This window comes from Kineosporiaceae bacterium SCSIO 59966 (assembly GCA_020881835.1).
GTDB lineage: Bacteria > Actinomycetota > Actinomycetes > Actinomycetales > SCSIO-59966 > SCSIO-59966.
In genome coordinates this window covers 573,501-631,171 of the sequence record CP052876.1, presented here as the reverse complement: position 1 = coordinate 631,171, position 57,671 = coordinate 573,501, and the positions used below count along the sequence as shown (strand labels likewise).

At 73.6% G+C, this 57,671-nt stretch carries 54 protein-coding genes (2 of these 54 cut by a window edge); 25 read left to right on the top strand and 29 right to left on the bottom strand.

What is annotated here, in order from left to right; genetic code table 11:
• The 3 genes from HJG43_03155 to HJG43_03145 form a co-directional block, all read left to right on the top strand.
• Positions 1-591 carry the 3' portion of a DUF885 domain-containing protein gene (locus tag HJG43_03155; protein UER53721.1) on the top strand. It extends 1,101 nt beyond the left edge of the window, so only the last 591 of its 1,692 coding nucleotides appear in the window; the start codon falls outside the window, past its left edge; its stop codon occupies positions 589-591.
• Between the two features lie 114 nt (positions 592-705).
• Positions 706-1,389: a septum formation inhibitor Maf gene (gene maf / locus HJG43_03150; protein UER53720.1), complete on the top strand. Its 684-nt coding sequence runs from the start codon at positions 706-708 to the stop codon at positions 1,387-1,389.
• A 558-nt stretch (positions 1,390-1,947) separates the two neighbouring features.
• On the top strand, positions 1,948-3,216 hold the full coding sequence (locus HJG43_03145; GenBank protein UER53719.1) for a hypothetical protein: 1,269 nt from the start codon (positions 1,948-1,950) through the stop codon (positions 3,214-3,216).
• 49 nt (positions 3,217-3,265) lie between these two features.
• Here the strand turns inward: HJG43_03145 and HJG43_03140 are convergent, their stop codons facing one another.
• Both HJG43_03140 and HJG43_03135 read right to left on the bottom strand, forming a co-directional pair.
• Entirely contained in the window at positions 3,266-4,816 is a 1,551-nt protein-coding gene (locus tag HJG43_03140; GenBank protein ID UER53718.1) for an acyl-CoA carboxylase subunit beta, read from the bottom strand.
• Positions 4,817-4,873: 57 nt separating this feature from the next.
• The gene (locus tag HJG43_03135; GenBank protein ID UER53717.1) at positions 4,874-6,061 is read right to left on the bottom strand and encodes an acyl-CoA dehydrogenase; all 1,188 of its coding nucleotides are present in this window, start codon (positions 6,059-6,061) and stop codon (positions 4,874-4,876) included.
• Between the two features lie 60 nt (positions 6,062-6,121).
• Here HJG43_03135 and HJG43_03130 point away from each other — a divergent pair, with 60 nt between their 5' ends.
• The 3 genes from HJG43_03130 to HJG43_03120 all read left to right on the top strand — a co-directional run bounded on the left by HJG43_03130 (position 6,122) and on the right by HJG43_03120 (position 9,158).
• Positions 6,122-6,676 carry a MerR family DNA-binding transcriptional regulator gene (locus HJG43_03130; protein UER53716.1) on the top strand — a complete coding sequence of 185 codons (555 nt, stop codon included), beginning with the start codon at positions 6,122-6,124 and terminating at the stop codon, positions 6,674-6,676.
• Between the two features lie 113 nt (positions 6,677-6,789).
• The gene (locus HJG43_03125; GenBank protein ID UER55655.1) at positions 6,790-8,577 is read left to right on the top strand and encodes an ATP-grasp domain-containing protein; all 1,788 of its coding nucleotides are present in this window, start codon (positions 6,790-6,792) and stop codon (positions 8,575-8,577) included.
• Between the two features lie 128 nt (positions 8,578-8,705).
• On the top strand, positions 8,706-9,158 hold the full coding sequence (locus HJG43_03120; GenBank protein ID UER53715.1) for a hypothetical protein: 453 nt from the start codon (positions 8,706-8,708) through the stop codon (positions 9,156-9,158).
• Positions 9,159-9,175: 17 nt separating this feature from the next.
• Here the strand turns inward: HJG43_03120 and HJG43_03115 are convergent, their stop codons facing one another.
• Both HJG43_03115 and HJG43_03110 read right to left on the bottom strand, forming a co-directional pair.
• Positions 9,176-10,492 carry a S8 family serine peptidase gene (locus HJG43_03115; GenBank protein ID UER53714.1) on the bottom strand — a complete coding sequence of 439 codons (1,317 nt, stop codon included), beginning with the start codon at positions 10,490-10,492 and terminating at the stop codon, positions 9,176-9,178.
• 385 nt (positions 10,493-10,877) lie between these two features.
• Complete coding sequence (locus HJG43_03110; protein ID UER53713.1) at positions 10,878-12,317, bottom strand: NAD(P)H-quinone dehydrogenase; 1,440 nt, start codon at positions 12,315-12,317, stop codon at positions 10,878-10,880.
• A gap of 44 nt (positions 12,318-12,361) precedes the next feature.
• Between HJG43_03110 and HJG43_03105 the strand changes: the two genes are divergently transcribed.
• From HJG43_03105 to HJG43_03095, 3 genes are read left to right on the top strand one after another with little or no spacing between them, the layout of a single operon-like run.
• Positions 12,362-12,811: a gamma-glutamylcyclotransferase gene (locus tag HJG43_03105; protein UER53712.1), complete on the top strand. Its 450-nt coding sequence runs from the start codon at positions 12,362-12,364 to the stop codon at positions 12,809-12,811.
• A gap of 35 nt (positions 12,812-12,846) precedes the next feature.
• The gene (locus HJG43_03100; protein UER53711.1) at positions 12,847-13,686 is read left to right on the top strand and encodes a purine-nucleoside phosphorylase; all 840 of its coding nucleotides are present in this window, start codon (positions 12,847-12,849) and stop codon (positions 13,684-13,686) included.
• Positions 13,683-15,419, top strand: coding sequence for a phospho-sugar mutase (locus HJG43_03095; protein ID UER53710.1), 1,737 nt, complete (start codon positions 13,683-13,685; stop codon positions 15,417-15,419). The genes HJG43_03100 and HJG43_03095 overlap by 4 nt, the downstream gene beginning before the upstream one ends.
• A 10-nt stretch (positions 15,420-15,429) precedes the next feature.
• Here the strand turns inward: HJG43_03095 and HJG43_03090 are convergent, their stop codons facing one another.
• Together HJG43_03090 and HJG43_03085 are read right to left on the bottom strand one after the other, a co-directional pair.
• Complete coding sequence (locus HJG43_03090; GenBank protein UER53709.1) at positions 15,430-16,029, bottom strand: PH domain-containing protein; 600 nt, start codon at positions 16,027-16,029, stop codon at positions 15,430-15,432.
• A 1-nt stretch (position 16,030) separates the two neighbouring features.
• Positions 16,031-16,687 (bottom strand): deoxyribose-phosphate aldolase, encoded by a 657-nt coding sequence (locus HJG43_03085; GenBank protein ID UER53708.1) that lies wholly within the window; start codon positions 16,685-16,687, stop codon positions 16,031-16,033.
• Here HJG43_03085 and HJG43_03080 point away from each other — a divergent pair.
• Positions 16,686-17,396 (top strand): ATP-binding protein, encoded by a 711-nt coding sequence (locus HJG43_03080; protein UER55654.1) that lies wholly within the window; start codon positions 16,686-16,688, stop codon positions 17,394-17,396. The two genes, HJG43_03085 and HJG43_03080, sit on opposite strands and share 2 nt — an antisense overlap.
• Here the strand turns inward: HJG43_03080 and HJG43_03075 are convergent.
• The 15 genes from HJG43_03075 to nadA form a co-directional block, all read right to left on the bottom strand.
• A complete protein-coding gene (locus HJG43_03075; protein ID UER53707.1) occupies positions 17,378-18,508 on the bottom strand; it encodes an adenosine deaminase in 1,131 nt (376 codons plus the stop codon). The genes HJG43_03080 and HJG43_03075 overlap by 19 nt on opposite strands.
• Complete coding sequence (locus tag HJG43_03070) at positions 18,505-18,702, bottom strand: hypothetical protein (protein ID UER53706.1); 198 nt, start codon at positions 18,700-18,702, stop codon at positions 18,505-18,507. Before HJG43_03070 ends, HJG43_03075 begins: the two co-directional genes overlap by 4 nt.
• Positions 18,699-19,094: a cupin domain-containing protein gene (locus HJG43_03065; GenBank protein UER53705.1), complete on the bottom strand. Its 396-nt coding sequence runs from the start codon at positions 19,092-19,094 to the stop codon at positions 18,699-18,701. The genes HJG43_03070 and HJG43_03065 overlap by 4 nt, the downstream gene beginning before the upstream one ends.
• 59 nt (positions 19,095-19,153) lie before the next feature.
• On the bottom strand, positions 19,154-21,340 hold the full coding sequence (locus HJG43_03060; GenBank protein UER53704.1) for a S8 family serine peptidase: 2,187 nt from the start codon (positions 21,338-21,340) through the stop codon (positions 19,154-19,156).
• Between the two features lie 130 nt (positions 21,341-21,470).
• Entirely contained in the window at positions 21,471-22,760 is a 1,290-nt protein-coding gene (locus tag HJG43_03055) for a thymidine phosphorylase (protein UER53703.1), read from the bottom strand.
• Positions 22,757-23,161, bottom strand: coding sequence for a cytidine deaminase (locus HJG43_03050; GenBank protein UER53702.1), 405 nt, complete (start codon positions 23,159-23,161; stop codon positions 22,757-22,759). Before HJG43_03050 ends, HJG43_03055 begins: the two co-directional genes overlap by 4 nt.
• 2 nt (positions 23,162-23,163) lie before the next feature.
• The gene (locus tag HJG43_03045) at positions 23,164-24,456 is read right to left on the bottom strand and encodes an ABC transporter permease (protein UER53701.1); all 1,293 of its coding nucleotides are present in this window, start codon (positions 24,454-24,456) and stop codon (positions 23,164-23,166) included.
• On the bottom strand, positions 24,453-25,700 hold the full coding sequence (locus HJG43_03040; protein ID UER53700.1) for an ABC transporter permease: 1,248 nt from the start codon (positions 25,698-25,700) through the stop codon (positions 24,453-24,455). Before HJG43_03040 ends, HJG43_03045 begins: the two co-directional genes overlap by 4 nt.
• A complete protein-coding gene (locus HJG43_03035) occupies positions 25,697-27,259 on the bottom strand; it encodes an ABC transporter ATP-binding protein (GenBank protein ID UER53699.1) in 1,563 nt (520 codons plus the stop codon). The genes HJG43_03040 and HJG43_03035 overlap by 4 nt, the downstream gene beginning before the upstream one ends.
• A gap of 108 nt (positions 27,260-27,367) precedes the next feature.
• Positions 27,368-28,501: a BMP family ABC transporter substrate-binding protein gene (locus HJG43_03030; GenBank protein UER53698.1), complete on the bottom strand. Its 1,134-nt coding sequence runs from the start codon at positions 28,499-28,501 to the stop codon at positions 27,368-27,370.
• A gap of 68 nt (positions 28,502-28,569) precedes the next feature.
• On the bottom strand, positions 28,570-29,823 hold the full coding sequence (locus HJG43_03025; protein UER55653.1) for an amidohydrolase: 1,254 nt from the start codon (positions 29,821-29,823) through the stop codon (positions 28,570-28,572).
• Positions 29,824-29,894: 71 nt separating this feature from the next.
• Complete coding sequence (locus tag HJG43_03020; protein ID UER53697.1) at positions 29,895-31,559, bottom strand: methylmalonyl-CoA mutase; 1,665 nt, start codon at positions 31,557-31,559, stop codon at positions 29,895-29,897.
• Positions 31,560-31,652: 93 nt separating this feature from the next.
• On the bottom strand, positions 31,653-32,573 hold the full coding sequence (locus tag HJG43_03015) for a carboxylating nicotinate-nucleotide diphosphorylase (GenBank protein ID UER53696.1): 921 nt from the start codon (positions 32,571-32,573) through the stop codon (positions 31,653-31,655).
• 31 nt (positions 32,574-32,604) lie between these two features.
• Positions 32,605-34,356, bottom strand: a complete 1,752-nt coding sequence (gene nadB / locus HJG43_03010; GenBank protein UER55652.1) for an L-aspartate oxidase — start codon at positions 34,354-34,356, stop codon at positions 32,605-32,607.
• A 16-nt stretch (positions 34,357-34,372) separates the two neighbouring features.
• Positions 34,373-35,407 (bottom strand): quinolinate synthase NadA, encoded by a 1,035-nt coding sequence (nadA, locus tag HJG43_03005; protein ID UER53695.1) that lies wholly within the window; start codon positions 35,405-35,407, stop codon positions 34,373-34,375.
• A gap of 72 nt (positions 35,408-35,479) precedes the next feature.
• Here nadA and HJG43_03000 point away from each other — a divergent pair, with 72 nt between their 5' ends.
• The gene (locus HJG43_03000) at positions 35,480-36,169 is read left to right on the top strand and encodes an NUDIX hydrolase (protein ID UER53694.1); all 690 of its coding nucleotides are present in this window, start codon (positions 35,480-35,482) and stop codon (positions 36,167-36,169) included.
• Between the two features lie 32 nt (positions 36,170-36,201).
• Here HJG43_03000 and HJG43_02995 read toward each other — a convergent pair whose 3' ends face one another.
• Entirely contained in the window at positions 36,202-37,311 is a 1,110-nt protein-coding gene (locus HJG43_02995; protein UER53693.1) for a mannose-1-phosphate guanylyltransferase, read from the bottom strand.
• A gap of 197 nt (positions 37,312-37,508) precedes the next feature.
• Here HJG43_02995 and sdhC point away from each other — a divergent pair, with 197 nt between their 5' ends.
• The 7 genes from sdhC (at position 37,509) to HJG43_02960 (ending at position 43,955) form a co-directional block, all read left to right on the top strand.
• The gene (gene sdhC, locus HJG43_02990; protein UER53692.1) at positions 37,509-37,889 is read left to right on the top strand and encodes a succinate dehydrogenase, cytochrome b556 subunit; all 381 of its coding nucleotides are present in this window, start codon (positions 37,509-37,511) and stop codon (positions 37,887-37,889) included.
• A gap of 5 nt (positions 37,890-37,894) precedes the next feature.
• Positions 37,895-38,371 (top strand): succinate dehydrogenase hydrophobic membrane anchor subunit, encoded by a 477-nt coding sequence (locus tag HJG43_02985; GenBank protein ID UER53691.1) that lies wholly within the window; start codon positions 37,895-37,897, stop codon positions 38,369-38,371.
• A gap of 15 nt (positions 38,372-38,386) precedes the next feature.
• A complete protein-coding gene (locus tag HJG43_02980) occupies positions 38,387-40,129 on the top strand; it encodes a succinate dehydrogenase flavoprotein subunit (protein ID UER53690.1) in 1,743 nt (580 codons plus the stop codon).
• A complete protein-coding gene (locus tag HJG43_02975) occupies positions 40,129-40,947 on the top strand; it encodes a succinate dehydrogenase iron-sulfur subunit (GenBank protein UER53689.1) in 819 nt (272 codons plus the stop codon). The genes HJG43_02980 and HJG43_02975 overlap by 1 nt, the downstream gene beginning before the upstream one ends.
• Positions 40,948-41,249: 302 nt before the next feature.
• Positions 41,250-41,411 (top strand): hypothetical protein, encoded by a 162-nt coding sequence (locus HJG43_02970; GenBank protein UER53688.1) that lies wholly within the window; start codon positions 41,250-41,252, stop codon positions 41,409-41,411.
• Between the two features lie 44 nt (positions 41,412-41,455).
• Positions 41,456-42,478, top strand: coding sequence for an AbrB family transcriptional regulator (locus HJG43_02965; GenBank protein ID UER55651.1), 1,023 nt, complete (start codon positions 41,456-41,458; stop codon positions 42,476-42,478).
• 271 nt (positions 42,479-42,749) lie between these two features.
• Entirely contained in the window at positions 42,750-43,955 is a 1,206-nt protein-coding gene (locus HJG43_02960) for a D-alanyl-D-alanine carboxypeptidase (protein ID UER53687.1), read from the top strand.
• A 52-nt stretch (positions 43,956-44,007) separates the two neighbouring features.
• Here the strand turns inward: HJG43_02960 and HJG43_02955 are convergent, their stop codons facing one another.
• The 3 genes from HJG43_02955 to trpS are packed head-to-tail and all read right to left on the bottom strand — an operon-like array spanning position 44,008 to position 46,729.
• Positions 44,008-45,144: a YihY/virulence factor BrkB family protein gene (locus HJG43_02955; GenBank protein UER53686.1), complete on the bottom strand. Its 1,137-nt coding sequence runs from the start codon at positions 45,142-45,144 to the stop codon at positions 44,008-44,010.
• Entirely contained in the window at positions 45,141-45,653 is a 513-nt protein-coding gene (locus HJG43_02950; GenBank protein ID UER55650.1) for a 2'-5' RNA ligase family protein, read from the bottom strand. The genes HJG43_02955 and HJG43_02950 overlap by 4 nt, the downstream gene beginning before the upstream one ends.
• A 50-nt stretch (positions 45,654-45,703) precedes the next feature.
• Entirely contained in the window at positions 45,704-46,729 is a 1,026-nt protein-coding gene (gene trpS / locus HJG43_02945) for a tryptophan--tRNA ligase (protein UER53685.1), read from the bottom strand.
• A gap of 137 nt (positions 46,730-46,866) precedes the next feature.
• Here trpS and HJG43_02940 point away from each other — a divergent pair, with 137 nt between their 5' ends.
• Entirely contained in the window at positions 46,867-48,087 is a 1,221-nt protein-coding gene (locus tag HJG43_02940) for an MFS transporter (protein UER55649.1), read from the top strand.
• A 25-nt stretch (positions 48,088-48,112) separates the two neighbouring features.
• Here the strand turns inward: HJG43_02940 and xth are convergent, their stop codons facing one another.
• Positions 48,113-48,916: an exodeoxyribonuclease III gene (gene xth, locus HJG43_02935; GenBank protein UER53684.1), complete on the bottom strand. Its 804-nt coding sequence runs from the start codon at positions 48,914-48,916 to the stop codon at positions 48,113-48,115.
• Between the two features lie 38 nt (positions 48,917-48,954).
• Between xth and HJG43_02930 the strand changes: the two genes are divergently transcribed.
• Positions 48,955-50,160 (top strand): amidohydrolase, encoded by a 1,206-nt coding sequence (locus HJG43_02930; protein ID UER53683.1) that lies wholly within the window; start codon positions 48,955-48,957, stop codon positions 50,158-50,160.
• Here HJG43_02930 and HJG43_02925 read toward each other — a convergent pair.
• Together HJG43_02925 and HJG43_02920 are read right to left on the bottom strand one after the other, a co-directional pair.
• Entirely contained in the window at positions 50,157-51,041 is an 885-nt protein-coding gene (locus tag HJG43_02925; GenBank protein ID UER53682.1) for a bifunctional methylenetetrahydrofolate dehydrogenase/methenyltetrahydrofolate cyclohydrolase, read from the bottom strand. The two genes, HJG43_02930 and HJG43_02925, sit on opposite strands and share 4 nt — an antisense overlap.
• A complete protein-coding gene (locus HJG43_02920; GenBank protein ID UER53681.1) occupies positions 51,038-52,327 on the bottom strand; it encodes a serine hydroxymethyltransferase in 1,290 nt (429 codons plus the stop codon). Before HJG43_02920 ends, HJG43_02925 begins: the two co-directional genes overlap by 4 nt.
• Before the next feature lie 80 nt (positions 52,328-52,407).
• Here HJG43_02920 and purU point away from each other — a divergent pair, with 80 nt between their 5' ends.
• The 4 genes from purU to HJG43_02900 all read left to right on the top strand — a co-directional run bounded on the left by purU (position 52,408) and on the right by HJG43_02900 (position 57,147).
• Complete coding sequence (gene purU, locus HJG43_02915; protein ID UER53680.1) at positions 52,408-53,253, top strand: formyltetrahydrofolate deformylase; 846 nt, start codon at positions 52,408-52,410, stop codon at positions 53,251-53,253.
• 254 nt (positions 53,254-53,507) lie between these two features.
• Positions 53,508-53,963, top strand: a complete 456-nt coding sequence (locus tag HJG43_02910; GenBank protein ID UER53679.1) for an aromatic ring-opening dioxygenase LigA — start codon at positions 53,508-53,510, stop codon at positions 53,961-53,963.
• A gap of 126 nt (positions 53,964-54,089) precedes the next feature.
• Positions 54,090-56,075: a S9 family peptidase gene (locus HJG43_02905; protein UER53678.1), complete on the top strand. Its 1,986-nt coding sequence runs from the start codon at positions 54,090-54,092 to the stop codon at positions 56,073-56,075.
• A gap of 73 nt (positions 56,076-56,148) precedes the next feature.
• Positions 56,149-57,147 carry a malate dehydrogenase gene (locus HJG43_02900; GenBank protein UER53677.1) on the top strand — a complete coding sequence of 333 codons (999 nt, stop codon included), beginning with the start codon at positions 56,149-56,151 and terminating at the stop codon, positions 57,145-57,147.
• 12 nt (positions 57,148-57,159) lie between these two features.
• Here HJG43_02900 and HJG43_02895 read toward each other — a convergent pair whose 3' ends face one another.
• Positions 57,160-57,498, bottom strand: a complete 339-nt coding sequence (locus HJG43_02895; protein UER53676.1) for a DUF3017 domain-containing protein — start codon at positions 57,496-57,498, stop codon at positions 57,160-57,162.
• Positions 57,499-57,551: 53 nt separating this feature from the next.
• Here HJG43_02895 and HJG43_02890 point away from each other — a divergent pair, with 53 nt between their 5' ends.
• Positions 57,552-57,671: the start of an FAD-dependent oxidoreductase gene (locus tag HJG43_02890; protein UER55648.1), read on the top strand. 1,089 nt of this gene lie beyond the right edge of the window; the window shows 120 of its 1,209 coding nt (coding positions 1-120); it begins with the start codon at positions 57,552-57,554; the stop codon falls past the right edge of the window.

The window sequence follows — 57,671 nt, the reverse complement described above, 5'->3', positions numbered from 1 at the left end:
GTCGACACCTTCGGCACGTGGCAGCAGACGACGACCGTGTTCCACGAGGGCGTGCCGGGCCACCACCTGCAGATCGCCCAGACGATGTACCGCTCCGACCTGCTCAACCGGTGGCGCCGGGCGATGGCGTGGTGCTCGGGGCACGGCGAGGGGTGGGCGCTGTACGCCGAGCGGCTCATGGCCGACCTCGGCTGGCTCGACGACCCGGGCGACCGGCTCGGGATGCTCGACGGGTCGGCGTTCCGGGCGATGCGGGTGGTGGTCGACATTGGGCTGCACTGCGGCTTCGAGGCGCCGGCCGAGGTCGGTGGCGGCCGCTGGAACGCCGACACCATGTGGCAGTTCATGCGGGCGCACACCCTCGAGGACGAGGCGTTCCTGCGCTTCGAGCACCTGCGCTACCTCGGCTGGCCGGGGCAGGCGCCGTCCTACAAGGTCGGCGAGCGGCTGTGGCTGGCGCTGCGCGAGGAGGTCCGGGCTCGGGAGGGCGACGCGTTCGACCTCAAGGCGTTCCACCGCCGGGCCCTCGACGTCGGGTCCGTGCCCCTCGACGTCCTGCGCACCGCCCTCCTCCCCCCCACCTCCCCGTGATCAGTCGAAAGTCTCTGTTCGTGATCATGCAATCCCGCCACCCCGCCGCCCGCCAACCTCGTCGGTGATCATGCAATCCCGCCACCCCGCCCTCCTCCCCCCTCGTCGGTGATCATGCATTCCCGCCACCCCGTGACCGACCTGTCGCTCGTCCTTGCCTCGGCGTCCCCAGCGCGTCTGGCCACCCTGCGGCAGGCGGGCGTGCAGCCAGTCGTGCTCGTGTCGTCCGTCGACGAGGATGCGGTCGTCGCGCGCTACGGCGTCACCGACGCCCACGACGTCGCGCTCGTCCTGGCCCGCGCCAAGGCCGAGGACGTCGCGGCCACCGACGACCTGCCCGACGGGTGCGTCGTCCTGGGCTGCGACTCGGTGCTCGACCTGGACGGCGAGGTGCACGGCAAGCCCGCGGACGCCGCGGAGGCGACGGCCCGCTGGCAGCGGATGCGGGGCCGCTCCGGCGTCCTGCACACCGGGCACTGGCTCGTCGAGGTCCGGGACGATGCGGACGGCGGGACCGGCGCCACGCTGGGGGCGGTCGCCTCGACGACGGTGCACTTCGCGGACGTCTCCGACGAGGAGATCGCGGCCTACGTCGCGACCGGGGAGCCGCTGCGGGTGGCGGGGGCGTTCACGATCGACGGGCTCGGGGGCCCGTTCGTCCGTGGCGTCGAGGGCGACCACCACACGGTTGTCGGGCTGAGCCTGCCGCTACTGCGCGAGCTGCTCGCCGAGATGGGTGTCCCCTGGCACCGCCTCTGGTCCACCCCTCACCCCTCCACCCCCCAAACCCCTTCGTGATCATGCAATCCCGCCACCCTGCCACCCTGCCGCCCGCTCGCAGGATGCTGGGTTGTCGGCGCGACACGCCGTGAAAGTTGCGGTGAATCCAGCATTCTGTGGCGCGATCCTGCGCTCGTCGGTGCTGGGGAGAGTGACGGGCAGGGGCCTCAAGGCGGTCTGTGCCGCATAACGAGTCAGCACTCAAGGTGCGACGACGAGTTCTCCCTGCCCGTCCTGCGCATCCTCGGTCAGGTGCTACAGCTCGGTCAAGGCGTCAGCCCCAGGGTGGCGGAATTGCATGATCACCGATGAGGGGGCGGGCGGCGAGCGGCGGCCTGGCAGGGTGGCGGGATTGCATGATCACCGATGGCGGGCGAGCGGCGGCCTGGCAGGGTGGCGGGATTGCATGATCACCGATGGGTGGGGGTGGGGGTAGCAGCCACCGGACCCGCATCTCCTCCGGTGGCAGGTGACGCGGCACCGCGCCGTGTCGCCGCAGGCTCCTGCCGGTCGTCGTCGGACACGGCCGGCAGGAGCCCCTGCGACCCAGGGCGTTCCCGGATACGGTCCGGGGTCGTGATCACCGCCGACCGGGTCCTCGTCGTCGTCGGGCTCGCCATCGTCCTGCTCGCGCTGTCGTCCCGGCTGGTCAAGCGGCACGCACTGAGCCCCGTCGTCCTCGCCCTCGCAGCCGGCGTCCTCGTCGGACCGCACGCCCTCGCCGTCCTCGACCCCACCACGGTCGTCCCCCGAGGGGAGCTGCTCGAGCAGACCGCACGGGTCGCCCTGGCCCTAGCCGTCTTCGACATCACCCTGCGGGTCGGCCCCCGGGACCTGCTCGCCAACCGCCGGCGGATCGCCGTCCTGCTGCTCGTCGTCATGCCGGGGATGTGGCTCGTCACCGCGCTCGGCGCCAACCTGCTGCTCGGCCTGCCCCTCGGACTCGCCCTGCTCCTGGGCGCGGCGCTGACCCCGACCGACCCGGCTGCGGCGTCGTCGCTCGTCACCGGGGTGCTGCCGGACCAGTCCCTGCCGCGGCGAGTGCGGGCGAGCCTGCAGGTGGAGTCCGCGGCCAACGACGGGCTGGCGCTGCCGTTCGTGCTGCTCGCCGGGCTGCTCGTGTCAGTTCCGATCGGGGACGCCGTCGGGCCGTGGCTCCTGGACGCCGGGCGCCAGGTCGGCATCGCCCTGGCCGTGGGGACCGCGGTCGGGCTGGCGATGCGCTGGCTCACCGACCTGGCCGGGGTGGACCGGCTGGCCGAGGAGGACTGGTTCCCGCTGGCCAGCACGGGAGTCGCCCTCAGCGTGCTCGGGCTGGCGCACCTGCTCGGCGGGACCGGGGTGCTGGCCGCGTTCGCCGCGGGCCTGACGTTCTCCGAGGGACTGCCGGAGGGGACGCGCAAGCCGATCCACGTGGTGCACCGGTCGGTCGCCAAGGTGGGTCTGGTCGTGGTGTTCCTCGTCTTCGGCACCGTGCTGCCGGTGGACCGGTGGTGGCCCGAGCTCGGGTGGGGCGGCGTGCTGTTCGCGCTGTGGGTGCTGCTGCTGCGGAGGTTCCCGGTCACCTTCCCGGCGCTGCTCGCCACCGGCACCGGACGGCTGTCGTCGGGGTTCATGGCCTGGTCCGGCCCGCTCGGGGTGGCCGGCGTCTACTACCTGGCGTTCGCCGAGACGCTGCACGTGCCGCAGTACGAGACCCTGTTCGCCGCCGGCAGCCTCGCCGTGACGGTGTCCATCGTCGGGCAGGCGCTGAGCGCGTCGCCGGCGGTGCACGGGTACCGGCGGCGCACGGGGCAGGTCGCACCCGAGGGCGAGGAGCTCGAGATCGAGGGCCGGCTGCCGTAAGCCGAGGACGGCGCCCGCCGTGCGCCAACCCCGGCGGCAGGCGCCCGCCTCAGACCGGAGGCACCCCGCGGCGCTTCTCGGCGAAGTGCCGGTCGCGCCGGGCCGCGTACCGGAACCGCCGGACGAGCTCGTCGCGCAGGTCCGCGGGCTCCACCACGCCGTCCAGGACGAGGTCGGCGACCAGCCGCTCCAGGTCGACGTCCTGCTCGTACTCGGCGCGACGCGCGGCGACGAACGCGGCCCGCTCCGCCTCGTCCTCGATCGCCGCGATCTTGTTGGCGTACACGGCGTTCACCGCCGCCTCCGGGCCCATCACCGCGACCCGGGCGGTCGGCAGGGCCAGCGCGGCGTCCGGGCCGAACCCCGGCCCGGCCATCGCGTAAAGCCCTGCGCCGTAAGCCTTTCGGATGACGACGCTGATCTGGGGCACAGTGGCCTCGCTGACCGCGGTGACCATCTTCGCGCCGTGCCGGATGATCCCACCGCGCTCCACCTCACTGCCGATCATGAACCCGGGCACGTCGGCGAGGTACAGCAGCGGGACGTTGAACGCGTCGCACAGCCAGATGAACCGGGCCGCCTTGTCGGCGCTGTCGGTGAACAGCACCCCGCCCTTGACCATCGAGTTGTTGGCCACCACCCCGATGGTGCGGCCCTCGAGCCGACCGAACCCGACGACGAGCTCGGCGGCGAACAGAGGCTTGATCTCGAAGAAGGAGTCCTCGTCGACGAGGGCGTCGATGACGTCGTGGACGTCGAACGGCTGGCTCTCGACCTCGGGCACGACGTCGTCGGTGAACGGGACGGCGGGGGGCTCGGGGTGGTACGCCGGCGGCTGGTCGCGGAAGGTGGACGGCAGGTAGGAGAAGAACAGCCGGGCCTGCTCGATGGCGTCCTCGTCGTCGGTGGCCAGCAGGTCGCCGACGCCGGAGACGGTGCAGTGCATCCGGGCGCCGCCCATCTCCTCCAGCGACACCTTCTCCCCGACGACCATCTCGGCCATCCGCGGGCTGCCGAGGTACATCGAGGCGTTGCCCTCGACCATGATGACGACGTCGCAGAACGACGGGACGTACGCGCCACCGGCCGCGCTGGGGCCGAACAGGCAGCAGATCTGCGGCACCTTGCCCGACAGCGCGACCTGGTTGTGGAAGATGTGGCCGGCCCCGCGCCGTCCGGGGAAGACCTCGACCTGGTCGGTGATCCGGGCGCCGGCGGAGTCGACGAACCAGAACACGGGCAGCTCCTCGCGCAGCGCCGCCTCGGTGGCCCGGACGATCTTCTCCACCGTGCGGGCGCCCCACGAGCCGGCCTTCACCGTCGGGTCGTTCGCGACGACGATCGCGGGCCGGCCGTCGACGGTGCCGCGGCCGGTGACGACGCCGTCGGCGGGCAGGCCCGGCGCGGTGGCGTTGGCGTAGCGGCCGTCCTCGACGAACGAGCCCTCGTCGAACAGCAGCGCGATCCGGTCCCGGACGTAGAGCTTGCCCTGGGCGGCGAGCTTGGCGGCGGCGGCCGGCGGCGGCGCGGCCGAGCGGGCGCGGGCCTCGCGCAGCCGGGCGCGCACGTCCTGGACGCGCGGGTCTGTCGGGTGGCTCATCGGCGGCAGTCTGGCAGTCTCATCGCCGGCAGCCTCGCAGGCTCATTCGCAGGCCCCTCAGTCCACCGGCAGGCCGAGCCCGCGGGAGATGACGAGCCGCTGCACCTCGGAGGTGCCCTCGCCGATCTCGAGGATCTTGGCGTCCCGGTAGAACCGGGCGACCGGGAACTCCTCCATGAACCCGTTGCCGCCGAACACCTGGGTGGCGGTCCGGGTCGCGGTGACCGCGGCCTCGGAGGAGTAGAGCTTGGCGACGGCGGCGGCCTGCCGCACCTCCTCGGCGGTGCGCCGTCCGGCGCCGTGCTCGTCGCGCAGCCAGGCCGCCTTGTAGGTCAGCAGCCGCGCGGCCTCGACCGCCACGGCGAGGTCGGCGACCTGGAACGCGACGCCCTGGTTGGCCCCGATCGGGCGGCCGAAGGCGACCCGTTCGCGGGCGTACCGCTGGGCAGCCTCCAGGCACGCCTGCGCCAGGCCGACGGCGAGGGCGGAGATCGCGATCCGACCGTCGTCCAGGGTGGCGAGGAACTGGGAGAACCCGCGGCCCCGTTCGCCGAGCAGGTTGCTCGCGGGCACCCGGCAGCCGGCGAACGTCAGGCCGTGGGTGTCCGAGGAGTGCCAGCCGAGCTTGCGGTAGGCGGGCTCGACGACGAACCCGGGCGTCCCGGCCGGGACCATGATCGCGCTGATCTCGGGGCGGCCGTCCGGGCGCTCACCGGTGCGGGCGGTGACGGTGACGACCGAGGTGATCTCGGTACCGGAGTTCGTGATGAACGCCTTGGCACCCGACAGCACCCACTCGTCGTGGACGAGCTCGGCGCGGGTGCGGGTGGCGCCGGCGTCCGAACCGGCCTCGGGCTCGGTGAGGCCGAACGCGGCCAGGGCCCGCCCGGTGACGAGGTCGGGCAGCCACCGCTGCTTCTGCTCCTCGGTGCCGAAGGTGAGGATCGGGTTGATGCCCAGGCCCACCCCGGCCGACAGCGTGATCCCGACGGACTGGTCGACGCGGCCGAGCTCCTCGATCGCCACGCACAGCGAGGTGAACGCGCCGTCCTGGAGCCCGGCGCCGCCGTACTCCTCGGGCGCGACCAGACCGAACAGGCCGAGGTCACCCATCTTCGGCACGAGGTCGACGGGGAAGTGCGCGTCGCGGTCCCACTGCTCGACGTACGGGGCCACCTCGGCCTCGGCGAAGTCCCGGACGACGCGACGGAAGTCCTCGTGCTCGGCGGACAGCTCGAAGGCCATGCGGGGCGCTCCTCGTCGAGTGCTTGACGTTGACGTCAACGTAAAGCACGATCGGGAGGCATGGCAAGACGCAGCGGCACCCGCGAGTGGACGATCGCGCAGGTCGCGGAGGAGTTCGGCGTCACGCACCGCACGATCCGCTACTACGAGGACCAGGGGCTGATCTCCCCCGAGCGGCGCGGGACCCAGCGTGTCTTCCACCCCCGGGACCGGGTCCGCCTCGCCCTCGTGCTGCGGGGCAAGCGCATCGGGCTCGACCTGGAGAAGATCCGCCGGATCGTCGACATGTACGACGAGTCCCCCGGTGAGGTCGGCCAGCTGCGCTACCTGCTGGCGGAGGTGGCCGAGCGCCGCGCCGAGCTCGAGCAGCGCCGCGCCGACATCGAGCAGACCCTCGCCGAGCTCGACGACCTCGAGACCCGGTGCCGCGCCGACCTGGCCGAGCTCGAGGGGCGGTTCCGTGATTCGCGAGCTGCCCCGGACCGGGAGGTGATCGCCACGGCAGGAGGAGCGGACGTCGCCCGGCGCGGCTCGTCGTCCAAACCGGGCCGTTCCTCCTCCCCGGGTGGCGATCGTGACGACGAGAGCGCCTCCTCCCCGGGTGGCGATCAGTGACGACGAGAGCGCACCCGCCGCGCCAGGCCGCGGCCCACGAGCCCGCGCTAGGCTCCGGCCCGTTCGCCGGGAGCCGCCAGACCGAGGGGACGGACCACGTGCCAGACCGAGCCATCACCAAGGTGCTCATCGCCAACCGCGGCGAGATCGCCGTCCGGATCGCCCGGGCCTGCCGGGACTCCGGGATCGCGTCGGTGGCCGTCTACGCCGACCCCGACCGCGAAGCCCTGCACGTCACCCTCGCCGACGAGGCGTACGCGCTCGGCGGCTCCACCCCCGTCGACTCCTACCTCGTCATCGACAAGCTGCTGGACGCCGCGCGCCGCTCCGGCGCCGACGCGGTGCACCCCGGGTACGGGTTCCTCGCCGAGAACGCCCACTTCGCCCAGGCCGTGCTGGACGCCGGACTGGCCTGGATCGGCCCGCCGCCGTCCGCGATCGACGCCCTCGGCGACAAGGTCAAGGCCCGGCACATCGCCGAGCGGGTCGGTGCCCCGCTGGTGGCCGGCACCACGGACCCGGTCTCCGGCGCCGAGGAGGTGCAGGCGTTCGCCGACGAGCACGGGCTGCCGATCGCCATCAAGGCCGCGTACGGCGGCGGCGGCCGCGGGCTCAAGGTCGTCCGGGCGCGCGAGGAGGTCGCCGAGCTGTACGACTCCGCGGTGCGCGAGGCGGTTGCGGCGTTCGGCCGCGGGGAGTGCTTCGTGGAGAAGTACCTCGACAAGCCGCGGCACGTCGAGACCCAGTGCCTGGCCGACTCCCACGGCAACGTCGTCGTCGTCTCCACCCGCGACTGCTCGCTGCAGCGCCGGCACCAGAAGCTCGTCGAGGAGGCGCCCGCGCCGTTCCTGTCGCCAGAGCAGGTCGCCGAGCTGTACCGGGCGTCCAAGGCGATCCTGCGCGAGGCCGGCTACGTCGGGGCGGGCACCTGCGAGTTTCTCGTCGGACAGGACGGCACGATCTCGTTCCTCGAGGTCAACACCCGTCTGCAGGTGGAGCACCCGGTCTCCGAGGAGGTCACCGGCATCGACCTGGTCCGCGAGCAGCTGCGGGTCGCCGCCGGCGAGGAGCTCGGCTACGACGACCCCGAGATCCGCGGGCACGCCATCGAGTTCCGCATCAACGGCGAGGACGCCGGGCGCAACTTCCTGCCAGCCCCCGGCACCGTGGCTCGCTTCGAGCCGCCGAGCGGTCCCGGCGTCCGGCTGGACTCCGGGGTGCGGGCCGGGGACGTCGTCCCGGGCGCCTTCGACTCCATGCTCGCCAAGCTGATCGTCACCGGCGCCACCCGCCGCCAGGCGCTCGAGCGCTCCCGCCGGGCCCTCGCCGAGTTCGTCGTCGAGGGGATGCCGACGGTGCTGCCGTTCCACCGCGCGGTCGTGCAGGACCCCGCGTTCGCGCCCGCCGGGGACGAGCCGTTCACCGTGCACACCCGCTGGATCGAGACCGAGTTCGACAACACCATCGAGCCGTGGACCGGTCCCGGCCCGGACGACGAGGGGCCGGGTGAGCGGGAGCGGGTCGTCGTCGAGGTCGGTGGCAAGCGGCTGGAGGTCGTGCTGCCCGCCGGGCTCGCCGGGCTGGGCGGCGGCGGTGCGGCTGGTGCGGCCGGTGGGGCTGGCGCGGCCAGGGCGAAGGCGCCGCGGCGCAAGCGGACCGCCGGTGGCGGCGCCGCGGCCGGCGGTGACGCACTGACCTCCCCGATGCAGGGCACCATCGTGAAGGTCGCCGCCGAGGACGGGGCGACGGTGTCTGTTGGCGACACGGTCGTCGTCCTGGAGGCGATGAAGATGGAGCAGCCGATCACCGCCCACAAGGAGGGCGTCGTGTCGGGCCTGTCTGCTCAGGTCGGCGCGACCGTCACCGCCGGCGCCGTCCTCTGCGAGATCAAGGACGCCTGAGCCCCCTGACCCGGCGATCTCTGGAGGCTTTCCGGGCTCTCGCCTGGCCGCGAGACCCCGGAAAGCCTCCAGAGATCGGGCAAGGACGGGACGGCAGAGAGATCGGGCGGCACGGGCATGGTGGGACCGTGAGCGGGATGGAGCTGCGGCGGCTGCGGGCACGGTGGCGGCGGCCGTTCGCGGCGCTCGCCTGGCCGGTGCGCGGACGCGCGGTGCTCGTCGATGGCGAGCTGCGCCAGCGGCGCTGGTTCCGCTCCCACCGGGTCGAGCTGGCGACGGCCGACGTCACGGTGCAGCCGCGCCGGCCCCGGCGCCTCGCCCTGCGCGTCTCGTCCGGAGCCTCCGCGGTCGAGATCGACCTGCTCCGGCTCACCGACACCGACGGGTGGAGCCGGACGCCCGAGGAGCTCAAGGCGCTCGCCGACGGCCTGGACGCCGTCGCCGCGCCGGTCGCGGGCGCCCTGCGGGGCCAGGCGGCGTTCCTGCGCGGGGACATGCCGTACCTGTCGTTCTCCCCGCTGGCTCCCTACGTCGGCCGGGACGGAACGGTCATCGACGACATCGGCCACATGCTGCCCTGAGGCAGCACACACTGGCCCTACGACCCGCTGGTCCGCCGCGCCGGTCGTGATCCATGGCGGTCCGGGTGCTTCGAGCGCCGGAGCCGTCGGCTGCGCAGGACCAGCACGAGCGCCGAGGCGACGACGGCGGCGGTCACCGCGACGACGCCCCAGGTGCCCAGGCCAGCGGAGGCGGCGCCCGCGCCGGTGGCCTCGGACGACCCGTCGTCCGCCGGGGCCGGGCCGGACGCCGTCGGCTCGGCCGTCCCGGACGCCGTCGGCCCGGCCGTCTCGGACGTCGTCACCCCGCTGTCGGGGGTAGCCGCGGTGGCGAGCGCGGCCTCGTCCGGGTACTCCTCGGCCATCATGGCGAGCCGGGACACAGCGGTCAGCGGGTTGACGTCCTCCCAGCGCGTCGGGTCGTTCTCGAGCATCTCCGGCACGTTGATGAAGCCGAAGCCGAAGCTCTCGTCGAAGGCCAGCGTGTCGCGCGTGGTGTGCCGGATGAGGTGCTGGACGATCTGGTTGCCGGTGGCCTCTGGGTAGCGGGAACGGACCAGCGCAAGCCCACCTGCGGTCAGGGCCGTCGCGGCACTCGACCCGTTGGTGAGCCCGTCGCTGCGCCAGCGGCCGTCGACGAACCCGCCGGTGCGCAGCGAGGTACCCGGCGCGGCGATGACGACCTGCCGGCCGGGTACCACGTAGTCACCGAGCCTGCCGTCCGGGCCGACCCCGGTGACCGAGACGACGCCGATGTCGGTGCTGTGCAGCGCAGGCAGACCCACGCTCGGGCCGTTGCCGACGGAGACGACCACGACCGTGTCGGCGTCGACCGCCGCCTCGAGCAGGTCGGCGAGAGTGCCACCGAGGGTCGCTGAGAAGCTGATGATGTCGACGCCGTCGGCAACCGCCTGCTCGAAGGCGGCCCGCACGTTGATCAACATGCTGCGCGACGACCCCTGGCCGGCGCACGGCTCCTCGGCGTCGGCGGTGTCGGTGTAGGCGTACGCCCGGATGGTGGCGTCCGGCGCGGCCTGCGACACCATCGACACCATCGACGTGCCGTGATGGCTGCCGTACCCGGAGCCCAGACCCTCGCCGACGGGGTCGGCGGCGCAGGCGTTGAACGCGGGGACGACGTTGGCGTCGGCGAGCTCCGGGACGGTCAAGTCCACGACCGAGTCGATGACTGCCACCGTCACCCCCTCCCCGGTGCTCAGCGCGTGCGCCTCGTCGATCCCCATCGCGTCCCGCCACCACGTGCCCGGCGGGTCGCCGAGGTCGGCCGCGGCGGCGGACGGCGCGGGCAGGGCGGCGAGCAGCAGCGCCGCGACCAGGGCCAACCTGCGGCTCACGGCACGAAAGGGGCCTCGTCCGTCCGGACCTGCGGCGCCGGCGTCGGCCGGAGCCGCGTCGCCCCGCTTGGCAGACTTCCCGGCCATCACCAGCCCCCTCTTCGCACTCCCTGGTGACTCGCGTCCGCCCGCAGAGTACGACAGAGCGTCCCGAACCAGCATGATTGTGACCAGATCCGCGACGCCATCGATGTCACAGAATGCTGCGTCCGTCACCGTTCTGCCGGCGTGTCGCGCCAGCAACCCAGCATTCTGGAGACAGGCGGAGTGGCCGTGCGCGTGGCGGGACGGGGTGGCGGGATTGCATGATCACGGGTGGCGGGATTGCATGATCACGGGTGGCGGGATTGCATGATCACGGAGGGGGTGGTGAGGGGGGCGGGGGTCAGCGGGGGGCGGGGTGGACGTGCAGGCGGCGGGCGGCCTCGGCGACCGACCCGGACAGCGACGGGTAGACGGTGAACGACTGCGCCACCTGGTCCACCGACAACCGGTGCTCCACCGCCAGCGTCACCGCGTGGATGAGCTCGGAGGCCCGCGGCGCGACCACCACCCCGCCGAGCACGGTGCCGACCCCGCGCCGGCAGAACAGCTTGACGAACCCGTCGGTGATGCCCTGCATCTTCGCCCGGGGGTTGCCCGCCAGCGGCAACTTGATCATCTCAGCGGGGACGCGGCCGCTCTCCACGTCGGCCTGCGTCACCCCGACGGTCGCGATCTCCGGCGCGGTGAAGATGTTCGCCGCCACCCGGCCGAGGTCCAGCGGGGCGACGGCGTCACCGAGCGCGTGCCACATCGCGATCCGGCCCTGCATCGCGGCGACCGAGGCGAGCGGCAGGACGCCGGTGCAGTCCCCGGCCGCGTAGACCCCGCGGGCGGAGGTGCGGGACACCCCGTCGACCTCGACGTGCCCGGACGCCGACAGCGAGACCCCTGCCTCCTGCAGGCCGATCCCCTCGGTGTTCGGGATCGACCCGACTGCCATCAGGCAGTGCGACCCCTCGACGGTGCGACCGTCGTCTAGGGTGACGACGACTCCCTCGCCGCGGCGCTCGACCCGCTGCGCCCGCGTCCGGTTCAGCACGGTCAGCCCCCGGCGGCGGAACACGTCCTCGATGACGGCGGCGGCGTCGGCGTCCTCGCCGGGCAGCACGTGCTCGCGGCTGGAGACGAGGACCACCTCGGCGCCCAGGGCCTCGTAGGCGGAGGCGAACTCGGCCCCGGTGACCCCGGACCCGACGACGACGAGCCGTTCGGGCAGCGTGTCGAGGTCGTACAGCTGGGTCCAGGTGAGGATCCGCTCGCCGTCCGGCATCGCGTCCGGCAACCGGCGCGGGTGGGCGCCGACGGCGACCAGCAGGACGTCGGCGGCGAGGGTCTCGGTGCCCCCGTCGGCGAGGTCCACGACGACCCGCTCGGGTCCGTCGAGCCGGCCCTGCCCCCGGACGACGCGAGCGCCGTCCCGTTCCAGGCGGCGGTGGACGTCCTGGGACTGGGCGAGTGCCAGCCGCTTGACCCGCTCGTTGACCCGGGCGAGATCCACGGACACCGAGCTCTCGGCGTCCGTGTCGCCGCCGGGGCTGTCGGGGAACCGGACGCCGAGCTCGACGGAGTCGTCGACGAGGGTCATCACCTCGGCGGTGGCGATGAGGGTCTTGGACGGCACGACGTCGGTGAGCACCGCGGCCCCGCCGACGCCGGTGCGCTCGACGACGGTGACGTCGGCACCGAGCTGTGCGGCGACGAGGGCGGCCTCGTACCCGCCCGGTCCGCCGCCGAGGACGACGACGCGGGGGGTGGGGCGGGGGCTCGTGGTGTCGGGCATCGGCGGCCATTGTGCCCGCTCGCGCGCCGATAGGGTCTGCGCCCATGGCGCTGTACGCGGCCTACGGCTCGAACATGCACCCGGAGCGGATGGCGCACCGGGCGCCGCACTCGCCGTTGCGCGGCACCGGCTGGCTGACCGGCTGGCGGCTCACCTTCGGCGCCGAGAACCTCGGCTGGGACGGCGCCCTGGCCACCGTCGTGGAGGACCCGAGCGCCCGGGTGTACGTGGCGCTGTGGGAGATGTCGGACGCCGACGTCGCCGTCCTGGACAGCTGGGAGGGCGTCGACATCGGCCTGTACCGCAAGGTGCAGGTGCGGGTGTCCACCCTCGACGGCGAGGAGGTCGCCTGGCTCTACGTCCTGGACGACTACGAGGGCGGGCTGCCCAGCGCGCTGTACGTCGGGATGCTCGCCGAGGCGGCGGAGGCAGCCGGCGCCCCGGCCGACTACGTCACCTGGCTGCAGAACCTGCCCTGCCGCTCGGTCGGCTGACCGGCTCCGGCGTCCGACCACTAGCCTGCCTGCTCATGACCGCCCCCGTCCCCGACCTGTCCGACCCGGCGACCGACCCGCTGGACGTCGCCCGCGCCGCGGCGGCCGTCGTCGCCGAGCGCACGGGCACCGAGCGGCACGACGTGGCCCTCGTCCTGGGTTCCGGCTGGGCCGCCGGCGCCGACCTGCTCGGGGAGACCCTCGCCGAGCTGCCGGCACCCGAAATCCCCGGCTTCCCGCCCCCCGCCGTCGAGGGGCACGTCGGCACGATCCGCTCGATCGCGGTGGGAGTCAGCGGAGCCCGCGCGCTCGTGCTGGGCTCCCGCACGCACCTGTACGAGGGCAAGGGCGTCCGGGCGGTCGCCCACGGGGTCCGCACCGCGGCCGCCGCCGGCTGCCGGTTCGTCGTCCTCACCAACGGCTGCGGGTCGCTGCGCCCGGAGTGGACGCCGGGCACCGCCGTGCTCATCCGCGACCACCTCAACCTCACCGCCACCTCGCCGGTCGAGGGGGCGACGTTCGTCGACCTCACCGACCTGTACTCCACGCGGCTGCGCGGCCTCGCCCGCGGCGTGGACGGCGACCTGCCCGAGGGCGTGTACGTGCAGTTCCGCGGCCCGCACTACGAGACGCCCGCCGAGGTGGCGATGGCCAGGGTCCTCGGCGGGGACCTGGTGGGGATGTCGACGACGCTCGAGGCGATCGCGGCCCGGCAGGCCGGGCTCGAGGTGCTCGGCATCTCGCTGGTGACGAACCTCGCCGCCGGGGTCGGCGGTGAGCCGCTGAGCCACCAGGAGGTCATCGACGCCGGCCGGCAGGCCGCGGCTCGGATCGGCGCCCTGCTCGCCGACGTCGTCCGCGAGGCCGTGCGGTGACCGGCCCCTCCGTCGACCCCGGTCTGCTGGACGCCGCCCGCGCCTGGGCGGCCGACGACCCGGACCCGCTCACCCGGGCCGAGCTGCAGGACGTCGTGGTCCGGGCCGAGGCCGGCGACGCCGCGGCGGCCGCCGACCTCGCCGACCGGTTCGCCGGCCTGCTGCAGTTCGGCACCGCCGGGTTGCGCGGCGCCCTGGGAGCCGGGCCGAACCGGATGAACCGGGCCGTCGTGATCCGGGCCGCCGCCGGGCTGGCTGCCTACCTCAACGCCCGCCTGGACGCCGAGCAGGAGCGTTCGGGGCACCGGCCCACCGGCCGGGTCGTCGTCGGCTTCGACGCCCGGCACCGCTCGGACGAGTTCGCCCGGGACACCGCCTCGGTGATGGCCGGCGCCGGCATCGATGCGATGGTGCTCCCCCGGCCGCTGCCCACCCCGGTGCTGGCGTTCGCCGTCCGGCACCTGGGCTGCCACGCCGGGGTGATGGTGACCGCGAGCCACAACCCGCCCCAGGACAACGGCTACAAGGTGTACCTCGGCGGTGAGGGCCACGAGGGCTCGCAGATCGTGCCGCCGGCGGACGAGGAGATCGCCGCCGCCATCGCCGCGGTCCGTTCCGTCGCCGAGGTGTACCGCCCGGACGACGGCTGGGTCACCCTGGACGAGGAGGTGCACGACGCCTACCTCGACGCGGCCGCCGGCGTCGCGGCCCCCGGCGGCCCGCGCGACCTCGACATCGTCCTGACCCCGCTGCACGGCGTGGGCGGCGACAGCGTCGTCGAGGCGTTGGGGCGGGCCGGGTTCGGCCGCACCTACGTCGTCCCGGAGCAGGCCGAGCCGGACCCGGACTTCCCGACGGTCGCGTTCCCCAACCCCGAGGAGCCGGGTGCGATCGACCTGGCGCTGGCGGCGGCCCGCGAGCGCGGCGCCGACATCGTCATCGCCAACGACCCGGACGCCGACCGGTGCGCGGTCGCCGTCCGGGACCCGCGGGGGCCGGTGCACACCGGCGGCTGGCGGATGCTGCACGGCGACGAGGTCGGGGCCCTGCTCGGCGAGCACATCGCCCGCCGCGGGGTCGGCGAGGGCGCCGTGTACGCCAACTCGATCGTGTCGTCCCGGCTGCTGGCCCGGGTCGCCGCGGCGCACGGGATCGCGCACGTGGAGACCCTCACCGGGTTCAAGTGGATCTCCCGGGTGCCGGGGCTGCGGTTCGGCTACGAGGAGGCGCTCGGCTACTGCGTGGACCCGGACGCGGTGCGCGACAAGGACGGCATCTCCGCAGCGGTGCTCGTCGCCGAGGCCGCCGCGGTGCTCAAGGCCCAGGGCCGCAGCCTGCTCGACCTGCTCGACGACCTCGCGCGGACGCACGGCGTGCACCTCAGCGGGCAGCTGTCCGTGCGGGTCGCGGACCTGTCCGTCATCACCGACGCGATGGCCCGGCTGCGGGCGACGCCACCGACGACGCTGGCCGGCCACCGGGTCGTGACCGCCGACGACCTGGCCGCCGGGGCCGGCGGACTGCCGCCGACCGACGCGCTGCGCTACCTCACCGCCGCCGGGGACCGGGTCATCGTCCGGCCGAGCGGCACCGAGCCGAAGCTCAAGTGCTACCTCGAGGCGGTCGTGCCGGTCGCCGGCGACGGGCTCGCCGCCGCCCGCGAGGAGGCCGCCGGCCGGCTGGCGGCGCTGCGCTCGGACATGGCGGCCGCTCTCGGCCTCCAGGACGCGTGAACGAGGCCGCTCAGCCGAGTAGGACGGACACGACGCTGGCCGCGAAGGTCACGACGAGCGCGACGATGACGCCGACCGCCCAGGTGCGCTGCACCGGCGGCGGGTCGCCCGGTGGCGGGCCCGCCATCCGGGCGCGCTCCCAGCGGGCCTGGACCATGAGCGACGCGCCGCCGGAGTCGCTGTTCGGGACGGCGCTCGAGCGCAGGCCGTGCTGGAGGTTGGTGCCGAGCGACTGCAGGGCCGCCGCCTCGGACTTGCTCTGCCGCAACGCCTGCGAGCGACCGGGGGCGGGCGCTGCCCACGCCGCGACGCGCAGGTCCCCGGCGAACAGGGTGAGGGAGTACCGGGTGTCGATGGCGTCCAGCCGCGGCCAGGGGATGCGGGTGTCCCGGACCAGGTTCCGGACCGTCACCGCCTCGTCGTCCACCTCGACCGAGGGCCGCCAGAACAGCGTGAGGACGCCGACCGCGACGAAGGCGATGACCGGGGCCCAGTACAGCCCGGCGACCGGGTCCTGCACCGTCGTGACGACGAGCCCGACGGCGAGCAGCACCCAGGTGATGACGGACAGCACCCGGACGAACGTCGGCCGGTAGACGAGCGGTTCCACGTCAGTCGCTGAACCCCTCGAGCACCGCCGCGGAGGCGGACAGGCCGAGCCGGGAGGCGCCGGAGTCCAGCATGATCCGGGCGTCCTGGGCGGTGCGGATGCCGCCGCTGGCCTTGACGCCCAGCCGCTCCCCGACCGTCTCCCGCATGAGGGCGACGGCGTGCCCGCTGGCCCCCCCGGCGGGGTGGAAGCCGGTGGAGGTCTTGACGAAGTCGGCGCCGGCGGCCTCGGCGGCCCGGCACGCGGCCACGATCTGCTCGTCGTCCAGCGCCGCCGACTCGATGATGACCTTGAGCACGGTGGGGGCGGGCGCGGCCCGCCGGACCGCGGCGATGTCGTCCTCGACGTCCTGCCAGCGGCCGGACCGGGCGGCACCGAGGTCGATGACCATGTCGATCTCGTCGGCGCCGCGCTGCACCGACTCGGCTGCCTCGGTCGCCTTGACCGTCGAGGTGTGCTTGCCGGACGGGAACCCGCAGACGGTGGCGACGACGAGGTCGCCGGTGTCCGCCAGCGGCAGCATCGAGGGGGACACGCAGACGGCGAGGACGCCGAGCCGCTGGGCCTCCTCGACGAGGGCGGCGACGTCCTCGGCGGTGGCCTCGGGCTTGAGCAGGGTGTGGTCGACCATGCGGGCGACCTCGGCGCGGGTGGTCATGCCGCCAGTCTGTCACCCGCTGGCAGGATGGCCGTCCGTGACCGACCCGGACGCCGTCCAGCCCGGGCTCTTCGACGAGCCCGCCCACCGCCTGCCGCACCCCAGCACCCGGGTCGTGCTGCTGTGCGGGCCGAGCGGGTCGGGCAAGACGTCGCTGACCCGTCGTCTCGGGCTGCCCGTGCTCGCCCTGGACGACTTCTACCGGGACGTCGACGACGACCGGCCGCAGGCCCCGCTGCCGCGCCGGTTCGGCATCGTGGACTGGGACGACCCGCGCAGCTGGGACGCGGACGCGGCGATGGACTGTCTGCTCGACCTGTGCGCGGGGCGGCGGGCGCAGGTGCCGGTGTACGACATCTCGCTGTCACGGCGCACCGGGGTCACCCACCTGGAGGTGGACGGCAGCCCGCTGCTGCTCGCCGAGGGAATCTTCGCCGCCCAGCTCGTCGACCGGTGCCGCCAGGCCGGCATCCTCGCCGACGCCGTGTGCCTCGACCAGCGGCCGGCGCTGACGTTCTGGCGGCGGCTGGCCCGCGACCTCGCCGAGTCCCGCAAGCCGCCGTGGACGCTGCTGCGCCGCGGGCTGGCGCTCATGCGCGAGGAGCCGCGGCTCGTCGCGCACTGGGCGTCACTGGGCTGCCGGCGGCTGTCCCCTCGGGCGGCCGAGGCGCACATCCACGCGCTGCGGGCTCAGGTGAGCGCGGCGTAGCCAGGCTTGACGACGTCCTCGATCAGCGCGAGCCGCTCGTCGAACGGCAGGAACGCGCTCTTCATCGCGTTGATCGTCACCCAGCGCAGGTCCTCGAGGTCCCAGCCTGCGTCGTCGACGAGCAGCTGCATCTCCCGGGTCATCGACGTGCCGGACATCAACCGGTTGTCGGTGTTGACCGTGACCCGGAACCGCAGGTCCTTGAGCAGCGTAATGGGGTGCTGCGCGACGCTGGCGGCCGCGCCGGTCTGCACGTTCGACGTCGGGCACATCTCCAGCGGGATCCGCTTGTCCCGGACCCAGGCCGCCAGACGGCCGAGCCGGACGCCGGACCGGCCGGCCGGGACGTCGTCCGGAGCCGGCGGGACGTCGTCCGGTGCCTGGACGTCGTCCGCGGGCTGGATGTCGTCGACGATCCGGACGCCGTGACCGAGCCGGTCGGCCCCGCACACCTGGACGGCCTCCCAGATGCTCGGCAGCCCGAACGCCTCGCCGGCGTGGATCGTGAACGGGAAGTTCTGCTCGTGCAGGTACCGGAAGGCGTCGAGGTGCCGGGACGGCGGGAAGCCGGCCTCGGCGCCGGCGATGTCGAACCCGACGACGCCGACGTCGCGGTGGGCGACGGCGAGCTCGGCGATCTCCCGGCCGCGGTCGGCGTGCCGCATCGCGGTGAGCAGGGTGCCGACCCGGACCGGGTGACCGGCGGCGGCGGTGGCCTCCCGCTCACCGGAGCGCAGACCCTCCTGGACCGCGGCGACGACCTGCTCGAGGGTCATCCCGCGCTCGAGGTGCTGCTCGGGGGCGTACCGGACCTCGGCGTAGACGACCCCGTCGGTGGCCAGGTCGACCACCGCCTCGTGGGCCACCCGGCGCAGCGCGTCGGGCGTCTGCATCACCGCGACGGTGTGCGCGAACGTCTCGAGGTAGCGCTCCAGGGAGCCGGAGTCCGCGGCGTCGCGGAACCACCGGCCGAGGGCGTCGGGCTCGCTCGCCGGCAGGGCGTGGCCGACGTCGGCCGCGAGCTCGACGACCGTGGCGGGGCGCAGCCCGCCGTCGAGGTGGTCGTGCAGCAGGACCTTGGGGGCGCGGGCGAGGACGTCGGCCGTCGTCACTCCCCGTCGTCCTCGTCGTCGAGGTCCTCGACGCGGACCTCCTGGTGCTGCTCGAGCACGTCTGCCTCGTTGGCGTCGTCCGGCACCTCGACGTCGTCGTCGGCGGCCACCGGACGCTCGGGGTCGACGGTGTCCGGCTCGACCTCCTCCTGCTGCTCGGCCACGTCGGCGGGGTTGGCGAAGTCCTCGCTCACTGCTCCTCCTGGGTGTCGGGTCCGGTGTCAGGTCCGGTGTCGTCGTCGCGGTGCGCGGTCTGCGGGGAGAACGCCGGCAGGCAGACCGCGACGTAGCGGGCGCCGTCCGGGCCGACGGAGTACCGGACCCGCTCGCCGGCCCGGGTCAGCACGGCCTGACCGGCGGGCACAACCGTCGTGCCGCCGTCGTGCTCGACCCTCACCTCGCCGTCCAGGACGACGGTGACCTCGTCGAAGTCGGGCCGCTGGGCGGGCTCGTCCCAGCCCGGCGGGGCGGCCATGACGGCGACGGACACCGCGTCGGTGCCGGTGGCGACACGGCCGACGAACTCGTCGATGACCTTGCCGCCCGGCACCGGGATCCGGTGCGGTTGGGTGATCAGCTCGGGCACGCGCCCCACTGTAGGCGGCGGGGGCGGGCCCGTTCTGCCGGGCCCGCCCCCGCCGACAGTCACTTGACGAACGCGTACAGCACGCTGTGCGCGACCTCGCCACCGCCCACGCCGACGCGCAGCACGCCCTGGGCGTGACCGCCGTCGGCCTGCGCTGGGTCGAAGGCGACGGTGACGGTCGCGGTGCTGCCGCTGAGGCTCGGCGTGCCGACGAGGGAGAAGCCCTCGCCCTCCACCGTGATCTCCGGCGGCGCACCGTCCCAGCCGGTGACCGTCACCGTGCGAGTGAGCGGCTTGCTGCTGCGCTGTGGCACGGCGCCGAACGACGTGCTGACCGGGCTGAGCGTCACCGGGGCGTCGACCGCGTTCGCCAGGTTCGCCAGGCCGGCGCCGACGAGGTTGGCGTCGGTGACCGTCCTCGTGCCGGTGGCGGAGTCGAGCAGCACCCCCTCGACCGCGGTGTTGACCACGGCGGAGCGCACCTGCTCGGCGGTGAACGACCGCCCGCGGTCCGTCCACGCGTCGATCACCACGGCGGCCATGCCGGCCAGGTGCGGTGTGGCCATCGACGTGCCCTGGTAGAAGGCCCACTCGTTGCCGAGGACCGAGGAGAGCACGTTGACCCCGGGGGCGACGACGTCCGGCTTGACCCGGTAGTCGACGTCGGTCGGCCCGCGGCTGGAGAAGCCGGCCATGATGTTGTCGTTGCCGGTCTGGACGTACTCCAGGTCGGTGCCGAGGGTCACGCTGGCGTCGGGCTGCGACAGGGCCGCCTCGTCGGCGAGGCCGGCCATCACCGCCGGCAGCTCGTCGTCGAACCCGGCGCTGCGGCCCATCGCGGTCGGGTCGCCCGCGACGCTGTTGACGACCACCACGGCGTCGGCGCCGGCGGCCTTGGCGTTGGCGACCTTCTGCGAGAACGTGCACGCGCCCCGCTTGACCACGGCGATGTCGGCGACCGTCGGGGACAGGCCGGTGAAATCGGACTCCGAGCAGCCAAGGCCCAGCGCACCGCCGGCGAGCACCGGGACGAGCGTCCCCGAGATCGCCTCCTCAGGCACCGGGAAGTCGCCGACCGCGGTGTTGACCGTGCCACCCGCCGCAACGTCGACCTCGGTCAGCGGCAGCGACACGAAGTGCCCCACGGACGACGCCCCGGCGGTCAGCGCCCGCTCGGCCGAGCCGGGGGACCCGACGGTGTACTCGCCGGGGCCGTCGTTGCCGGCCGCGACCGCCACCACGATGCCGGCCCGGTCGAGGTTGTCGACCGCGACGGTCAGCAGGTCCTGGACGCCGGAGGCGCCGCCGCCCAGGGACATGTTGATGACGTCCATGCCGTCCTCGGCCGCCGCGTCGAGCGCGTCGAGGATGTCCTCGCTGCGGGCGCTGGCGACGTCCGCCGGGAACACGTTGTAGTTGCCCAGCAGCACCCCGGGTGCCACACCGGACGGCGCGTAGTCCACCTCGGCTCCGGCCACCGAGGCCGGGGTGTGGGCGTCGCAGCCGATCGTGCCGGCGACGTGGGTGCCGTGGCTGTCCTGGGTGGGGACCGGGGAGTACCGCTGCTGCTTGGCGCGCATGTGGAAGACCTTGGCCTCGACGATGCGCGACCCCTCTGCGGTCGCCGGGTCGTCGTCGCCGTCGAAGCACTCGTGCGTCGGGTCGATGCCGGAGTCGACGACCCCGACCTTGACCCCCTCACCGGCGAGCCCGTCGGCGACCCCGGCCGCGGCCCAGGCCTCGGGGGCGTCGATGAGGCCGAGGTCGGGGTCCTCGTGGGCCAGCGGCACGTAGGTGGCCTGGTAGTCGACGGAGGCGACGCCGGGCGCGGAGCGCAGCGTCTCCAGCGACGTCCCGTTCAGCTGGACCGACAGCGCGTGGACGGCGACGTCGAACTCCCCGGTGACCGTTGCCTTCGGGGCGTTCTGGCGCAGCCACTTCTTGAGCGCGTTGCGTTCAGCGGCCAGCCGCGCGCGCTCCGAGCGCACCGCGTCGCTGCTGAAGTCGATCTTCTTGCCAGGGGCGGGGCGCGTCCGCTGGGAGGTGGTCAGCGGCGCAGAGGCCAGCTGGATGACGGCGCTGCCGGAGTCGACGCCGGCGCGCCCTGGGGCGTCGGTCGTCGCGTCGGCGCCCCGGCCGCCGCCGGGTGCAGCGGTGGCGCCGGTCAGGGCGCCACCGGTGACGGCGAGAGCGAGCGCCGACGACGCCGCGATGACGGTGAGCCGGCGCGCAGGACGATGGGCCACTGTGGTCCTCCTCGTGGGTGGGAGGCACCGTTCGTCGCTGTCCACGACCCCCGACGACGGTGCCCTACGGCGTGGCTCACGGTAAGGCCCGGGCCGCCTGCTGGGAAGGTCTGTGCGGCGACGACGTCGCTCAGGCGATGCGGTCGATGACCAGCGGCTGCTCGAGCGGCCGGTCCCCCTCGGGCAGCACGTCGTAGGCGCCCTCGAGGGCGGCGACGGCCCGCTCGAACCGCTCGGGGGTGTCGGTGTGCAGGGTCAGCAACGGCTCACCCCCGCGGACGACGGCACCCGGCTTGGCGTGCAGCTCGACCCCGGCGCCGGCCTGCACGGCCTCGCCCTGGCGGGCCCGGCCGGCGCCGAGCCGCCACGCGGCGACACCGACGGCGAGCGCGTCGAGCCGGCCCAGGACGCCGTCGGCGGGGGCGAGCACGTGGTGGGTCTCCCGGGCCCGGGGCAGCTCGGCGTCCGGGTCGCCGCCCTGGGCGCGGATCATCGCCCGCCAGGTGTCCATCGCCCGGCCGTCGCGGAGCGCCTCGGCGGGGTCGACGTCGTCCCGGCCGGCCGCGGCGAGCATCTCCGCGGCGAGCGCGACGGTGAGCTCGACGACGTCCGGCGGCCCGCCGCCGGCGAGCACCTCGACGGCCTCGCGGACCTCGAGGGCGTTGCCGGCGGTCAGGCCGAGCGGGGTGGCCATGTCGGTGAGCAGCGCGACCGTGCGCACCCCGGCGTCGGTGCCCAGGTCGACCATGGTGCGGGCCAGCTCACGGGCGTCCTCGACGTCCTTCATGAACGCGCCCGACCCCACCTTGACGTCGAGCACGAGCGCCCCGGTGCCCTCAGCGATCTTCTTGCTCATGATGGAGCTCGCGATGAGCGGGATCGCCTCGACGGTGCCGGTGACGTCACGCAGCGCGTAGAGCTTCTTGTCGGCGGGGGCCAGTGCGGCGCCGGCGGCGCAGACCACGGCGCCGACGTCCTCGAGCTGGGCGAGGATCTCCTCGGTGCTCAGCTCGGCCCGCCAGCCGGGCACGGACTCCAGCTTGTCCAGGGTGCCGCCGGTGTGCCCGAGGCCGCGGCCGGACAGCTGCGGCACGGCCACCCCGAACGAGGCGACGAGCGGCGCCAGCGGCAGGGTGATCTTGTCGCCGACGCCGCCGGTGGAGTGCTTGTCCGCCGTCGGGCGGGACAGTCCGGAGAAGTCCATCCGCTCCCCCGAGGCGATCATCGCCGCCGTCCAGCGGGAGATCTCCCGCCGCGACATCCCGTTGAGCAGGATCGCCATCGCCAGGGCGGCCATCTGCTCGTCGGCGACGACACCGCGGGTGTACGCGTCGACGACCCAGTCGATCTCGGCGTCCGAGAGCTCGCGGCGGTCCCGCTTGGCCCGGATCACGTCGACCGCGTCGAACGGCTCGCTCACGAGTGCTCCTCCAGGTCGTGGGCACCGAAGGCGTCGGGCAGCACCTCGGTCATCGGGCGGATCCCCCGGACGGTCTCCACGAGCAGGTCCGGGCCACCGGCCTCCCACAGCAGCTGCCGGCACCGGCCGCAGGGCATCAGCACCTGGCCGTCCTGGCCGCAGCAGGTGAAGGCGACGAGCCGCCCGCCGCCGGTGGCGTGCAGCTGGGAGACCAGCCCGCACTCGGCGCACAGGGTGACGCCGTAGGCCGCGTTCTCGACGTTGCAGCCGGCGACGACCCGGCCGTCGTCGACCAGCGCCGCCGCCCCGACCGGGAAGCCGGAGTACGGCGCGTAGGCGCGCTCCATGAGCTCTCGCGCGGTGCGGCGCAGGGCCGGCCAGTCGACGTCCTCGGGCTGCATCGTCAGCTCTTCACGTAGGGCTGGCCGTCGGCGGCGGGGGCGCGCACCCGGCCGACGAGGCCGGCGACGGCGAACAGGGTGGCCAGGTAGGGAGCCATCAGCATGAACTCGCTCGGGATCGGGGTGCCGATGATGCCGAGCACGCCCTGGAGGTTGCTCGCGAACCCGAACAGCAGGGCCGCGGCCAGGGCACCGGTCGGGCTCCACCGGCCGAAGATCATCGCCGCGAGGGCGATGTACCCCTGGCCGGCGGTCATCTCCCGGCCGAACGCACCCACCGACCCGAGGGTGAAGAACGCGCCGCCCAGACCGGCGACGATCCCACCGAGCAGCACGTTCTGCACCCGGATCCGGTTGACCTTGATGCCCACCGTGTCGGCGGCGGTCGGGTGCTCGCCGACCGCCCGCACCCGCAGCCCCCAGCGGGTCCTGAACAGCGCCACGTGGACGGCGATCACCGCGACGTACATGAGGTAGACGATGATCGACTGCTCGAACAGCACCGGGCCGAGCACCGGGATGTCCGACAGCAGCGGGATCGCGATCGGCCGGAAGGTGCCGGGCTGGTTGAACGTGTCGGCCTGCGGGGACAGCAGCCGGCTGTAGAAGAAGCCGGTGAGGCCGATGACGAGCACGTTGAGGACGACGCCCACGATGATCTGGTCGACGACGTAGCGGATCGCGAACACCGCGAGGACGACGGACACGAGCAGGCCCGCGACCGGGGCCATGGCGAGACCGAGCCACAGGTTGCCGGTGACGCTGGCGACGACGGCGGACAGGAACGCACCGGCGAGCAGCTGACCCTCGATGGCGATGTTGATGACACCGGCCCGCTCGCACAGGACGCCGCCCAGGGCACCGAAGACCAGCGGCGTCGACAGCAGCAGCGAGCCGGCGAGCAGCCCGGTGAACGAGATCTGGTTGCCCTCGACCGCCCACACGAGGAAGGCGAGCAGGAACAGCGCGGCGAACCCGATCGGCACCCACAACGGCACCTGGCGCCGCCGCAGCACGTAGCCGGTCGCCACGCCGGCCAGGGCCAGCATGACGAGCGACATGACGATCGCGGTGAGCTGGGTCGGCAGGGACGCCGGCGGGATCTGGAAGAAGTCCCCGCCGGTGGAGATGCCGAAGGTGCTGCGCGCGCCGGACTCGGAGCCCAGGCCGAACACGAGCAGGGCGAGCGCACCGAACACCCACAGCGTGACCGGGATCTTCCAGGTCGGCGGCTTGGTGTCCTCGACGGCGGGGGCGGGAGCCGGGGACGTCGGTGTCGTCGTCGTGGTGCTCATGCGCTCCACCCCTTCGAGATCTGCATGGAGCCCAGCCCGCCGCGGGTGCGCAGGCGGAAGATCGCGCGCACCAGCGGCGGCGCGGCGATGAACAGCACGATGAGGGACTGGACGACGAGGACGATGTCGATCGGGGTCCCGGTCCGGGCCTGCATCGTCACCCCGCCGGCACGCAGCGCGCCGAACAGGATGCCGGCGGCGACGATGCCGAACGGGTTGCCCCGGCCGAGCAGCGCGACCGTGATGGCGTCGAAGCCGATGCCGGCGGAGATCCCGCCGGTGAGCGACTTCTCCGTGCCGAGCACCTGGAAGGCGCCGGCGAGCCCGGCGAGGGATCCGGCGATGGCCATGGCGGCGAACGTCATCGTGCCGGTGCGGATGCCCGCCGTCCGGGCGGCGGACGGGCTGGCGCCGACCGCCCGCAACTTGAACCCGAGCGTGCTGCGCCCGAGCAGCCACCACACGGCGAGCGCGGCGAGCACGGCGAGCACGAAGCCGAGGTGCAGGCGCGACCAGCTGCCCAGCAGCAGCGGCAGCTCCGCGGTCTCCTCGACCGGCGGGCTGATCGGGTCGTTGCGTCCGGGCCGCTGGAACGCGGCGGTGCTCAGCAGCCAGGCCAGCAGGAACCGGGCGATGTTGTTGAGCATGATGGTCGTGATGACCTCGTGCGCCCCGGTCCTGGCCTTGAGGATGCCCGAGATCCCGCCCCACAACCCGCCGAGCAGGAGCGCGGCCAGCAGTGCGGCGACGAGGTGCAGGACCACCGGCAGGTCGACGGCGTAGCCGACGTAGGCGGCGCCGACCGCGCCCAGGATGATCTGGCCCTCGGCGCCGATGTTGAACAGGCCGGCGCGGAACGCCAGGCCGACGGCCAGACCGGCGGCGATGAGCGGGGCCGAGACGACGAGCGACTCGGTCAGCGGCCGGATCGCCCCGGTGACCGACCCGGCGCCCGGGTCGAACACCGCACCGCGGAACATCGCGGCGTAGGCCGAGCTCACCGACTGCCAGACGGCGCTGAGCATGTCCGTCGGGCGGGAGAAGAAGTACCCGGCGGACTCCTGGACGTCCGGGTCCGCGATCGCGATCAGCACACCACTGACGACGAGCGCGAGCACGATCGACAGCAGGGTCAGGACGGCGCCGTCGAGGACGCCGCGGCGGCGGTCCGCCTGCTCGACGGTCGGTGCCGGCTCAGCCGGGCCCGGCTCCTGCTCCTGGTCCTGCGGGGCGGCGTGGCTCACAGCACACCTCCGGTGGTGGGGCGGGCGGCGGGCGCCGCGCCGGCCTGCTGACGGGCCTCCTCGAGCGGGACGCCGGCCATCATCAGGCCGAGGACGTCGCGGGAGGTGTCCGGTCCGACGATGCCGACGAACCGTCCCCGGTACATCACCGCGATCCGGTCGGCGAGGGCGAGCACCTCGTCGAGCTCGGTGGACACGATGAGCACCGGGGTGCCGCGGTCCCGTTCGGCGACGATCCGGTTGTGCAGGAACTCGATCGAGCCGACGTCGACGCCGCGGGTGGGCTGGGAGGCGACGAAGAGCTTCAGCGGGCGGGACATCTCCCGGGCCACGACGAGCTTCTGCTGGTTGCCGCCGGACAGCGCGGAGGCCGGGTCGTCGACGCTCTGGGTGCGGACGTCGAACTCCTGGACGAGCTCGGTGGCGCGGGCCCGCACCGTGCTGGGGGAGTACACCAGGCCGGAGGCGAACGGCGGGCGGTCGTGGGTGTTGAGCACGAGGTTCTCGGCGACCGAGAAGCTGGGGATCAGCCCGTCGTGCGAGCGGTCCTCGGGGACGAAACCCACCCCCAGGTCGATGATCTCCTTGATCGGGCGGCCCACGAGCTCCTCGCCGTGCAGCCGGATCGAGCCGGAGACGTCGTCCTGCAGACCGAGGACGGCCTCGGCCAGCTCGGTCTGGCCGTTGCCCTGGACGCCCGCCACGGCGAGGATCTCGCCGTCCCGGACGTCGAACGAGACGTGGTCGACGACCTTGTTGCCGAGGTCGTTGCGGACGACGAGGTCGTCGACGGCGAGCGCGACGTCCCCGGGCCGGTGCTCCTCCTTGTGCACGGTGAGCTCGACGGTCCGTCCCACCATCATCGAGGCGAGCTCGGTCTCGGACGTCTCCGGACTCGTCGTGCCGACGACCTTGCCGCGGCGGATGACCGTGATCCGGTCGGCGACGGCGCGCACCTCGCGCAGCTTGTGGGTGATGAAGACGATCGACGTCCCGGACGCCTTGAGGTCGCGCATGATCCCCATGAGCTCGTCGGTCTCCTGGGGGGTGAGCACCGCGGTCGGCTCGTCGAGGATGACCACCTTGGCGTCCCGGGCCAGGGCCTTGATGATCTCGACCCGCTGCTGGACGCCGACCGGGAGGTCCTCGACCACGGCGTCCGGGTCGACGTCCAGGCCGAACCGCTCGGAGAGCCGGCGGACCTCCTCCCGGGCCGCGGCGTGGTCGAGCAGCCCGCCGCTGCGGGTGTGCTCGAAGCCGAGCATGACGTTCTCGGCGACGGTGAAGACGGGGATGAGCATGAAGTGCTGGTGCACCATGCCGATGCCGGCGGCGACGGCGTCGCCGGGCCCCTCGAAGTGGACGACCTCGCCGTCCACGAGGATCTCGCCCTCGTCAGGGTGCAGCAGCCCGTAGAGCACGTTCATCAGCGTGCTCTTGCCGGCGCCGTTCTCCCCGAGCAGGCAGTGGATCTCGCCGGGCTCGACGACCAGGTCGATCGAGTCGTTGGCGGTGAGCGCCCCGAAGCGCTTGGTGATACCCCGCAGCTCCAGCTTCACCGGGGTGACCTCCTGATCGTCGGGCACTCCGTCGTGCCCCCTGGGGACAGGCCGTCCGGGGAGAGCGTGGCCGCTCTCCCCGGACGGGTGGTGCGAGGGGACTGCGGACTACGGGGAGCTCGGCGACTCGACGGTGATCTCGCCGTCGATGATCTGCTGGCGCAGGTCCTCGAGCTCGGTCTTGAGCTCGTCGGGCACGTCGTCCTCGAAGTCGTGGAACGGGGCGATGGAGACGCCCTCGTTCTCCAGGGTGCCGACGTACGGCTCGCCGGTGAACTCGTCGTCGACCGCCTGACGGGTCGCCTCGAGCACGGCGTTGTCGATCTCCTTGACGACGGAGGTCAGGAACAGCGGCGCGTACTGCGACGCCGACTCGTAACCGTCCGTGTCCACCCAGATGATCTTGACGCCGTCGGCCTCCTGAGCGGCGGCGGCGGCACCCAGGCCCACCGGGCCGGCGACCGGCATGATGATGTCGGCGCCCTGCTGGATGAAGTTGTTCGTCAGGTTCTGGCCGTTCGCCTGGTTCTGGAAGTCACCGGTGAACGAGCCGTCCTGCGCCTCCTTGTCCCAGCCGAGCAGCTCGACGTCGGTGCCCTTGACCTCGTTGTAGTGGGCGACGCCGTCGGCGAACCCGTCCATGAAGATGGACACGGTCGGGATGTTGATGCCGCCGAAGGTGGCCACCGTGCCGGTCTCGGTCATCCCGGCGGCCAGGTAGCCGGCGAGGAACGACGCCTGGGCGGTGTCGAAGATGAGCGGCTTGACGTTCTCGATCGGCTCCTCGTACTGGAAGTCGACGATCGCGAACCGCTCGTCCGGGTTGGCCTGGGCCGCCTCGGCCGTCGCGTCACCGAGGAGGAAGCCGACGGTGATGATGATCCCGCAGTCGTCGGAGACCATCTGCTGCACGTTCGGGGTGAAGTCGGTCTCGGTGTTGGACTCGACGTACTTGACGTCGATGCCGAGCTCCTCCTCCGCGGCCTGCAGGCCCGCCCACGCGCTGGCGTTGAACGACCGGTCGTCCACACCACCGGAGTCGGTGACCATGCAGCCCTGGAAGTCCGACGCCGCAGCGGTGGTCTCGGTGCCTCCGGTGGTCCCGCCGGCTTCGCCGTTGTCCTCTTCGGGGGCCTCGCCGCACGCCGCGAGGGCGAGGGCCAGGGCCCCGGCGAGCGCCGTGGCCCGCACGATCTTCTTCACGTTGCCTCCTGTGGTACCGACCGGGAGGTGTCCCGGCATCAGCGCTCGGGACTATAGGTCCTCCGGCGGTCCGGCGACCGGGACCTCGGTCCCGAAGAGCAGGAACGTTATCGATCTGCGACCGGCAGGGCGCCCCCCACGGGGCCGGTGACGGCGTCCGGGACCCCTTCGGTCCCGCTCAGCGAGGCCGCCGACCGGGCGGCGACCGCGGCCAGCAGCCGGGCCCCGACGCCGACCGCACGCTCGTCGGCGACGAAGTCCCCCCGGTGCAGGTCGTAGGTGGGCCCGCCAGGGGTGCGGGTGCCGAGCCGGGCCAGGGCGCCGGGCACCCGTTCGACGAACCAGGCGAAGTCCTCGCCGCCGAGCGACTGCTCGGTGGGCACCAGGGACTCCTCGCCGAGCTCCTCGCGCACGGCGGCCTCCAGCAGCGCGACGCTGGCCGCCTCGTTGACCACCGGCGGCACGCCCCGGGTGTGCTCGACCTCGGCACGCACCCCGTAGGGCTCGGTGACGTCGCGGACCACCTGGGGCAGCAGCTCGCCGGCCTCGTACCAGGCCTCCTGGCGCAGGCAGCGCAGCGTGCCCTCCAGGACGCCGTGCCGCGGGATGGCGTTGGCGGCGCCGCCGGCGGTGATCCGCCCCCAGACCAGGGCGACCCCGGAGCGCGGGTCGAGACGGCGCGACAGCACGGCCGGGACCTCGGTGGCGACCTTCGCCAGCGCGAAGACGAGGTCGCCGGTCAGGTGCGGGCGGGAGGTGTGCCCGCCGTCCCCGCGCAGCCGGACCAGGACGTGGTCGGACGCCGAGGTGATCGGCCCGACGAGCACCCCGACCCGGCCGACGTCCGTGGCCGGGTCGCAGTGCACCGCGTACACCCGCTGGACGCCGTCCAGGCCGCCGGCCGCGATGACGTCCAGGGCGCCGCCGGGCGTGGACTCCTCCGCCGGCTGGAAGATCAGCCGGACCCGTCCGGGCAGCCGGCCAGCCCGGTGCAGGTCGGCGAGCAGCAGCCCGGCGCCGAGGACGGCGGTGGTGTGCACGTCGTGCCCGCAGGCGTGCGCGACGCCGTCGACCGTCGAGGCGAACGGCAGGTCGGTCTCCTCCTGCACGGGCAGGGCGTCGATGTCCGCGCGCAGTGCGACGGCGGGTGCAGCGGGGTCCCCGATGTCGCAGACCAGGCCGGTGCCGGGCAGCAGCAGCGGCTCGAGGCCGGCGGCGCGCAACCGGTCCGCGATCACCGCGGTGGTGCGGGTCTCCGAGCGCCCGACCTCGGGGTGGGCGTGCACGTCGCGGCGGAACGCCACCAGCGCGTCGAGGTGCGGGGCGAGCAGGTCGGTGAGGGTGTCGTCGGTCTCCACGATGCCGGCCACGGTATCGCTGCCGGCTCGCGGCCGGTGGGTGGCCGGTGGGCGGCCGGTGGGCTGGACGTGGGCTAGAAGGCGTCCGGCGGCACGTAGGTGCCCCAGACCTCCCGCAGCGCGTGGCTCACCTCGCCGACGGTGGCCCGGGCCGCGAGCGCGTCCCGCATCGGGTACAGCACGTTGTCGGTGCCGCGGGCGGCCTCCTGCAGGCGGGCCAGGGCCTCCCGGACGGCGTCGCCGTCCCGCTCCTCGCGCAGCCGGGCCAGCCGCTCCCGCTGCTCGGCCTCGATCGCCGGGTCGACCCGCAGCGGCTCGTAGGGCTCCTCCTCCTCGACGGTGAACCGGTTGACCCCGACGACGACCCGCTCGCCGGAGTCGATCTGCTGGCTGATCCGGTAGGCGGAGCGCTCGATCTCGGTCTTCTGGAAGCCCTGCTCGATCGCGGCGACGGCACCGCCGCGCTCCTCGACGGCGTCCATGAGGGCGACGATCGCGTCCTCGAGGTCGTCGGTCATCCGCTCGACGACGTACGACCCGGCGAACGGGTCGACGGTCTTGGTGACGTCGGTCTCGTAGGCGATCACCTGCTGGGTGCGCAGGGCGAGGCGGGCCGCCTTCTCGGTCGGCAGGGCGATCGCCTCGTCGTAGGAGTTCGTGTGCAGGCTCTGGGTTCCGCCGAGGACGGCGCCGAGCCCCTGCAGGGCCACCCGGACGAGGTTGACCTCCGGCTGCTGGGCGGTGAGCTGGACGCCGGCGGTCTGGGTGTGGAAGCGCAGCATCTGCGACTTCGGGTCGTCGGTGCCGAACTCCTCCTTCATCACCCGGGCCCAGATCCGCCGGGCGGCGCGGAACTTCGCCACCTCCTCGAGCAGCGACGTCCGGGCGACGAAGAAGAAGGACAGCCGCGGCGCGAACTGCTCGATCCGCAGGCCGGCGGCGAGCGCGGCGCGGACGTACTCGCGGGCGTTGGTCAGGGTGAAGGCGATCTCCTGCGCGGGCGTCGCCCCGGCCTCGGCCATGTGGTAGCCGGAGATGGAGATGGTGTTCCAGCGCGGCATCTCGGTGGCGCAGTAGGCGAAGGAGTCGCTGACCAGGCGCAGCGACTCCTTCGGCGGGAAGATGTAGGTGCCGCGGGCGATGTACTCCTTGAGCACGTCGTTCTGGATGGTGCCGGTGAGCCGGGCGGGGTCCACCCCCTGCTCGGCGGCGACGAGCTGGTAGAGCAGCAGCAGCACGCTCGCCGGGGCGTTGATGGTCATCGACGTCGAGACCTCGTCGAGCGGGATGCCGTCGAACAGCAGCCGCATGTCGTCCAGGGAGTCGATGGCCACACCGACCTTGCCGACCTCGCCGTGCGCGATCGGGTCGTCGGAGTCGTAGCCCATCTGGGTCGGCAGGTCGAAGGCGACGCTCAGCCCGCCGGTGCCCGCGCGCACCAGCTGGTGGTAGCGCTCGTTGGACTCCCGGGCGGTGCCGAACCCGGCGTACTGGCGCATCGTCCACGGCCGGCCGGTGTACATCGTGGGGTACACGCCGCGGGTGTAGGGGTAGGAGCCCGGCTCGCCGAGCTTGACCTGCGGGTCCCAGCCGTCGAGGTCCTGCGGCCGGTACACCGGCTGGAACGGCAGCCCCGACTCGGTGCTGGTGCGGGGGTCGGCCGCGGGAGCACGCCCCGGGGTGGGGTCGCCGGCGTTCGGCTCGGGGACCGTCTCGGCCGTCTGCGTCACGTCTGCCATAGCGTCGCAGGCTAGTCCGCGCCGTCCTGCTCCCCCACGCCCAGCCGGGTTCGCACACCCAGTGGCGGTGATCCGGCCTCCAGCAGCCCGGTTTTACGACCAGCAGGTGTGCGAACCCGGGGGGTGGTCGCGCAGGTCGAAGCCGAGGTCCAGGGTCGGCGCGGAGTGCGTGATCGACCCGACGGCCAGGTAGTCCACCCCGGTGGCCGCGACGTCACGGGCATGCTGCAGCCGCAGCCCGCCGCTGGCCTCGAGGCGGACCCTTCCCGCTGCCCGGGCCACCTGCACCGCGGCGCGCATGTCCTCCACCGTCATGTTGTCCAGCAGCACGAGCGTGGCGCCGGCGGCGACCGCCTGCCGGACCTGCTCGACGGTGTCGCACTCGACCTCGACGGGGACGCCCGGGGCCGCGGCCCGCACCGCGGCCAGCGCCGCCGCGACGCCTCCCGCGGCCGCCACGTGGTTGTCCTTGACCAGCGCCTCGTCGCCGAGGCCCATCCGGTGGTTGGTGCCTCCCCCGCAGCGCACCGCGTACTTCTCCAGCGCGCGCAGCCCGGGAGTGGTCTTGCGGGTGTCCCGGATCGCCGCCCCGGTGCCGGCGACGGCGTCGACCCAGGTCCGGGTGAGGGTGGCCACCCCGCACAGCCGGCCGAGCAGGTTGAGCATGGTGCGCTCCGCGGTGAGCAGCGAGCGCAGCGGCCCGGTGGCGGTGAGCACGGCCTGGCCCGGGGGGACGCGCTCGCCGTCCCGGCCGGTGAGGGTGACCTGCACCGCGCCGCCGCCCACGACGTCCAGCACCGCGGCGGCCACCGGCAGGCCGGCCAGGACGCCGGGGGCGCGTGGGACGACGTCACCGGTGCCGACGGCGTCCTCGGGCACCACGGCGTCGGTGGTCACGTCCGGCCCGAGCGCGAGGTCCTCGGCCAGCGCCGCGGCCACGACGGCCTCGACGGCGGCCGGGTCGAGCCCGGCGTCCGTCAGCGCACTCGACGTCGTCACCGACAGCCGGCTCACCCCACCACCCCCCTCCCCACCCTCTTCGTGATCATGCAATCCCGCCACCCACCAGCCCCCGCCGCCCGCTCGCAAAGTGCTGGGTTGTTGGCGCAACACGCCGACGCTGCGGCGGCAGATCCAGCATTCTGTGCGTCTCGGTGGCGACGACGACCCGGCCGTCGGCGAGCCGCAGCAGGAGCCGGCGCGCCAGGTCCGGGCGGGTCTGAGGGGCGTCCGAGCGGCGGTGGCAGCCCCGGCTCTCCGCCCGGGCCAGCGCCGCGGTCGCCACGACGGTCGAGACCAGGTGCAGCTCGGCGGCCTCCACATCGGCGAGGGTGCGCACCGGACCGGCAGCCGGCCGCTCCGCGACGCGGCTGAGGTGCGTCAGCAGCCCCTCGAGGCCGTCCCGGCTGCGCAGCACGCCGGCCCCACGGGAGGTCTCGTGCGCGGTGGCGGACCTGGTCCGCGGGTCGACTCCGGCGGCGGGGGGCGACGGGACTGCCAGGTCCCCCGCGTCGTCCGGGCCGGCCGGGTCACCCGTGCAGGCCAGGTCCCGAGCGAGCAGCCGGCCGGCTCGCGTCCCTGCCACGAAGCCCTCGGTCAGGGAGTTGGAGGCCAGCCGGTTGGCGCCGTGCACACCGGTGGCAGCGACCTCACCGACGGCGAACAGCCCGGGGACGTCGGTCCGGCCGTCGAGGTCGGCGCGCACCCCACCGCAGGCGTAGTGCGCGCCGGGAGCCACCGGGATCGGCTCGCTCACCGGGTCGACGCCGGCGGCCCGGCAGCCGGCCAGCACGGTGGGGAACCGGCTCTCGAGCACCGCCCGGCCCAGGCCGGTGGCGTCCAGCCAGACATGCTCGGCAGCCCCGCCAGCGGCTCTGCCGGCGGCGATCGTGGCATGGATGGCCGCCGCCACCACGTCGCGCGGTGCCAGCTCGGCCTGCGGGTGCACCGCGGGCAGGAACCGGCGTCCCGCGTCGTCCAGCAGCACGGCGCCCTCGCCCCGCAGCGCCTCGGTCACCAGCACCTGCTGGCCGCGTGCCTCCGGCCCCTGCCAGAGCACGGTCGGGTGGAACTGGACGAACTCGACGTCCGCCAGCCGGGCGCCCGCACGCAGCGCGAGACCCAGCCCTCCGCCGGTGGCCGCGGCGGGGTTCGTCGTGACGTGGAAGGCCTGGCCGAGGCCGCCGGTGGCCAGGACGACGGCGCGGGCGTGCACCGACCGGACGGCGAGCAGCCGGCCGGCGTCGTCGAGGTGGCCGACGAGCAGGCCACCGGCGCGGCCGCGGCCGTCGAGCAGGACGTCGAGGGCGACGGTGTGCTCCCAGACGTCGGCCGTGGAGGCGGCCAGCGCCGCCAGCAGGGTCCGGCTGACCTCCGCCCCGGAGCTGTCGCCCCCGGCGTGGACGACGCGGCGGTGCCGGTGACCACCCTCACGGGTCAGCGCGAGCCGCCCGCCCGCGCCGGCGGCACGGTCGAACCGGGCGCCCAGCCGGAGCAGGTCGGTGATCGCGCCGGGCGCGGCCGCGACCAGGGCGCCGACCGCCTCCTGGTCGCACAGTCCCGCCCCGGCGGTCAGGGTGTCCTCGCGGTGCGCCGCGAGCGAGTCCGCCGGGTCGAGCGCCGCCGCCAGGCCGCCCTGGGCCCATCGCGTCGCACCGTCGCCGGCGTGGCCCTTGACGACCACGAGCACCCGCCGGCCGCCTGCTGCCGCAGCGAGCGCGGCGGCCGCTCCGGCGACGCCGGCCCCGACCACGACGACGTCGGCGTCCACGGACTCCAGGGCACGGGGAGGCGGCAGCTGCTCCCGTGCCGGCTCACTCACCGCCGGCCGCCGGCGTGCCGATCGCGATCATCCGCTCCACGGCCTGGCGGGCGCGGGCGGCGACCTGCGGGTCCACGGTCACCTCGTCGACACCCTCACGCAGGCAGCGCAGCAGCTTCTCCGGGGTGATCATCTTCATGTAGCGGCACACCGCCCGCTCGTTGACGGGCTCGAAGACGGTCCCCGGGTTGGCCTTTCGCAGCTGGTGCAGCATGCCCACCTCGGTGGCGACGAGGACCTTCGTGGCGCTGGTCCGGCGGGCGTGCTCGAGCATCCCGCCGGTGGACAGCACGTGGGTCCGCTGGGCGGGCAGGTCGCCGACCGACGTCAGCCACATCGCCGGGGTCGCGCAGCCGCACTCGGGGTGGATGAGCACCTCGGCCTCGGGCTCGGCGGCGACCCGCTCGCGCAGGTGGGTCGCGGAGATGCCGGCGTGCACGTGGCACTCCCCCATCCAGACGTGCATGTTCTGCCGCCCGGTCACCCGCCGCACGTGGGACCCCAGGAACTGGTCGGGCAGGAACAGCACGTCGGACTCGGCCGGCAGCGACCGCACGACGTCCACGGCGTTGGACGACGTGCAGCACACGTCGGACTCGGCCTTCACCTCGGCGGTGGTGTTCACGTACGCCACCACCACGGCCCCCGGGTGCTCGGCCTTCCAGGCGCGCAGCTGGTCGGCGGTGATCGTGTCGGCGAGCGAGCAGCCGGCGGCGGCGTCCGGGATGAGCACCGTGCGGTCGGGCGCGAGGATCTTGGCGGTCTCGGCCATGAAGTGGACGCCGGCGAACACGATCGTCGAGGCGTCGCTCCCGGCGGCGATCCGGGACAGTGCCAGGGAGTCCCCGACGTGGTCGGCGACGTCCTGGATCCGCGGGTCCTGGTAGTTGTGCGCCAGCAGGACGGCGTCCCGCTCCCGCAGCAGGCGACGCACCTGGCGCGCCCAGTCCGGGTCGAGGCCGGCCTGCCCGGCCGTCGTCGTCCCGGCCACGGTCGGTACGGGCACCGTCGTCTCACGCGCCGTCATCTCGGGCTCCTCACGTCAGAGGTTATCGCCCGTCGGGCAAAAACCTGCCGGGACTGTATACCCTGCCCGGCCATGACGTCTACGTCGTCCCGGTGGCCGTGCTACCCGCACGAAGCGCTCGCCGTGGTCCTGAGCGTCCGCGACGGCCGGCTGAGCGTCCTGCTCTGGCAGCGGGCGCGGGAGCCCTTCCAGGGCTGCTGGGCCCTGCCGGGCGGAGCCCTCGGGACTGACGAGCGGCTCGGGACGTCGCTGGCCCGCCAGCTCGCGGACAAGGTCGACGTCCGGGAGATCACGCACCTCGAGCAGCTGGAGACCCGCAGCGACCCCCGGCGCGACCCGCGCGAACGGCGGCTGGCGACGGCCTACCTCGGACTGGTGCCCAGCGACAGCGACCCGGCGGTGCCCCCCGACACCGCGTGGCACCCCTACCAGGGGCTGCCAGCCACGGCGTTCGACCACGGGTCGCTGGTGGACTCCGGCGTGGCCCGGCTGCGGGCCAAGCTCTCCTACACCAACCTCGGGTTCGCCCTGGCCCCACGCACCTTCACGATCTCGGAGCTGCGGGAGATCTACACCGCCGCCCTGGGCTACGACGTGTCAGCCACGAACCTGCAGCGGGTGCTGCTCCGGCGAGGCGCCCTGCGGGCCACGGGACAGGTCGCAGCACCCGGCCGGTCCGGCGGCAGGCCGGCGGCCAGGTACGAGTTCACCAGCCGGACGCTGCAGGTCACCGACCCGTTCGCCGCGCTGCGGCCACGCTGAACCACCCCCCGGTCAGCCGTGACGACAGCCGCCTACAGCAGGTCGGCGCGCCCCGCCTCCCGCAACGCGTCGACGACCTGCTTCACGCGCTGCGCCTGGGACCTCGGGACGATGAGCACCGCGTCGGGGGTGTCGACGACGACGACGTCGTCGAGCCCGACGACGGCGACGGTCCGACCGGACCCAGGGACGACGACGCCGCGGCCACCCAGCGCCACGACGTGGCCCTCGCCGAGCACCGCCGTCCCCTCGTCCGCACCCGGCAGCAGCGCGGCCAGGGAGTCCCAGTCGCCGACGTCGTCCCAGTCGAAGGTGGCCGGCACGAGCGCCACCCCGCCGCGGGCGGCGGTCGGCTCGGCGACCGCGTGGTCGATGGCGATCCGGGTCAGCCCCGGCCACACCTCCTCGAGCACGGCCTCGCGGTGCGGCCCGTCCCAGGCCGCGGCGATCCGGTCCAGGCCGCCGGCCAGCTCGGGGTGCTCGCGCTGCAGGTGCCCGAGCAGCACGTCGGCGCGGGACACGAACATCCCGGCGTTCCACCGGTAGCCCCCCGCCGCCACGTAGGCCGCGGCGGTGGCGGCGTCCGGCTTCTCGACGAACTCCTCGGCCCGGACCGCGGTGGGCGCCCCCTCGACGTCCAGGGCCTCACCGGCCCGGACGTACCCGAAACCGGTCGCCGGACCGGTCGGCTCGATCCCGATGGTGACCACCCACCCCTGCCGGGCGACGGCCACCGCCTGCCGGACGACGTCCCGGAAGGCCTCGACGTCCCCGATCACGTGGTCGGCGGCGAAGGAGCCGACCACGGCGTCCGGGTCGCGGCGGAGCACCACGGCGGCGGCCAGGCCGATCGCCGCCATCGAGTCCCGGGGGGAGGGCTCGAGCAGCAGGTTGGCCTCGGCGAGCGCCGGCAGCTGGGCCCGGACGGCGTCGGCGTGCGGACGTCCGGTGACCAGGACCAGCCGCTCGGGACCGGTGAGCGGCTCGAGCCGGGACCACGTCGACTGCAGCAGGGTGCGCCCGGCCCCGGTGAGGTCGTGCAGGAACTTCGGCGCGGCCGCGCGGGACAGCGGCCACAGCCGGGTCCCGGCTCCCCCGGCGGGCACGACGGCCCAGAACCCCGGGAGCACGGACGACGTCACGCCGGCGATCCTGGCACGCGGGCAGGCCGGGGCGCGGCCGTCCTGAGGATGTCACTGAGGATTTCGTCACTCTCGGCGCCCGGAGCGTGGACGGGGGTGTGTGCCGCACTACAGTGACGCCATCACGGACGTCGCGGTCCGCCGGCAGCGCCCGGGTGGGCGTCCGCGTCCCGTTGCTGTCAGGAAGGAGTCCGGCCGTGCCCAGCGCACCCGGCACGTTGTACCGAGGCCAGACCGAAGGCATGTGGTCGTGGGTGGCGCACCGCGTCACCGGCTTCCTGATCTTCGTCTTCCTGCTCGTGCACGTGCTCGACACGTCCCTGGTCCGGGTCAGCCCCGAGGCGTACAACTCGGTGATCGCGACGTACAAGAACCCTGTCGTCGGCCTCGCCGAGGCCGGCCTCGTCGGCGCGGTGCTGTTCCACGGTCTCAACGGCCTGCGGATCATGCTCGTGGACTTCTGGTCCAAGGGCACCCGCTACCAGCGCCACCTGCTGTACGGCGTCCTGGGGACCTGGGTCGTGGTCATGGTGCCGTTCCTCGTCCGCCACCTCGGCAACGTCTTCGGGGGAGAGTGACCGCGATGTCGACCGCACCTGGTACCCCGGCCGCCACGACGCCGGCGCTCGACGCGCCACGCTCGCCCTACCGCCGGACGAAGTCCACCCGCAGCAACTACGAGCTCTACAGCTGGCTGTTCATGCGGCTGTCCGGCGTCCTGCTCATCGTCCTCGTCCTCACCCACCTGTTCGCCAACCTCATGGTCGGCGACGGGATCAGCGCCCTGGACTTCGGGTTCGTCGCCGGCAAGTGGGCCAGCCCGTTCTGGCAGGTCTGGGACCTGCTCATGCTGTGGCTGGCGATGCTCCACGGCACCAACGGCGTCCGCACCATCATCAACGACTACGCCGAGCGCGACGGCACCAGGATGTGGCTGAAGCTGCTGCTGTACACCGCGTTCGCCGTCGTCGTCGTCCTCGGCACGCTCGTCATCTTCACCTTCGACCCGTGCCCCACCGGGGCGGACCCCGAGCTGCTGCCGTCCTTCTGCGCCGGCTGAGAGAGAGCGGACACCATGCAGACCCACGTCTACGACGTCGTCATCGTCGGTGCCGGCGGCGCCGGCATGCGCGCGGCCCTGGAGTCCGGGCAGCGCGCTCGCACCGCCGTGCTCACCAAGCTGTACCCGACCCGCTCCCACACCGGCGCGGCCCAGGGCGGGATGTGCGCCGCCCTGGCCAACGTCGAGGAGGACAACTGGGAGTGGCACACCTTCGACACCGTCAAGGGCGGCGACTACCTCGTCGACCAGGACGCCGCCGAGGTGATGTGCCGGGAGGCGATCGACGCCGTCCTCGACCTGGAGAAGATGGGCCTGCCGTTCAACCGGACGCCGGAAGGCCGGATCGACCAGCGCCGCTTCGGCGGCCACACCCGCAACCACGGCGAGGCCGCGGTGCGCCGCTCGTGCTACGCCGCCGACCGCACCGGGCACATGATCCTGCAGACCCTCTACCAGCAGTGCGTCAAGCACGAGGTGGAGTTCTTCAACGAGTTCTACGTGCTCGACCTGCTGATGACGCAGGGGCGCACCGCCGGCGTTGTCTCCTACGAGCTCGCCACCGGGGAGATCCACGTCTTCCGCGCCAAGTCCGTCGTGTTCGCCACCGGCGGGTCCGGCAAGGTGTACAAGACCACGTCGAACGCGCACACGCTCACCGGCGACGGGATGGCGATCGCGCTGCGCCGCGGGCTGCCGCTGGAGGACATGGAGTTCTTCCAGTTCCACCCGACCGGCCTGGCCGGCCTGGGCATCCTGCTGTCCGAGGCGGCGCGCGGCGAGGGCGGCATCCTGCGCAACAGCGAGGGCGAGCGGTTCATGGAGCGCTACGCCCCCACCATCAAGGACCTGGCCCCGCGCGACATGGTCGCCCGGGCGATGGCCAACGAGGTGCGCGAGGGCCGCGGCTGCGGTCCCAACAAGGACTACGTCCTGCTGGACCTCACCCACCTCGAGCCCGCGCACATCGACGCCAAGCTGCCGGACATCACCGAGTTCGCCCGGACCTACCTCGGCGTCGAGCCGTACACCGAGCCGGTGCCGGTGTTCCCCACCGCGCACTACGCGATGGGCGGCATGCCGACGAACATCGAGACCGAGGTGCTCGCCGACAACGACACCGTCGTCCCAGGCCTGTTCGCCGCCGGTGAGGTGGCCTGCGTCAGCGTGCACGGGGCCAACCGGCTGGGCACCAACTCCCTGCTCGACATCAACGTGTTCGGCCGCCGGGCCGGCGTCCGGGCCGCCGAGTACGCGGCGAGCGCCCCGCTCGTCGAGCTGCCCGAGCAGCCGGAGGCCGGCGTCGTCGACCTGCTCGAGGAGCTGCGCGGCCGCAGCGACGGCGAGCGCGTCGCCACCCTACGGGCCGAGCTGCAGGAGACGATGGACCGCAACGCGCAGGTGTTCCGCACCGAGGCAACGCTCAAGCAGGCTCTGGACGACATCCAGCGGCTGCAGCAGCGGTACCGCCGGGTGTCCGTGCAGGACAAGGGCCGTCGCTGGAACACCGACCTGCTCGAGGCCGTCGAGCTTGGCTTCCTCCTCGACCTCGCCGAGGTCATCGTGCACGGGGCGCTGGAGCGCAAGGAGTCGCGCGGCGGACACTTCCGCGAGGACTACCCGACCCGCGACGACGTCAACTACATGCGGCACACGATGGCCTTCCGGCAGGCCGAGCCGGACGGCAGCCACTCCATCCGGCTGGAGTACAAGCCCGTGACCGTGACCCGCTACCAGCCGATGGAGCGCAAGTACTGATGGCTCAGCAGAACGAGATCGAACCGGAGCAGGCATCGGTGGAGGGCACCCCCGGCGGCCAGGACGAGCGCTCCTCGCAGGCCGCCGCCGGCGGAGCGGGCGAGGTGCCGACCTTCGACGTCACCTTGCGGATTCGCCGGTACAACCCCGAGACGGACGACGAACCGCACTGGGAGGACTACACCGTCACCGTGCACGGCACGGACCGGTTGCTGGACGCCCTGCACCTGGTCAAGTGGGAGCAGGACGGCTCGCTCACCTTCCGGCGCTCGTGCGCGCACGGCGTCTGCGGGTCGGACGCGATGCGGATCAACGGCAAGAACCGGCTGGCCTGCAAGACGCTGCTCAAGGACCTCAACCCCAGCAAGCCGATCACCGTCGAGCCGATCAAGGGACTGCCGGTCGAGAAGGACCTCGTCGTGGACATGGAGCCGTTCTTCCAGTCCTACCGCGAGGTCATGCCGTTCCTCATCACCGACGGCCACGAGCCGACCCGCGAGCGGCTGCAGAGCCAGGCGGACCGGGCGGCCTTCGACGACACGACGAAGTGCATCCTGTGCGCGGCGTGCACGACGTCCTGCCCGGTGTTCTGGACCGACGGCCAGTACTTCGGGCCCGCGGCGATCGTCAACGCGCACCGATTCATCTTCGACAGCCGCGACACCGGCTCGGACCTGCGGCTCGAGGTGCTCAACGACCGCGAGGGCGTCTGGCGGTGCCGGACGACGTTCAACTGCACCGACGCGTGCCCGCGCGGGATCCAGGTCACCAAGGCCATCGCCGAGGTCAAGCAGGCCCTCCTCACCCGCAAGCTCTAGACCCCTCCCCCGTGATCATGCAGTCCCGCCACCCCGCACGACCCCCCCGTGACCGAGTCTGTCGCGTACAGGCGCGCCTGCCGGAGCTCGTCGTGGCGGATTGGGAGGGTCAGAGTGTGCCGCAGAACTTCATCGACTCGCGGGCGGGACAGCCGTTCTTGCTACCGCCGGATCCTGAGGAGTAGCTGCCGAAGGATCATCTGGCGTCCTCCGTCTGCGATTGCGCTCGCGCGGCTGGACGTGCCGGCGGTATGCCCGGTAGCGGGGCAGCGGCGGGCGGCGTACGAGCCGTCCTCGGCCCGATGAAGGACAAGCCCGAGTTCGCGCAGGGCCACAACGCTCAAGCCGCGGCGACCGACAAGCAGATCATCGTCGGGGTGCTGTCTCGACGAACCCCACCGACCGACACCACTGGAGTGCGTGACTTCCTGCGCCGCGGCCGAAGGCGGAAGGGGGACGGTTGAGCGACGGACGACGGTGGCGGCAGCTGCGTGCAGGTGTGAGCCTCATGGTCGTGGCGCTGGGCCTCACCGTCGCGTTCAACATCGCCGGGCTGCCCTCCGCCGCCCTGTTCGGTGGGCTCGTCGCGGGGCTGGTGTACGCCTTGGGCCTGACGACGCCGATACGAGTGCCGTCCTCGGCCGGGACGGCGGCTCAGGCGGTGCTTGGCGTCACGGTCGGTGCCCTGGTGGACGTCGAGACGCTGCGGGCGGTGGGCGAGAACTGGCCGGTCGTGCTGCTGGTCACGGTCGCCACGTTGGCGCTCAGCGTAGCCACGGGCCTGGTGCTGCAGCTGCAGCGCGGCATCTCACCGGTGACCGGGGTGTTCGCGATGATCGCCGGGGGCGCGTCGGGGATCACGGCGATGGCCCGCGACCTGGGAGCGGACGACCGGATGGTTGCTGTCCTGCAGTACCTGCGGGTGCTGCTGATCGTCGTGCTGATGCCGGTGGTCGCGGCGACGGTGTACGGGGCCTCGGCGGGCGCGGGCACCGCCCTCGCACCGCCGGCCCCGCAAGGTCCCGGGTGGCCGGCCGACCTGCTGTTCACTGCGGCGTGCGCGGTGGTGGGCCTCGTGGTGGCCCGGTTGGCCCGGGTGCCGGTGGCGTCGCTGCTGGGTCCGATGCTCGCCGCTGCGGTCGCCGTCCTCGCCGGCATCTCCGACGGCGCGACAGTGCCCGACGCCTTGGCGAACGCGGCCTTCCTTGTGATCGGCCTGCAGGTCGGGGTCAGCTTCACCCGCTCCAGCCTGCGCCTGATCGGCCGAGCGATGCCGCTGGCGCTGGTGCTGATCCTCGCCCTGATCGTGGCCTGCGCCGGCCTGGGGGTGCTGCTGTCCGAGGTCGCCGGTGTCAGCCCGCTCGTCGGCTACCTGGCGACCACCCCCGGCGGGCTGTACGCCGTCCTGGCGACCGCGACGGACAGCGGAGCGGATGCCGTCTTCGTACTTGCGGTTCAGGTGCTGCGGTTGTTCGTGATGCTGCTCGGCGCCCCACTCATAGCCGCCTGGCTACGCGTAGACCGCGCGTGACTTCCCCGGCGATGAGGATTCCTCACGGATCTTCGACCTGTCCGATAGCGGTCAGCGGCACATGGCCTACCGCGCCCTGGTGCGGGAAGGGACTCCCGAGGTACACAGAGGATCAGGGGCGGGTCGTACGGGGTGGCGGGATTGCATGATCACGGGGGGGGTGGTGCGGGGTGGCGGGATTGCATGATCACGGGGGGTTGTCGAGTGGCCACGTGAAAGGTGTGCGCGTCGGGGCTCGCGTCGCGGGCAGCCGGCCGTACCCTGTGCCGCGATGCGCGCCCTGTCCCTCCTGCTGGCCGCCGCGTGCGGGCTGCTGATCGCCGGCGGCCCGGCAGCCGTCCCGGCTGTCGCGGCTCCCGACAGCGCCGCCGGCGGCCAGGAGCTGCCGGTCACCGGCACCCTGCTGCCACCCGGCGTCCCGGCGCCCCCCGCGGTGGACGCGACCGGCTGGCTGGTCGCCGACCTGGACACCGGTGAGGTGCTCGCGGCGCACAACCCGCGCACCCCCCTGGCCCCTGCCAGCACGCTGAAGCTGCTGACCCTGCTCACCCTCGTCCCTGGCCTCGACCGGCAGGCCACCTGGACCGCCCGGCACGAGGACGCCGCCATCGAGGGCAGCAAGGTCGGCCTCGTCCCGGACTCGGTGTACCGCGTGGACGACCTCGTCCACGGCCTCATGCTGTCCAGCGGCAACGACGCCGCGCACGCCCTGGCCGGGCTGGCCGGTGGGATGCCGCGGGCGACCGCGCTCATGCAGGAGACCGCCCACTCGCTGGGGGCCACCGACACGGTGGTGCGCAACACCAGCGGCCTGGACGCCGACGGGCAGGTGTCCACCGCCCGCGACCTCGCGCTGATCGGACGCGCCGTCCTCGCCGACCCCGACCTCGCCGAGGTGGTCCGTACGACCCGTTACCAGTTCCCCGGCGAGGGGACGACGTTCGACGCCAGCCGTCCGACCTTCGAGATCGGCAACAAGAACCGGCTGCTCTACGGCTACGAGGGCGCGCTGGGACTCAAGAACGGCTACACCCAGGCGGCTCGCAGCAGCTTCGTCGGCGCCGTGGAGCGCGACGGGCACCGGTACATCGCCACGCTCATGCGCGCCGAGGGCTCGGCCTCCGGCCAGGCCCGCGACCTGCTCGACTGGGCGATCGCGCACGGGCAGCGCGTCGAGCCGGTGGGCATGCTCCCGACGGGACCGCCCACGGACGACGCCACGACGACGGACGACGCACCCGGGCCTCCCGTAGCAGGCGCGGACACAGCGGACGCCGGGGACACAGCCGGCCCAGCGGCCGACGGCGAGCTGGCCACCGCCCTGCGCAGCGACCTGCCGGAGGACCAGGCACTGCCCGCGTGGGCGGCCACCGGCCTGACCGTGCTGGCGGTCCTGCTCGCCGCCGTGGCCGTGCTGCGCGCCCGGGTGCTGCTCATCCGCCGGACCCGCCGGGTCAACCGCAGACGCGCCGGCTGACCAGCAACCGCCCCCGGTGGCGGTCGACCTCTCCGTCCGGACCGGGCCGGTGTCAGTTCCCCCGCACCCCGTCGGCGACCGCCCGAATCGCTCCACGCACCACCCGCACCCCGGAGACGACGACCGCACCGAGCACCGCCCCGGCAGCCAACGTCACCCGGTCCGCGGAGCGCTGACCGAACGACGGAGCCATCACGTCGCGCGGCCCCGCGGCCACCGGCAGGTCCGCGACGCCGGCACGAGCCGGGACCCCGGCACGGGCCGAGGCACCAGCGCCGACCGGCACCCGCCGTGCCCGCTCCTCCTCGACGCTGGTGTCGCTGGACACCCAGGCCGCGGCCAGCAGCACGATCCGGGAGACGATGTTCATCCACAGCAGCAGCCCGACGAGGGTCGCACTAGCGGCCAGCACGGGGTTGCTGCCGCCGGCGCTGCCGAGCAGCAGGCCGCCGAACAGCTTGAGCAGGCCGAGGCCGACGGCGCCGAGCAGCGCCCCGACGCGCACCTGGCGCCAGGTCAGCGGGACGCCGGACAGCAACCGGAACATGACGACGAACACGAGAGTGTCGACGATGAAGACGACGAGCACACCGGCAGCGCGCACGGTCAGCTCTCCGACACTGCTGCCGTCGAGACCCACCCAGCGCAAGAGCACCCCGGCCGTGGCGTTGACCCCGACGCTCAGCACGGCGGACGCCAGGATCGTGACGCCCAGGGTGGCGAGGACGACGACGTCGAGCAGCTTCTTTCGCACCAGCGGTCGGTCGTCACGGTCCAGATCGAACACGATGCGAATGCCCTCGCGGGTGGCGTCGAGCCAGCCGAGGCCGGCGTAGAGGGCGACGGCCAGCGCCACGGCCCCCGTCAGGCTCAGGGCGTCGGTGGCGAACAGGGCGTCCGGCCGGACGAGTCCGCCCTCACCGAGGTCCAGCAGACCGGGCAGCTGGGCGTCAATGGCCTCCAGCAGGGGCTCGCGCAGGTCGGAGCGGCGGCCGAGGACCAGCCCGAAGACGGTGAACCCCACGACGAGGGCCGAGCCGATGGAGAACAGCCCGGCGTAGGCCATACCACCGGCGACGACGTTCCCGCGGCCGGCCAGGTACGTCTGCCAGGTGCGCACCGGGTGCGTCGTCGCCGCCTTGCGGGCGAGCTCCTTGCCGCGCTCGACCACGCCGTCGTCCTGGCTCACACCTGCCCCCCGTCGCCGCCGAAGCCGAACGTCTCGACCGGCCGCCACACGCCGTCCGGGCCGTGCTCGTACATGCTGAACGCCGCCACGGTGAACAGGGCCTCGTAGTCGGCCAGGGAGGTGAACGCCTCGTCCAGCGCCGACTCGTCGAGGTCGTGGGCCACGGTGACGTGCGGGTGGTAGTAGAACGACAGGTCCCGGGCCAGGACGCCGGAGCGGACCTGGCGCTCCAGCCGCTCGCAGTGCGGGACCCCCTCGGCGACCTGGACGAACACCACCGGGGACACCGGCCGGAAGGTCCCGGAGCCGCGCAGCCGCAGGTCGAACGGCTGCTGGACGGCGGCCACGGCCGCCAGGTGCCCGCGGACGTCGTCCAGCCGGTCCCGGGGGACGGTGCTCGGCGGCAGCAGGGTGACGTGCGCGGGGATGGCGCAGGCCATCGGGTCACCGAGCTCGGCGCGGCGGCGCTGCAGGTCCTCCCCGAAAGGAGGCGGCACCGGGATCGCCACCCCGATGGTGGCGGTCGCGACGCCCGCGGCGTCACCGTCCAGCACGACGCTCACGGCAGGCGTCCCGGCAGGAAGCCGACGGCGTCGTACACCCTCGCCAGCGTGGCGCTCGCCCGCTGCCGGGCGCGGTGGGCACCGTCGGCGAGGACGTCGTCGAGGTCAGCGGGTTTGTCGAGGTAGGCCAGCGCCCGCTCCCGGACCGGGCCGAGGACGTCGGTGAGGACCTGGCCGAGGTCCTTCTTGAGGTCGCCGTAGCCCGCGCCGGCGTACTGGGACTCGAGGTCCGCGACGGACCGGCCGGTCAGGGCGGCGTAGATGGACAGCAGGTTCGACACCCCCGGCTTGCGCTCGGGGTCGTACCGGACGTCGGTCTCGGCGTCGGTGACGGCCGAACGGATCCGCTTGGCGTTGCGCTTCGGGTCGTCGAGCAGGTCGATGACGCCGTTCGGCGAGCTCGCGGACTTGCTCATCTTCGACGTCGGGTCCTGCAGGTCGTAGATCTTGGCGGTCTCCCGGACGATGAACGGCTCCGGGACGACGAAGGTCTCGCCGAAGCGGGAGTTGAACCGCTGCGCGAGGTCACGGGTCAGCTCGAGGTGCTGGCGCTGGTCCTCACCGACCGGGACGTGGTCGGCGTCGTAGAGCAGGATGTCCGCGGCCTGCAGCACCGGGTAGGTGAACAGGCCGACGCTGACCCGGTCGGCGCCCTGGCGGGCCGACTTGTCCTTGAACTGGGTCATCCGGCCGGCCTCCCCGAAGCCGGTGATGCAGCCCAGGACCCAGGCGAGCTCGGCGTGCTCGGGCACGTGGCTCTGCACGAAGACGGTCGCGCGCTGCGGGTCGACCCCGGCGGCAAGGAACTGGGCGGCGGTCCGGCGGGTGCGGTCGCGCAGCAGGGCCGGGTCGTGCTCGACCGTGATCGCGTGCAGGTCGACGACGCAGTAGGTGGCGTCGTGCGTCTCCTGCATCCGGACCCAGTTGACGAGCGCCCCGAGGTAGTTGCCCAGGTGCAGGGAGTCGGCGGTCGGCTGCATCCCGGAGAACAGGCGCGGCCGTGCGGGGTTCGTCTCGGGCATGGCGGCATTCTGTCAGCCTGCCGGTGTCTGTCCTGGTGTGCACCCGTCCGGGTGATCGTAGGCTGCGCGCTGTGACCGTCCCGGCGACCGCGCGGCCCCGCAGCCTCGCCTTCCACCACGACTTCCGTCAGCTGTGGATGGGGGACGCCGTCAGCCAGGTCGGCGTCCAGCTCGTCGGCCTGGCCATGCCCGTGCTCGCCGTCCAGGTGCTCGGCGCCGACGAGTTCCAGATGGGCCTGCTCGCCACCTTCGAGATGCTCGCCTTCCTCGTCATCGGTCTGCCGGCCGGGGCCTGGGTGGACCGCTGGCGCAAGCAGCGGGTGCTCATCGCCGGGGACGTCGTGCGCGGGCTCGTGCTGCTCAGCCTGCCGGCCGCGTGGCTGCTCGACGTGCTGACGATGTGGCAGCTGTACGCGGTCGCGCTCACCGTCGGGGCGGCCACGGTGTTCTTCGACGTCGCCTACCAGTCCTACCTGCCCGACCTAGTGCCGTCCGAGCAGATCAGCGAGGGCAACTCGAAGTTGGAGGCGACCCACCAGGTCGCCCAGATCGGCGGCCCCGCGCTCGGCGGCGTCCTGATGCGGGTCGTCGGCGCGCCGCTGGCGATCGGCGTCACCGCGGTCCTCATGCTCGCCTCGACGCTGTTCGTCTGGCGGATCCGGCACGTCGAGACGCCGCCGGCGAAGGAGGACCGGCGTCCGCTGCGCACGGAGATCGCCGAGGGGCTCTCGTTCGTCGTCCGGAACCCGCTGCTCGTACGGATCACGGCGACGACGGCGATCGGCAACTTCTTCGGGGCGATCACGGGCGCACTCGTCGTGCTGTTCGCGCTGCGCGACCTCGGGCTCGACGAGGCGGCGCTCGGGCTCGTGCTGTCGGTCAGCGCGGTCGGCGGCCTGCTCGGCGCGCTCGTCGTCGGACCGGTGACCCGCTGGGTCGGGGAGGGCCGCACGGTGCCGCTGTCGGCGCTGGCGTCCGCCCCGTTCGCCGCGCTGACCCCGGCCGCCGCCGCGCTGCCGACGATGCCGGCGCTGTTCGTCGGCACGTTCGGGATGTCGTTGTGCCTGGTGCTCTACAACGTCGTGCAGGTGTCGTTCCGCCAGCGGCTGTGCCCGAAGCCGCTGCTGGGGCGGATGAACGCCTCGATCAGGTTCATCGTGTGGGGCACGATGCCGGTCGGGGCGTTCGTCGGTGGCGTGCTCGGCAGCAGCATCGGGATCCTGCCGACGCTGTGGATCGCGGCCGGCGGCCTGGCGGTGGCGGCGCTGCCGGTGCTGTTCTCGCCGCTGATCCGGATGCGGGACCTGCCGCGCTCGCTCGACGCGCACGCGGCACCGCCGCAGGGTCACACGTCGTAGGTGGCCTCACACGTCGTAGGTGGCCTCACACGTCGTAGGTGGCAACGACTGGCGCGTGGTCGCTCCACCGCTCGGCGTAGGACGGTGCCCGGTCGACCCGGGTGGCGACGACCCGCTTGGCGAGCTCCGGGGTGGCGATCTGGTAGTCGATCCGCCACCCGGTGTCGTTGTCGAAGGCCCGGCCGCGCCAGGACCACCACGAGTACGGCCCCGGACCCGGGCCGGTGTGCGCCCGGACGACGTCCACCCACCCGAGCTCGTCGAACCACCGGTCGAGCACGGCCCGCTCCTGCGGCAGGAACCCCGCCCGGCGCAGGTTGCCCCGCCAGTTGCGCAGGTCGTCCTCGCGGTGGGCGACGTTGAGGTCACCGCAGACGAGCACGTGCCGGCCGCCGACCCGCAGGGCCTCCATCCGGTCGGTCATCTGCTGCAGGAACGCCTCCTTCTGGTCCTGCCGCGGAGTGCCGGCCTCCCCGGTGTGCACGTACACGCTGACGACGGTGAGCGGCTCGCCGCCGGCGGTGACCAGGTCCGCCTCCACCCAGCGGCCGCACGCGTCGAGCTCCGGAGCACCCACCTCGTCGCGGACCGCGGTGACCGGCAGGCGACTCAGGACGGCGACCCCGGCCCGGCCGCGGTGCCCGTCCAGGGCCGGCTCGGCGTGGGCGCAGTGCCAGCCGTCGTCGAGGTGGGCGCGCAGCACGTCGTCCGGGGCGCGAACCTCCTGCAGGCACACGACGTCCGGGGCCGCGGCCGCCAGCCAGCGGCCCATCCCCCGCCGGTGGGCGGCGCGCACCCCGTTGACGTTGACGGTGGCGACGGTGAGCACGTTCGCGATGGTAGGAGCCGACGTGGTAGGCACCTGCCATGACCTACCTGGACGACGCCCGCGCGATCGCCGGCGACCTCACCGAGCTGCGCCACACCCTGCACCGTCACCCCGAGATCGGCCTGGACCTGCCGGTCACCCAGCGCACCGTGCTCGACGCGCTGAGCGGACTGGACCTGGAGGTCCGCACCGGCGAGCGGGCGACGTCGGTGACCGCGGTGCTGCGGGGCACCGCCGACGTCCCGGACGCCGAGCGGCGCACCGTGCTGCTGCGCGGGGACATGGACGCGCTGCCGGTGACCGAGGAGGTGGACGTCGACTACCGCTCGCAGGTGCCCGGCGCGATGCACGCGTGCGGGCACGACCAGCACACGACGATGCTCGTCGGCGCCGCCCGGCTGCTCGCCGCCCGCCGCGACGAGCTGCCCGGCGACGTCGTCCTGATGTTCCAGCCCGGCGAGGAGGGGTTCGACGGCGCCGGCCTCATGATCGAGGAGGGTGTGCTGGACGCCGCCGGACGACGTCCGGACGCCGCCTGGGCGCTGCACGTCATGTCCGGTCTCACGCCCCGGGGCCACGTCGCCTCCCGGCCGGGGCCGCTGATGGCGGCGAGCAACGAGCTGCACGTCACCGTCCGCGGGGCGGGCGGGCACGGCTCGGCACCGCACAACGCGAAGGACCCGGTCCCGGTCGCCGCGGCGATGGTCACCGGCCTGCAGACGCTGCTGTCGCGCACGGTGTCGCCGTTCGCCCCAGCGGTGCTGACCGTCGGGCAGTTCCACGCGGGGACGAAGGCGAACATCATCCCGGACGACGCGACGTTCCAGGCGACCATCCGCTGCTTCGACCCCGACGTCCTGGACGGCCTGGAGCGTGACACCGTCCGCTACGTCCAGGGGGTCGCGGCCGCGCACGGCGTCGACGTGGACGTCGCCTTCCACCGGCAGTACCCGGTGACGGTCAACGACGCCGGCGCGGTGAGCACGGCCCAGGACGTCGTCGAGCGGGCCCTCGGCCCGGACCGGTGGGAGACGATGGCGGACCCGATCACCGGCTCGGAGGACTTCTCCCGGGTGATCCAGGCCGTGCCGGGGGCGATGCTGTTCCTCGGGGCGTGCCTGACGGGCCGGGACTGGCGGACGGCGCCGGACAACCACTCGCCGTTCGCCGCGTTCGACGACGCCGTGCTGCCGGACGGCACCGCCGTCTACGCCGAGCTGGCGGCGCGGACCCTGACCCGCTAAGCCGGCTGAACTCGCTCGGCCGCCTCCACGACGTTGGCGAGCAGCATCGCCCGGGTCATCGGCCCGACGCCGCCCGGCATCGGCGCCACCCAGGCGGCGACGTCGTGCACGCCAGGGTCCACGTCCCCGACGAGCCGCGCCTTGCCGGTCTGCTCGTCGACGACCCGGGTGATGCCGACGTCGAGGACGGCGGCGCCGGGGCGCACCATGTCCGCGGTGAGCATCCCGGGCACCCCGGCGGCCGCGACGACGACGTCCGCGCCGCGGGTGTGCTCGGCGACGTCCCGAGTTCCGGTGTGGCACAAGGTGACCGTGGCGTTGACGTCCTTGCGGGTCAGCAGCAGGCCGAGCGGCCGGCCGACGGTGACGCCGCGGCCGATGACGCACACCCGGGCACCGGCCAGGGCCACACCGTGCCGGCCGAGCAGCTCGACGATCCCGCGCGGGGTGCACGGCAACGGGGAGTCCAGCGGTCCCGCCACCCGCAGCACGAGCCGCCCGAGGTTGGTCGGGTGCAGCCCGTCGGCGTCCTTGGCCGGGTCCATCAGCTCGAGCACCCGCTGGCTGTCCAGGCCGCGAGGCAGCGGCAGCTGGACGATGTACCCGGTGCAGGCCGGGTCCTCGTTGAGCCGCCGGACGGCGTCCTCGACGTCCTGCTGGGAGGCGTCAGCAGGCAGGTCGACCCGGATCGAGGCGATCCCGACCTCCGCGCAGTCCCGGTGCTTGCCGGCCACGTAGGAGCGGCTGCCCGGGTCGTCGCCGACGAGCACGGTGGCCAGACCGGGCTCGATGCCCCGCTCCCGCAGGGCGCTCACCCGCTGCGCGAGCTCGGCCTTGATGGTGGCCGCGGTGGCCTTGCCGTCGAGGACTCTCGCAGTCACCAGTGCTCCAGGCCGCGGTAGAGCGGGAACGCCTCGGTGAGCGCCCGCACCCGCCCGCGCAGCTCGTCGGTGTCACAGGACGGCTTCAGGGCTTCGGCGATGATGTCGGCGACCTCGGCGAACTCCTCGTCGCCGAACCCGCGGGTGGCCAGCGCCGGGGTGCCGATCCGCAGCCCGGAGGTGACCATCGGCGGGCGCGGGTCGAACGGGACGGCGTTGCGGTTGACGGTGATCCCGACCGAGTGCAGCCGGTCCTCGGCCTGCCGGCCGTCGAGCTCGGAGTCGCGCAGGTCGACCAGGACGAGGTGGACGTCGGTGCCGCCGGTCAGCACCGAGACCCCGGCCTGCGCGACGTCCGGGCGGGTCAGCCGCTCGGCCAGCACCCGGGCGCCGGAGACGGTGCGCCGCTGCCGCTCGCGAAACTCCTCGGTGGCGGCGATCTTGAAGGCCACCGCCTTCGCCGCGACCACGTGCATGAGCGGCCCGCCCTGCTGGCCCGGGAACACCGCCGAGTCGATCTTCTTGGCGTGCTCCTCGCGGCACAGGATGGTGCCGCTGCGCGGTCCGGCGAGGGTCTTGTGCACGGTGGTCGTCACGACGTCCGCGTACGGCACCGGTGAGGGGTGCTCGCCGGCGGCGACCAGGCCGGCGAAGTGCGCCATGTCCACCATGAGGTAGGCGCCGACCTCGTCGGCGACCTCGCGGAACGCCGCGAAGTCCAGCTGCCTCGGGTACGCCGACCAACCGGCGATGATGAGCCTGGGCCGGCGCTCCAGCGCGATCCGGCGCACCTCGTCCATGTCGACGCGGAACGTCTCGGGGTCCACCCCGTAGGCGGCGACGTCGTACAGCCGGCCGCTGAAGTTGATCTTCATTCCGTGGGTGAGGTGACCGCCGTGGGCCAGCTCGAGGCCGAGGATGGTGTCCCCGGGGCGGATGAGGGCGTGCATGACCGCCGCGTTCGCCGAGGCGCCGGAGTGCGGCTGGACGTTGGCGTGCTCGGCGCCGAACAGGTCCCGCACCCGCTGGCGGGCCAGGTCCTCGGCGACGTCGACGTACTCGCACCCGCCGTAGTACCGGCGTCCGGGGTAGCCCTCGGCGTACTTGTTCGTCAGCACGGACCCGGCGGCCTCGAGCACCGCGCGGGGCACGAAGTTCTCGCTGGCGATCATCTCGAGGGTGTCGCGCTGGCGCCCGAGCTCCTGCTCCAGGACGCGGGCGATCTCGGGGTCGACCTCGGCGAGCGGCTGCTCGGTCACGGACGTGGACGTCGGGACGTCGGTCACGGCGGGCTCCTCGGGACGGCGGCGGCGCCAGGTTACGGCACCCCGACCGCGCCCCCGCCGCACCACTACGCTGGCCGCCCGTGACGACCCCCCTCGTGCTCACCCTGACCTGCCCGGACGGGCCCGGGATCGTCCACGCCGTCACCGAGGTGATCGCCCGCCTGGGCGGCAACATCACCGAGAGCAAGCAGTTCGGGGACCCCGGCACCGGCCTGTTCCACCTGCGGCTGCAGGTCGACTCCCCCGCGTCGCGGACCGACCTCGAGGCGGCGTTCGCCCCGGTCGCCCAACGGTTCTCGATGGACTGGCAGCTCGACGAGGTGGGCCGGCCGACCCGCACCCTGGTGCTGGTGAGCAAGGCCGCGCACTGCCTCAACGACCTGCTGTTCCGGCAGCGCTCCGGGCTGCTGCCGATCGAGGTGCCGGCCATCGTCGGCAACCACGAGGACCTGCGCCCCCTGGCGGACTTCTACGGCGTCCCGTTCCACCACGTGCCGGTCACCCCGCAGACCAAGCCGGACGCCGAGGCCCGCCTGCTCGAGCTCGTCGAGGACCTCGACGTCGAGCTCGTCGTCCTGGCCCGCTACATGCAGGTGCTCAGCGACGACCTGTGCCGGCGGCTCGAGGGCCGGATCATCAACATCCACCACTCGTTCCTGCCGAGCTTCAAGGGCGCCCGGCCCTACCACCAGGCCCACGAGCGTGGCGTCAAGCTCATCGGGGCCACCGCCCACTACGTCACCGCGGACCTCGACGAGGGGCCCATCATCGAGCAGGACGTCGAGCGGGTCGACCACACGATGACCGTCGCCGAGCTCGTCGCGATCGGCCAGGACGTCGAGGCGCAGGTGCTCTCCCGCGCGGTGCGCTGGCACGCCGAGCACCGGGTCCTGCTCGACGGGCACCGCACCGTCGTCTTCCGCTGACCGCCGCCCGGCCTCCCCCCCATGGGTTCGCACACCCAGTGGCGGTAAAACCGGGCTGCCGAGGGGCGGATCACCGCCACTGGGTGTGCGAACCCGGCTGGGTGGGGGATGCTGCTGGTCAGGACGAACGTCCCGGCAGGTTCGGGTCCTGCGCCCCTGCGCTCAGCGTGCCGATGCCGATGGAGTAGTGGCACACCGGGAAACCCCCGGGAACGACGACCAGGCACGACCCAACACGACCAACAGGAGAAGCCATGGCCACCACCTCGGCCACTCGCACCGGCACCGACCAGTCCAGGCTCGTCCGCACCCTCGGCATCATCGTCATCATCGGCGGGCTCATCCTCGCCATCGGCGGCGCCACCACGTGGGGCCTCGTCCAGAGCCAGCTGTCCGCCGAGAAGGTCACCGTCGCCGAGGACGCCTCCTTCCTCGCCGGCGACGAGGTCAACGGCCCCTTCAGCGCCTACGCGCAGGCCGAGATCATCAACGAGCACGCCCTCAAGGCCTCCGGCGGCAAGACCTACGCCGAGCTGGCGCAGGACGACCCCACCCGCGCCACGGTGATGAACGCCTCGTTCCTGCGGGCCTCGCTGTTCACCTCCGTGGTCTCCTTCGGCGTGGCCGCGATGGCGATGGGCCTCGGTGTCCTGTTCCTGCTCGTCGGCTACGCCCTGATGAAGGTGGCGCCGGCGACCGCCCGCTACTGACGCGAGCCGCCCGCGCCTGACGCGGGCCGACACGTCCGGCACGGCGAGGGCCCGGTGCATCCCGCACCGGGCCCTCGCCGTGCCCGGCTCCCGGTCCGCTCACCGTGCGCGGATAGCGTGCCGGTCATGCGCCCCACCGACCTGCCACTGCTGCGCCAGTGCGGCACGCCGTCCCTGTCCCCCGACGGCTCGTGGGCCGTCACCTCCGTGGTCCGCCCGGACACCGGCACCGACGAGTACGTCGGCGGGCTGTGGCTGGTCCGCACCGACGGCTCCGCCGGCCCGCGCCCGTTGACCCGCGGCCACCGGGACACCTCTCCGGCGGTGAGCCCGGACGGCCGGTACGTCGCGTTCCTGCGGGCCGAGCCCAAGGGCCGCCCGCAGCTTCACCTGCTCGAGCTCGACGGCGGGGAGCCGCTACGGCTCACCGACCACCACCTCGGCGCCGGTGACCCGGTCTGGTCGCCGGACTCACGCCGGATCGCCTACACCGCGCGGGTCCCCGAGGACGGCCGGTACGGCACCCAGGAGGGTGTCGGTCCGGACGCCGAGCCGCCACGTCTGGTGACGACGCTGGCCTACCGGGAGGACGGCCTCGGCTACACCCGGGACCGCCGGCCGCACGTGTTCGTGCTCGACGTCCCTGACCTCGCCGACGCGACGGTGTCCTCCGGCGCCGTCGCCGAGCCGCGACGGGTCACCCACGGGGACGTCAGCCACGGCGACGTCGCCTGGACCCCGGACGGCGCGGCCCTGCTCGTCGTGGCCGACGCCCACGACAGCCGGGACACCGACCTGCGCCGCGGGGTGTACCGCGTACCCGCCGACGGCGGCGACCTCACCCTCGTGGTCGGCGGGGACCTCACCGCCAGCGCTCCCGTCGCCTCCCCCGACGGCCGCACCGTGTGGTTCATCGCCTCCGAGGTCGGGCCCTCCGGCACCGACTTCGTGGCCCGCAACGCAGGACTGTTCACCGCCCCGCTGGCCGGCGGCCCGGCCCACCGGCTCACCGACGCCGAGACCGTCGACCTGACCGAGTCCGGCCGGCCCGTCGTCACCGAGCGCGGCGTCCTGGTCGCCGACCGGTCCCGTGGCGCCGTCCGGCTGCTCGCCGTCCCCGCCGACGGCGGTGACCCGCACGTACTGCTGGACGGCGAGCTGCAGGTCAGGGGCGTGGACGCCACCGCTGACGGCCGCACGGTGGTCGCGGTCGTCGCCGACCCCACGACCCCGGGTGACCTGGTGGCCCTGGGCGCCGGGGCCACGACCCGGCTCACCGACGTCGCGGCGCCGCTGCGCGCCGCCGGGGTCCGCCCCCTCGTCGAGCTGACCGTCGAGGCCGACGACGGCTACCCGGTGCACGGATGGGCGGTGCTGCCCGACCCGGCCCGGTGGGGCGACGGTCCGCACCCGGTGCTGCTCACCGTGCACGGCGGGCCCTACGCCCAGTACGGCTGGGGGCTGTTCGACGAGGCGCAGGTGTACGCCGGCGCCGGCTACGCCGTCCTCATGTGCAACCCCCGGGGGTCGGCCGGGTACGGCCAGGCCCACGGGCGCGTCGTCCAGGGAGCGATGGGCACCCGGGACGCCGACGACGTCCTGCAGTTCCTCGACGGGGCGCTCGGCGACCCCCGACTGCCGCTGGACCGCGACCGGGTCGGCGTCCAGGGCGGCTCCTACGGCGGGTACATGACCGCGCTGCTCACCACCCGCACCGACCGGTTCACCGGGGCCGTCGTCGAGCGCGGCTACCTCGACGCGACGAGCTTCGTCGGCTCGGCGGACATCGGCTGGTTCTTCCCGCTGGGCTACCACGGCTCGGCGGAGGCGATGCGCGAGCAGTCCCCGATGACCCACGTCGAGCGGGTCACCACCCCGACCCTGGTGATCCACTCCGAGAACGACTGGCGCTGCCCGGTCGAGCAGGGGCAGCGGTGGTTCACCGCCCTGCGGCTCGGCGGGGTCCGCACCGAGCTGCTGCTGTTCCCCGGGGAGGGGCACGAGCTCAGCCGCTCCGGGCGGCCGCGGCACCGGCAGGCCCGCTTCGAGCACGTGCTGCGCTGGTGGTCCGAGCTGCTGCCCGTCTCGCCGGCCGACCCGGCACACCGGTGAGCGCCTTGCTAGCGTCCCGGGCATCCGTCCACGGCCCGCGCGCAGCCGGGCCTCCCGTGACAAGGAGTGAGTCGTGAGCACACAGTCCGCCCCGGTGAAGGTCGCCGTCACCGGCGCCGCCGGCCAGATCGGCTACAGCCTGCTGTTCCGGGTGGCGAGCGGGGCCCTGCTCGGCCCCGACACCCCCGTGCACCTCAGCCTGCTGGAGATCACCCCGGCGCTCGGGGCCGTGGAGGGCGTGGCGATGGAGCTCGACGACTGCGCCTTCCCGCTGCTGCGGGGCCTGGACATCAGCGACGACGCCACCACCGCGTTCGACGGGGCGAACATCGCGCTGCTCGTGGGCGCCCGCCCCCGCACGAAGGGCATGGAGCGCGGCGACCTGCTCGAGGCCAACGGCGCCATCTTCACCGTCCAGGGCAGGGCGCTCAACGACCACGCCGCCGACGACCTCAAGGTGCTCGTCGTCGGCAACCCGGCCAACACCAACGCGCTCATCGCCATGCACAACGCCCCGGACGTGCCGCGGGAGCGGTTCACCGCGATGACCCGGCTCGACCAGAACCGGGCGGTGGCGCAGCTGGCGAAGAAGACCGGCGTCGCGGTGACGGACATCCGCCGGATGACGATCTGGGGCAACCACTCGGCCACCCAGTACCCCGACCTGTTCCACGCCGAGGTCGTCGGCCGCAACGCCGCCGAGGTCGTGGGCGACCAGCAGTGGGTGGAGAAGGAGTTCATCCCCACCGTGCAGAAGCGCGGCGCCGCGATCATCGAGGCACGCGGGGCGTCGTCTGCGGCGTCCGCGGCGTCCGCGGCGATCGACCACACCCGCGACTGGGTGCTCGGCACCGCGGACGGCGACTGGGTGTCGATGGCCGTCCCGTCCGACGGCTCCTACGGCGTGCCGGAGGGTCTGATCTCCTCGTTCCCGGTGACGACCTCCGGCGGGCAGTGGTCGATCGTGCCCGGCCTGGAGATCGACGACTTCTCCCGCAGCCGGATCGACGCCAGCGTCGCCGAGCTCGCCGAGGAGCGCGACGCCGTCCGGGGGCTCGGTCTCATCGGCTGAGGCACGCCCCGCTCAGCCGCCGGGGGCCGTCGCCGCGAGCACCGCGAGCAGCACGGCGAGCACCACGAGCACCAGCACGTCGAGGGTTCGGGTCCGCACCACGAGCGGGGCCACCGCCCGCGCGGGCAGCAGCGCCCGTGCCGCGGCGGCCCCGAGCAGCTCGCCGGCCAGCAGCAGCGAGGACCCGCGGAAGCCCAGCACCGGCAGGAGGAGGACCGGGACGACGACCGCGGCCCCGACGAGGACGACGACCAGCCGACTCAGCCGGTCCAGCCGGTCGGGTCCGGTGCCCGGCCCCCGGTGGGGTCCCGTGCCCGGCCCCCGGTCGGGGGCGGGAGTCGTGTCGGGCACGGCCGGAGGTTAGCGTTGCGGCCGTGCCCAGCCCTGGACGCCGCCCCGACAGCGTGCTCGTCGTGGGTGCCGGGCTCGCCGGGACCTACGCCGTCGCCGGCCTGCGCCGCCGCGGGTTCGACGGCCACCTGGTGATGGTCGGCGCCGAGCCGCACCGCCCGTACGACCGGCCC

What these genes read in the sequence shown, in the direction of transcription:
- HJG43_02910 (UER53679.1), top strand. Translation starts at nt 53,508, where the DNA reads ATGGCCACCACCTCGGCCACTCGCACCGGCACCGACCAGTCCAGGCTC.
- HJG43_03135 (UER53717.1), bottom strand. Translation starts at nt 6,061, where the DNA reads ATGGCCTTCGAGCTGTCCGCCGAGCACGAGGACTTCCGTCGCGTCGTC.
- nadA (UER53695.1), bottom strand. Translation starts at nt 35,407, where the DNA reads ATGACGGCGCGTGAGACGACGGTGCCCGTACCGACCGTGGCCGGGACG.
- HJG43_02940 (UER55649.1), top strand. Translation starts at nt 46,867, where the DNA reads ATGGGGGACGCCGTCAGCCAGGTCGGCGTCCAGCTCGTCGGCCTGGCC.
- HJG43_02975 (UER53689.1), top strand. Translation starts at nt 40,129, where the DNA reads ATGGCTCAGCAGAACGAGATCGAACCGGAGCAGGCATCGGTGGAGGGC.
- HJG43_03105 (UER53712.1), top strand. Translation starts at nt 12,362, where the DNA reads ATGGCGCTGTACGCGGCCTACGGCTCGAACATGCACCCGGAGCGGATG.
- HJG43_03000 (UER53694.1), top strand. Translation starts at nt 35,480, where the DNA reads ATGACGTCTACGTCGTCCCGGTGGCCGTGCTACCCGCACGAAGCGCTC.
- HJG43_02985 (UER53691.1), top strand. Translation starts at nt 37,895, where the DNA reads ATGTCGACCGCACCTGGTACCCCGGCCGCCACGACGCCGGCGCTCGAC.
- HJG43_03080 (UER55654.1), top strand. Translation starts at nt 16,686, where the DNA reads ATGCCGCCAGTCTGTCACCCGCTGGCAGGATGGCCGTCCGTGACCGAC.
- HJG43_03110 (UER53713.1), bottom strand. Translation starts at nt 12,317, where the DNA reads ATGCCCGACACCACGAGCCCCCGCCCCACCCCCCGCGTCGTCGTCCTC.
- HJG43_02970 (UER53688.1), top strand. Translation starts at nt 41,250, where the DNA reads ATGAAGGACAAGCCCGAGTTCGCGCAGGGCCACAACGCTCAAGCCGCG.
- HJG43_03130 (UER53716.1), top strand. Translation starts at nt 6,122, where the DNA reads ATGGCAAGACGCAGCGGCACCCGCGAGTGGACGATCGCGCAGGTCGCG.
- HJG43_02905 (UER53678.1), top strand. Translation starts at nt 54,090, where the DNA reads ATGCGCCCCACCGACCTGCCACTGCTGCGCCAGTGCGGCACGCCGTCC.
- HJG43_02965 (UER55651.1), top strand. Translation starts at nt 41,456, where the DNA reads ATGGTCGTGGCGCTGGGCCTCACCGTCGCGTTCAACATCGCCGGGCTG.
- HJG43_03045 (UER53701.1), bottom strand. Translation starts at nt 24,456, where the DNA reads ATGAGCACCACGACGACGACACCGACGTCCCCGGCTCCCGCCCCCGCC.
- HJG43_03140 (UER53718.1), bottom strand. Translation starts at nt 4,816, where the DNA reads ATGAGCCACCCGACAGACCCGCGCGTCCAGGACGTGCGCGCCCGGCTG.
- HJG43_03085 (UER53708.1), bottom strand. Translation starts at nt 16,687, where the DNA reads ATGACCACCCGCGCCGAGGTCGCCCGCATGGTCGACCACACCCTGCTC.
- trpS (UER53685.1), bottom strand. Translation starts at nt 46,729, where the DNA reads ATGCCCGAGACGAACCCCGCACGGCCGCGCCTGTTCTCCGGGATGCAG.
- maf (UER53720.1), top strand. Translation starts at nt 706, where the DNA reads ATGCATTCCCGCCACCCCGTGACCGACCTGTCGCTCGTCCTTGCCTCG.
- HJG43_02960 (UER53687.1), top strand. Translation starts at nt 42,750, where the DNA reads ATGCGCGCCCTGTCCCTCCTGCTGGCCGCCGCGTGCGGGCTGCTGATC.
- HJG43_03030 (UER53698.1), bottom strand. Translation starts at nt 28,501, where the DNA reads ATGCCGGGACACCTCCCGGTCGGTACCACAGGAGGCAACGTGAAGAAG.
- HJG43_03020 (UER53697.1), bottom strand. Translation starts at nt 31,559, where the DNA reads ATGGCAGACGTGACGCAGACGGCCGAGACGGTCCCCGAGCCGAACGCC.
- HJG43_02930 (UER53683.1), top strand. Translation starts at nt 48,955, where the DNA reads ATGACCTACCTGGACGACGCCCGCGCGATCGCCGGCGACCTCACCGAG.
- HJG43_03050 (UER53702.1), bottom strand. Translation starts at nt 23,161, where the DNA reads ATGCAGCCCGAGGACGTCGACTGGCCGGCCCTGCGCCGCACCGCGCGA.
- HJG43_02980 (UER53690.1), top strand. Translation starts at nt 38,387, where the DNA reads ATGCAGACCCACGTCTACGACGTCGTCATCGTCGGTGCCGGCGGCGCC.
- HJG43_03100 (UER53711.1), top strand. Translation starts at nt 12,847, where the DNA reads ATGACCGCCCCCGTCCCCGACCTGTCCGACCCGGCGACCGACCCGCTG.